Source organism: Streptomyces sp. NPDC086147 (assembly GCF_040702165.1).
GTDB lineage: Bacteria > Actinomycetota > Actinomycetes > Streptomycetales > Streptomycetaceae > Streptomyces.
The window spans coordinates 1-55,448 of the sequence record NZ_JBFBJO010000007.1 but is presented as its reverse complement, the minus strand read 5'-3'; the positions used below and the strand labels follow the sequence as shown (position 1 = coordinate 55,448).

The window sequence follows — 55,448 nt, the reverse complement described above, 5'->3', positions numbered from 1 at the left end:
TGACCTCCGGGCTCACGGCCGGGATCTACGCCGTCGTCACGATCGAGGAGTACGGGGCCGGTTCGGCGCACACCCTCGGCTTCGGGGCCCTCTCCGCCGCCCTCCTGGCCGGCTTCCTCGTCCGCCAGGCGAAGGCCGCGCACCCGCTCATGCCCCTGCGGATCCTCCGCTCCCGCAGCGTCGCCGGCGCGAACGCCGTCCAGATGCTGATGGTCGCCGCGCTCTTCTCCTTCCAGATCCTCGTCGCCCTCTACCTGCAGAAGGTCCTCGGGTACGGGGCCTCCGCGACCGGCTTCGCGATGCTGCCCGCCGCGCTCGTCATCGGAGCCGTCTCGCTCGGCGCGTCCGCCCGGCTCATCGCCCGCTTCGGCGAGCGGAACGTCCTGCTCACCGGGATCGTGCTGCTCGTCGGCGTCCTCGGCCTGCTGACCCGCGTCCCCGTCCACGCCTCGTACGCCGTCGACCTGCTCCCCGTGATGCTGCTCGCCGCCGGGTTCGGCCTCGCGCTGCCCGCCCTCACCTCGCTCGCCATGGCGGGCGCCGAGGAGTCGGACGCGGGTCTGGCCTCCGGGCTCTTCAACACCACCCAGCAGATCGGCATGGCCCTCGGCGTCGCGGTCCTCTCCACCCTGGCCGCCGCCCGCACCGAGTCCCTCGCCGGGGCCGGGCGGCCCGCCGCCGAGGCCCTGACCGGCGGCTACCACCTGGCCTTCGGCGTCGGCACCGGCCTCCTGCTCGCGGCCCTGGCCGTGGCGGCCCTCGTCCTGCGGAACCCGGCGGCACGGAGGCCGGAGCCACGCACGGAGCCCCGCGCCGAGCCCCGGACCGGAGCCGAACTCACCGCGCCGTAGCGGGGACCGGCTCCCGCAGGCACTCCGGAAGCTCCTCCGCGTGCACGAGCGTCAGGCGTGACACGGCCCGGGTGAGGGCCACGTACAGCAGGTTCGCGCCGCGCGGCCCGGAGGCCGCGACGGCGGCCGGTTCGACCACCACGACGTGGTCGAACTCCAGGCCCTTGGCGAGCGAGGCGGGCAGCACGGTCACCCGCTCCGACGCCGTCACCGCGTCCGAAGCCGACGCCGCGTCCGAAGCCGTCACCGTCACCGCGCCGGAGACCGCCACCGCCTCCGCCGCCTTCCCCACGAAGCCGTCCGTCGCGATCACCCCCACCGAGCCCTCCGCCGCGAGCGCGTCCCGCACGGCCGTGCGGATCCCGGACGGGAGGTCCGCCGTCCGGTGGACGGTCACCTCGCCGTCCGGGCGCGCCGACCGGCCCGCCGGGACGTCCGCGTCCAGGTGCGGCAGGAGCCGGTTGGCGAGGTCCACGATCGCCGCCGGGACCCGGTGGCCGAGCGTCAGGGGCACCACCCGCGCCTCCGGCTTCCCCAGGTGGGCCAGCTGCGCGCCCCAGTCGCGGGCGGCCCACGGCGTGGTGCCCTGGGCCAGGTCCCCGAGGACGGTGAGCGAGCCGAACGCGGTGCGGCGGGCGACGGCCCGGCACTGCATGGGCGAGAGGTCCTGGGCCTCGTCCACGACGACGTGGCCGTAGCCCCCGGGGTGCTCGACGAGGCCCGCGAGCTCGTCGAGGAGGACGAGGTCGGCGGCGGTCCAGCGGGCCGTGCGGTACGAGCGCGGAGGCCGCTCCCAGCGGATCGCGTCGCGCTCGGCGGCGGTCAGTTCCACCGCGCCGCCCGGATCGGCGAGCAGTTCCGCGAGGACCTCCTCCGGGACCGCCTTCGGCCAGCACGCGTCCAGGAACGCCGTCACCGGGCGCGACCGCTCGATCCGGCGCGCCCAGGCCGTGCCCCTCGGCCCCGACCGGCGTTCGGCGCGCTCCCGGAGGGCCCGGACGACCCGGGCGAGGACCCGCTCGCGGCCCGTGGCGTAGGGCGGGGCCTCCTCCCGTACCGCCGTGACGACCTCCGCGAGCGCGGCGGCCGGGAGGCGCCAGTGGTACGCGCCGTCGGGGACGGCCAGGTCGTCCGCCGGGGCCGGGTCGACGCGGGCGTACAGCGCGCGGCGCAGCACCTGAGCCATCCGGGCGTCGTGCTTGACCCGGGCCGCCGCACCGCCGTCCTCGGCGCGTACCGGGTGGCGGGCGATCTCCTCGTCCAGGGTGGTCTGGCGGATCCCGGTCTCGCCGAGCGCGGGCAGCACCTCCGCGATGTACGCGAGGAAGGTCCGGTGCGGGCCGAGGACGAGGAGGCCGGAGCGGCGGATGCGCTGCGGGTGGGTGTAGAGCAGGTACGCGGCCCGGTGCAGGCCCACGGCGGTCTTGCCGGTGCCGGGCGCGCCCTGTACGCACAGCGAGGCGGCCGGGTCGGAGCGCACGAGGTCGTCCTGCTCGGGCTGGACGGTGGCGGCGATGTCCCGCATGGGGCCGGTCCGGGGCCGTTCGATCTCCCGGGCGAGCAGGATCCCGGCCGCCCCTCCCCCGCCGTCCGTCAGGTGCTCGTCCTCCAGGGCCGTCAGGTCCTCCGACGCGCCGAGGCCGTTCGGGGCCCAGCCGAAGCGGCGGCGGCGCAGGACGCCCTGCGGGTCGTGGGCGCCGGCCTGGTAGTAGGCGCGGGAGACGGGGGCGCGCCAGTCGATCACGAGCGGCGGGGCGGCGGGGTCCTCCGCGATCCGGCGGCGGCCGATGTGGTGGGTCCGGCCGTCCTCGTGGTCGAGGCGGCCGAAGAACAGCGGCCCCGGCGGCTGTTCGCCCATCTCCCTGGCCCGGCCGCGCAGATGGCGGCCGAGGGCTTCGGCGTCGGCGCCGGACGCGGCGGTGTCCTCGCCGGTGACGACCTGCCCGGCCGCGTCCTCGGTCATGCGGGCCAGGGCGGCGCGGCAGGCCTCGTGGTGGGAGCGCTCGCGGGCGAGCTCGGATTCCGGGTGCGCGGAGGTGTCCGGTGACGTCATTCCGACGACCCTAACGGAAAACGTTACCAGGTTACATTTTTTACTTGGTCAGGTCTTCACTCCGTACGGAAGCCCCGCCCGCTCCGTACGGAAGCCCCTCCCGCAGCGTCCCGAACGCCCGCCCCGCCTCCGCCACCGCGTCCGCCGCCACCGCGTCCGCCGTCTCGCCGCCCGCGATCCGGACGACGTTCCGGTCCGCGAGGACCCGGAGCACGGCCACGACCTGCCCGGCGGCGAGCCGCGCCACCAGGGGGTCGCCGCCGAGCGCGCCCGCGAGGGCCTCCTCCGTACCGGCCCGGTACGCGTGGAGGCGGGCGAGCAGCGCCGGGGTGCCGTAGAGCAGGCGGTGGTACGCCAGGACCTCGGGCGCGTCGCAGAGCCCGGTGACCGGATCGCGCCGCTCCAGGCCGTCGAGCAGGTGCGCGCACAGGGCGTCGAGCGGGGCCGTGCCGGTGGCGCGCCCCGCCTCCACCACGCGGGCCGGCTCGTCCTGGTGGTCCGCGAACCGGTGGAGGACCAGGTCCTCCTTGGCCGGGAAGTACCGGAAGAGCGTCGGCTTCGAGACCTCGGCGGCGGCGGCCACCTCCGCGACGGAGACCCCGTCGAACCCGCGCTCCAGGAAGAGCGCGACCGCCGTGTCCGACAGGACCTGCCGGGTGCGGGCCTTCTTGCGCTCGCGGAGGCCGGGGGCCGGCGGCTCCCCCGTCACGACGCGGTCCCCCCGCCCGCCACCAGGACCGCGACCCCGTCCAGGATCCGGTCCAGGCCGAAGCGGAACTCGCCCTCCGGTTCGTCGGCGACGTCGAGGACGCCCGAGTGCAGCATCCGCGTCACCGCCGGGTACTCCTCCGGGTCCGCGAGCCGCCGCAGGGTGCGGGCGTACCGGGCCATGACCTCCTCCGGCGGGTCGTCGCTCGCGGCGACCACGGCGGCGAGGTCGGCCGTCAGGACGGCCTCGTTCTTCACGTAGCCGGACACGAGCAGGGTCACCGAGAGCACGGCGCCGTCGTCCAGGCCCGTCCCCTCCAGGGCGACGAGGGCCCTCTCCCACCAGGCGACCATGTTCGGGGTCGCGGGCGGACCGGCGACGGGGACCCGCAGCAGCCAGAGGTTGCGGTGGTAGACCTCGCGCATCGCCCAGGCCCAGGCCGCCAGCGCCTCGCGCCAGTCGGTGCCGGGCGGGGGGAGTTCGGGCGGGGCGCCGGTCGCGGCCTCCTGCATGAGGACGTACAGCTCGCTCTTGGCGGAGACGTACCGGTAGAGCGACATGGTGGAGACGCCCAGCTCCTTGGCGACCCGGCCCATGGAGACGGCGTCGAGCCCCTCGGCCGAGGCGAGGGAGACGGCCGCGCCGACGATCCGGTCCAGGGTCAGGCTGGGCCTGGGCCCCTTGGAGGGCCGCTCCCGCACCCCCCAGGCCGCCTCGATCGCGGGCGGCAGGAAGGACCCGCCGCCGACCGGACCGCCCGCCGGGCCACCGGCACGGCCGCCCGACCGCCCGACCGCCCGGGCGGCCCCCCGATCACCCTCCCGCTCGCCTTCCCGGCCGCTCTCGCCGTCCGCCATGACCTTCCGCCTCCGCACCTCGTCCGCCTCGCGGGCCGCGCCCGGCCCGCACAGCCCGTACAGCCTGCACGGCCCGTACAGCCCGCACGAACCGGCCCCGCGCCGACCCCACGCTTGACGCCCATCCTAGTAATGCGTAACCCTTACACGGTAACGCGTAAGGGTTACGCATTACCGGCGCGGCGCTCCGCCGTGCCCTCCACGAGCCCAGGGAGCACGCCATGCCTCCGGCCATCGAAGCCACCGGCCTGTCCAAGAGCCACGGCGCCGTCCGCGTCCTCGACGCCCTCGACCTGCAGGTCGCCGAGGGGTCCGTCTTCGCCCTCCTCGGCCCCAACGGCGCCGGGAAGACCACCACGGTCCGGATCCTCGCCACCCTCACCCGGCCCGACGCCGGCCACGCGCGCGTGGCCGGGCACGACATCGTCACCGAGCGCTCCCGGGTCCGCCGCGCGATCAGCCTCACCGGCCAGTACGCCGCCGTCGACGAGACCCAGACCGGCGCCGAGAACCTGCGGACCGCGGCCCGGCTCTCCGGGCTCTCCCGCCCCGCCGCCGCCCGCCGCACCGCCGAACTCCTCGAACGTTTCCGCCTCACCGAGGCCGCCGACCGGCTCACCAGGACCTACTCGGGCGGCATGCGCCGCCGCCTCGACCTCGCCGCCGGCCTCGTCCGCGACCCCGGCACCACCCGGGTGATGTTCCTCGACGAACCCACCACCGGCCTCGACCCGCGCAGCCGCCAGGAGCTGTGGGAGGCCGTCCGCGAGCTCTCCGCCGCCGGCACGACCGTCTTCCTCACCACCCAGTACCTGGAGGAGGCCGACCGGCTCGCCGACCGGATCACCGTCCTCGGCGCGGGCCGCACCCTGGCCACCGGCACCGCCGCCGAGCTCAAGTCGCGCTACGCCGGACACCGGCTCGACCTCGTCGCCCGGGACCGGGATGCCTATCTGCGGCTCGCGTCCGCCGCGGCCCCCGTCACGACCGCCCCCGAGACGCTCGCCCTCGGCCTCCCCACCGACGGCAGCGCCGCCCACGTCCGCGGACTCCTCGACGTCCTCGACCCGGAGCGCCGGGACATCGCCCGCTTCGCCCTCCACACGGCCACGCTCGACGACGTCTTCCTCGCCCTCACCGACACCACCGCCCTCCCCGTGAACGACAAGGAGCCCAGCCGTGTCTGACGCCCTCTCCGCCGCGAGCGTCCTCGCCGGCCGCGGCATCCGGATCAGCCGCCGCAACCTCGACGCCGTCATCACCTCGATGATGCTGCCGATCATGCTGATGCTGGTCTTCGTCTACTTCTTCGGCGGAGCCATCGACACCGGCACCCGGTACGTGACCTACGTCGTCCCCGGCGTCCTCGTCCTCTGCGCCGGGTTCGGCGCGGCGAGCACCGCCGTCAGCGTCAGCGAGGACATGCGGCTCGGGGTCGTCGACCGCTTCCGCACCCTCGACATCGGCGGTGCGCCGTTCCTCGCCGGGCACGTCGCCGCCACCGTCACCCGCAACGCGCTCTCCACCGCCCTCGTGCTCGGCGCGGCCTTCGCCATCGGCTTCCGCCCGGCCGGGACCGCAGCCGGCTGGCTCGCGGCGATCGGGCTGCTGCTCGCCTGGATCACCGCCGTCTCCTGGCTGTCGGCGGCGCTCGGACTCGTCACGAAGACGGCGGAGGCGGCCGGGGCCATCACCTTCTTCATGATGTTCCTGCCGTACCCGAGCAGCGCGTTCGTCCCGATCGAGACCATGCCGAGCTGGCTGCACGGCTTCGCCGAGCACCAGCCGGTGACCCCGCTCATCGAGTCGATGCGCGGCCTGCTGCTCGACCGGCCGGCCGGTGACGCGCCGTGGATCGCGCTGGGCTGGTGCGCGGGCCTGCTGACCCTGGCGCTCGCCGCCTCCGGCTTCCTCTTCCGCCTCCGTACCCGCTGAAGCCCCGGGAACGACTGAAGCCCCGGAAACGGCCGAAGTCCCGGGAACGGCTCAGAAGATGTCGGGCGAGAACGGGCGCAGCGCGGTGCGGAACAGCAGCTCGGCGCGGGCCGCCGCGCCGGGCACCGCCTCCTCGACGCGCCCGAGCCGGGCCAGCCGTACCGCCGAGTGGTCGCCGAACGCCAGCGTCCCCAGCTCGGCGACGCCGAGGACGAGGTCGGCGGACGCGTCCGTACGGACGCAGGAGGCGCCCTCCGGCGAGGCGTCGAGGCGGAAGCGCCCGCCCGCGAGGCCGTCCGCGTCCCGCACCTCCAGGACGAGGGAGTCCTCCACCGGGTACGCGCGGCCCTCCAGGAGCCGGACCACGTCCAGGACCCGCACCCACAGCATGTCCGTGTGGGACACCGTCCTCGCCGCGCGCGGGTCCGGCAGGAGCTCCGGCAGCGGGTCGTCCGGCACGCGGTAACCGGAGCGGACGGTGGTGATCCAGTCGACCGAGCAGAGGTAGAGCCACAGGGCGCGCTCGGCGGCCGGGGTGACGGCGACCAGGTCCCGCACGGTCGCGGTGTTCACCGGCTGCTTGCCGTCGTTCCACTTGTCGTCCGAGCGGTACGACACGAACCCCTCGGGCTCGCCGGACGCCGACCGGTACACCGCGTAGTACGGCTCCGTCCACGGGTCGATCTGGAAGCCGAGGCCGGTGCCCTGCGCCCAGAGCCGCTCAGTCCGGTCGGTGACCCCGGCCCGGACCCCGGCGAGCCGGCGGTGCAGCGCGGGCCCGATCTTGCGGATCTCGTCGCCGTCGCTCAGGTCCACGCGGCCGCCGTCCTCCGGGCGGCCCGAACGGCGCGGGTCGAGCCCGGCCCGCCGCAGGTCCACGCTCCACTCGGTGGCCCAGCTCGCCGGACCGAAGCCGAAGCGGCCGTAGATCGGGTACTCGGCGGCGATCAGGGTCGCGATCGCGTCGCCCCGCTCCTTCGCGGCGGCCAGGTCGGCGGCCATCATGCGGCTCAGCAGGCCCTGGCGCCGGTGCGTCGGCGAGACGGTCACCTGCGTGATCGCGTCGGCGGCGAGGCTGCCCCCGCCCGGCGTGCTGACCTCCTGCCGGAACGAGCGGAAGGTGGCGACGACCCGGTCCCGGTCGAACGCCCCGAGGGTCCGCGCCAGGTCCGTGTGCGGCAGCCGGTCGGCCGCGTCCCCGTCCGGTACGACGGGCGGACGGAGGAAACCGGTGCGCAGGGCCCGCAGCCAGTCGGGGAACTCGGACTCCGTCACCGCGCGTACGTCGACAGTCATCCTTCGACCCTACGCAGGGCCCCGGCGGACCCGCACCGGGTTTTCGGGCGCCCGGGAAGCGGCCCGGAAGCGACCCCCGGGGGCGGCCCCGCGGGCCCCGTCGAAGGCTTCGGAAGGCCCCGGAAGGCCTCAGGCCAGCAGGTCGTCGACCTGCGCCTCGCCCTCCCGGTACCGGCGGGCGATCTCCGCGCCGCAGTCGTCGGCCGTCCGCTGGAGCTGCTGCCGGCGCCGGGAGATCTGCTGCTCGTACCCCGCGAGCCGGCCCATCCCCGCGTGCAGTTCGTCGTCCGTGCGGGCCGTCAGGTCCGACAGCTCGACCTCGGACAGCATCTCGGCCGCGAGCCGCCGGTACTCCTCCCCGCGCGGCGTCGACAGCGTCACGTGCCGGGCCGAACTGCGGTGCCGCGAGGGCACGTCGGCGAGGATCTCCGAGAGCCGGTCGAGGACCGGCGCCTCCGGGTCGGTCCGGCGCGCCAGCTCGGCCCGCAGGATGTCGATCCGGCCCTGGAGCATCCGCCGCACGTAGCTCAGGTCGGCCTCGTCGCTCCGGGCGTCCCGGCGCAGCGCGCGCAGCTCGGGCAGCCTCAGCGTGCCGAGCTCCGGCTGCGCCCGGTCCGGCAGGGCGGGCTCGGAGATCCGCTGCGCGGGTGGCCGCGTCACGGAGGAGCGGCCGGTCCGCGTCAGCGGTACGGGACCGGGCGGCGTGGGCCCGGTGCCAGGTGCACTCATGAGTTTCGTCCCCTCGACCGGTGCGGAGCCGCACCGCCTGACAGGCATGGTGCCACTCCCACCCGTGCGCGTGCAGGCGCTCTGCACCCGTTCGGCCCCTCCCGCGTCCGGGTGGGTAGGTTGGGGCGCATGCGAGCAGTGGTGCAGAGGGTGGACGGCGCGCGCGTCGTCGTCGCAGGGGAGACCGTCGGTGAGATCGAGGGCGAGGGGCTGTGCGTCCTGGTCGGGGTGACCCATGACGACACCCCGGAGAAGGCCGCCCGATTGGCCGGAAAGCTCTGGTCCGTCCGGGTGCTGGACGACGAGAAGTCGTGCTCCGACGTGAACGCGCCGCTGCTCGTGATCTCCCAGTTCACCCTCTACGGAGACGCCCGCAAGGGCCGCCGCCCCACCTGGAACGCGGCCGCGCCCGGCCCGGTCGCCGAGCCCCTCGTGGACGAGGTCGTGCACCGGCTGCGCGAGCTGGGCGCGCACGTGGAGACGGGCCGCTTCGGAGCGGACATGCGCGTCTCGCTCACGAACCACGGCCCGTTCACGGTGATCGTCGAGGTCTGACGGCCTACGGCTCCACGACGGTCTCCTGCGCCGCCGCCGTCGTCCCGACGACCAGGGGCGCGTCCACGGGAACGTTCCGCTTCACCAGGGCCAGGGCGATCGGGCCCAGCTCGTGGTGGCGGACGGCGGTGGTCACGAAGCCGAGCTGGCGCCCGTCCTCGCCGTCGGAGGCGAGCCGGACGGGGGTGCCGTGGCCCGGCAGGAGCACCTCGCTGCCGTCCAGGTGCAGGAAGACCAGGCGGCGCGGCGGCTTCCCCAGGTTCTGCACCCGGGCGACGGTCTCCTGCCCCCGGTAACAGCCCTTCTGGAGGTGGACGGCGCTGCCGATGAGGCCGATCTCGTGCGGGATGGTCCGGTGGTCGGTCTCGAAGCCGAGCCGCGGCCGGTACGCCTCGACCCGCAGCGCCTCGTACGCGAGGATCCCGGCCGCCGGGCCGTGCGAGGCGGCGAAGGACTCCAGGCCCGTACGGGGCAGGAACAGGTCGCGGCCGTGCGGGGTCTCCCGTACGACGGCCCCCTCGGGGGCCTCGGCGATGGAGCCGGCCGGGAGGTGGACGACCGCGGTGTCCTCGGTGCGGTCGGCGACCTCCACCCGGTAGAAGAACTTCATCGACTCCAGGTAGGCGATCAGCTCGCCCTGGGTGCCCGGCTCGACGTGCGCCCACACCGTCTCGCCGTCGTCGACGAGGTAGAGGGCGTGCTCGATGTGCCCGTTGGCGGAGAGGACCAGCGCCTCGGTGGCCCGCCCGGCCGGCAGGTCGGTCATGTGCTGGGTGAGCAGCAGGTGCAGCCAGCTCAGCCGGTCGTCGCCGGAGACGGCGACGACGCCGCGGTGCGAGAGGTCGACGAAGCCCTCGCCCTCCGAGAGGGCGCGCTGCTCGCGGAACAGGTCGCCGTAGTGCGCGGCGACGCCCTCGTCGCGCCCTTCCGCGGCGACGGCGCCGGGCAGGGACAGCAGGGGGCTGGTCGTGGAATGTCGCTGCATGGGGAAAGCCTACGACTCCGTGTCCAGGGGGTGCCGGGCGTCCGGGCCTCGGCGGGCGTCCGGCGCCTGCCCGGCCCCGGGCCTACTCCCCCGCCGGGATCTCCTCGCGCTTCTTCGCGGCGCAGTCCCCGCACCGCCCGAAGATCGCGAAGTGCTTCATGTCCGTCTCGAAGCCGAAGGTCTCGCGGAGCTTCCCGGTGAACTCGGCTGCCACCTCGACGTCCGCCTCGATCACCCCGGAGCAGTCCCGGCAGACCAGGTGGAGGTGGTGGTGCCGGTCGGCGAGGTGGTACGTCGGGGCCCCGTGCCCCAGGTGCGCGTGGCTGACCAGCCCGAGCTCCTCCAGGAGCTCCAGGGTCCGGTACACGGTGGAGATGTTCACCCCGGAGGCCGTCCTGCGGACCTCGCAGAGGATGTCGTCGGGCGTCGCGTGCTCCAGCGCGTCGACGGCCTCCAGGACAAGCTGGCGCTGCGGCGTCAGCCGGTAGCCGCGCTGCCGCAGGTCGCTCTTCCAGTCGGTGCTCACCACGCCCCCCAGTGTAGGAGGGCGCGGCGCGCGACCCCAGGCCTTCGCCGGACGGAAGGGTCCGCTCAGCGGAAGAAGGCGATGCCGTCGTCCGGCATGTCGGGCAGGTTGCGGGCCATCTCCGCGACCTCCTCCGGGGTGACGACCTTCTTCAGGTGCGCCGACATGTACGGACGGAGCGGGACCTCGGGGGTCGCCTTCTCGCCCACCCACATCAGGTCGCTCTTGACGTAGCCGTACAGGCGCTTGCCGCCGCTGTACGGACCCGAGGCGGCCGTACGGGCGACGGCGTCCGTCGCCAGGTCGATCTGCGGCTTCTGGTCGGCGAGCTCGCCGTACCAGATCTCGACGATGCCCTGGTCACGGACCATGACGACCTCGACCTTGCGGTCCTTGTCGATCCGCCAGTAACCGCTCTCGCTCTCCAGCGGACGGACCTTGTTGCCCTCTTCGTCCAGGACCCAGGAGTGCGACTGGTACTCCAGGAAGTCCCGGCCGTCGTGGCTGAAGGTCACGGACTGGCCGAAGTTGCACTTCTCGGCGCCGGGGAAGTCGGAGACGCCCGCGCCCTCCCACGTGCCGAGCAGGAACGCGAGGGGGACGAGGTCCGGGTTGAGGTCGGACGGAATCTCGATCATGAGCAGCTCTGGCGTTCTCTAGAGGTGGATTACCGCTGGCCCTGGTACAGCTTCTTCACTGCCAGGCCCGTGAAGGCGAGCACGCCCACGCAGACCAGGACCAGCAGAGCTTCGAAGAAAAAGATCACGGGGTGCTCCTCGACTGAGGTGTGAAGGCGGAACGGGCCGGATCCCAGCTTAGTGGCCTGGGGTCCGGCCCACTCGGTGAGGTGGGTCTCGGCACGGGTTCCGCGCGGGGTGCGGTCAGCCGAGGAGCTGCGCCTGGAGGGCGACGGTCTGCTGGAACGGCACGGTGAGGGTCCCGCCCTTCCGGGTCTGGGTGACCACCCCGATCGTGTCCCCGGCCTGGATGTAGGCCCAGCGGGTCTGCTCGGAGCCGTACGGCTCCGTCTCCGCGTAGGAGTAGAGGGAGAGGTACGGCACCGCGATCTTCTGGAGGGACGCGTCGATCTCCGCGGCCTCGACGCCGAGCGGCATCCTGGTCGTCTTGGACACCCCCTCCATGGTCTCGTCCTTGAAGTCCTCCGCGAACGCCACCGACGCGAACCGCAGCAGGTGCACCCGGGTGGTCGTGCCGTCCGGCGTGGTCCAGCCGCGGGCGGCGACGTGCCGGAGCGCCGAGTCCGCCATGTACTCCCGCACCCCGGCCCGGTCCTTCTCGGGAAGGAGCGCGAGGTAGGAGTCGAGGCCGGTCCAGCCGCCGTTCAGCTTCGGGTCGGCCGTGGCGCCCGCCGGGGCGGGCAGCAGGAGCTCGCGCAGGTCGGCGTGGTGGATCTCGCCGTCGTTGCCCTCGGTCCACGGGCGCGGGGCGTCCTCGGGCAGCGCCGGGAGGGCGAGCTCCGGATAGTCCCAGCGGCCGTCGGACTCGGTCGCGAGGCCGGGCACGTCGGTGCGCTCCAGGGCGGTGATGCCCAGGGCCGTACCGGCGCCGACGCCGCCGCAGACGAGCACGGCGGCTGTCCAGCGGACGATGCCCCACAGGAGGGGCCGCCGGGACCTCTTCGGCGCGGGGGCGGGTACGGAGACGGACGCGGCCTCGGGGGCGGGTACGGGCTCCGGCGCGGGCGCGGGGACGGGCTCCGGCGCGGATGCGGGGACGGACGGTGCCGGCGGCGCCGGTGTCAGGGCCTGCTCGGTCATACGTACTCCCCCGGGGACGCGATGTGGTCGAGCTGCTGCTTCAGGAGGTCCGCCACGCGCGCCCCGTCGAACGGCTTGGCGCCCACCGCCTTGAGGGTGACCATGACCTCGGAGTCGTACGCGAGGCAGATCATCTCCTCCAGCGCCAGGGCCTGCTCCTTCTTGTTCAGCTCGTCGTTGTCGGGCGCGGTGTAGCAGACGGCGTCGCGGTGGTCCTTGACCTCGGGTCCCTTCGGGAACTCCAGGAAGTCCATGACCTCCTTGCGCAGCCGGTAGCTGTCCTTGACCCGCTTCCTGTCCTTCATCCGCGCGATCTGGAAGGAGACGACGACGTCGCGGCCGGGGTCGGCGAAGGTGCGGACCGCGATGCCCCCGATGCCGAGCTTGTCGACCCGCTTCTCGAACTCCCGGCGCTTCTTCCCGGAGAGCCCCTTGCCCCCCTGCTTCATCAGGGCGGTGGCCTCGGCGGCGCCGAGTTCGCCGTCGTTCCCGTACAGCTCCTCGTCGGGACCGAACTCGTACCCCTCCGGCAGCGGGAGGAGCAGCCTGCTCAGCGGGGTTCCGGCCCTGCCGCGCGCCAGGGCGGCGGCCGGGTCCTCGTCCCGCGCGGTCTTCTCCGGCGTGCCCCACACCTGCGTCGGCGCGGTGCGGTCGGCGGAGGAGACGGTCAGGGCGGTGTACGTGACGCCGCCGCCGATCAGGCCGAGGACGAGCACGGAGGGCAGGACGACGCCGAGGAGGATCCGGCGGGCGCCCCTCTTCCCCGGAGTCTCCGCCCGCTGCTCGCCCGCCTCTTCGGTCACGGGTTCGGTCACGTCGTTCCGGTCCTCACTCACAGGCGCCCCAGCTGTCGCTCGGCCAGCGAACGGATGTCGTTCTCGGAGATCTTCTTCGTGTCCACGATGAAGATCTCCACCGCGATGTCACCGCGGTGGAAGTAGGCCCTGGCCCGGTACATGTCGAGGTAGCCGGCCTTCCGCTTCACGGGGAAGACGTAGTAGCGGCCGTTGGTCGAGCCCTTGAGCTCCCGGCCCTCGTTCCGGGCGAAGTCCTCGTCGGGCATGTAGCCCTGCTGGTCCTCGACGTACTCCTGCGCCCCGAGGACGTCGTTCGCGCGGTACTGGATCAGCCGGACGTCGACCTCCCGGTGCTCGCCCGTCGCCCAGGAGGCGACCGCGACCCGCCGGAGGCCCAGGCCGATCTGGTGGTCGAGGGCCCCGCTCGGCCTGTCGAACATCGAGGTGAACGCGGACACGTCCATCCAGCCGTCGGTGTCGGCGGCGTCGGCGTTCCGCGCGCCGGCGGGCTTCGGCAGCAGCAGCTTCCGCAGGTCGCCCCGGGCCTTCGCCCGGAGGTCCTCCGACGCGGGGAGCGGCTTCGCCTTCTGCCCCTTCGGGAGCGGCTTCGGCTGGGCGAGGCCCGGCTGGTTCAGCGGCGGAAGGGCGGTCGGTTCGCGCTGGGCCTGGACGCCGTAGCCGACGGCGGTGCCGCCGACGAGGCCGATGACGGCGGCGACGGCGATCAGCCCGACGGTACGGAGGACGCGGCGGCGGGGCCGTGCGGCGGCCCCGGGCGCGGTGTCCGGCTCGGTCTCGGGCGCGGCACTCGTCCCGTCCTCGGGCGCGGCCTCCGGCGCGGGCGCGGTGTCGGCCGGCGCGTCCGGTTTCACCGGCGGTGGTGCCGTTCCCTGGTCAGGGATGGTTGCTTCGTCGTTCAAGAGTCCCCCCACGAGACCTGAAGCACGGATTCCACAACCCGCGCACCCACCTGACCCGTGAGGGGTGCACGGGGTTGCGGTGGTCCGCATTACAGTTCGGTGTATGGCGAAGAAGCTCGTGATCAAGGTGACCGCCGGGGCCGACTCCCCCGAACGCTGCTCGCAGGCCTTCACGGTGGCCGCCGTGGCCGTCGCCAGCGGGGTCGAGGTGTCGCTCTGGCTGACCGGCGAGTCCGCCTGGTTCGCCCTCCCGGGCCGGGCGGCCGAGTTCGAACTCCCGCACGCCGCGCCGCTGCCGGACCTGCTCGACTCGCTCCTGGCGGGCGGGCGCGTGACGCTCTGCACGCAGTGCGCGGCCCGCCGCGGGATCACGGAGAAGGACGTCCTGAACGGCGTCCGCATCGCCGGCGCGCAGGTCTTCGTCCAGGAGGCGACGGCGGACGACGTACAGGCCCTCGTCTACTGACGGATCTCAGCGCTCCCCACGCTTCTTCCCGTCCAGCTCGTCCCACCACTCGTCCGACTTCGGGTCGCCCGAGGGGTCGTCCCACCAGCGGACCCACTCCCGACGCACCCCTCGCACGGCTCGGCCCGAGGGGCCTCCCCGGCTTCGGGCCGCTGCGCCGGACTCCGTCCGACGACTCCCGGGCGACGCCCCCGAGCCCCGACCCGCCGCACGGGCTCTACCGCCCCCCGCGCCTCTTCCCGTCCAGCTCGTCCCACCACTCGTCCGACTTCGGGTCGCCCGACGGATCGTCCCACCAGCGGTCCTCCGGGCCCCGGCGGTTCGCGATCATCGCGGCGACCGGGGGGATGACCATGGCGACGACGCACATGGCGACGGCGGCCGGCGTCGAGAAGAGGCGCACGACGGCCCAGGCGCCCACGAAGAGGACGAGGCAGGCGCCCATCATCCAGAAGTAGACGTGGCGACGGCGTGCGTACACCCCTTCAGCCTACGTCCGGACGGACCGAAGGGCCGTGCCCCAAGTCCCGGAATGGCGTCCAACCCCCCAGGAGGCACGGCCCTTCGGCCGGTAAGGCGTCGCGGGTCAGACCGCGATGGCGACCTCCGCGAGACCGCCCTTCTGCGCCACGACCTTGCGGTCGGCGGTGCCGCCCGGCACCAGGGCGCGGACGGTCCAGGTGCCCTCGGCCGCGTAGAAGCGGAACTGTCCGGTGGCGGAGGTCGGAACCTCGGCCGTGAACTCGCCGGTCGAATCCAGGAGGCGGACGTAACCGGTGACCGGCTCGCCGTCCTTGGTCACGAAGCCCTGGATGGTGGTCTCACCGGGCTTGATCGTCGAGGCGTCGGGGCCGCCGGGCTGCGCTCCACACATGCTGTTCTGTCCTTACGGTCGAGGGGTCCGGAGGAAGGGGAGGTCCGGAGGGGTTACTTGGCCGCGCCGAGCTCGATCGGCACGCCGACGAGGGAGCCGTACTCGGTCCACGAGCCGTCGTAGTTCTTGACGTTCGGGACGTTCAGCAGCTCGTGCAGGACGAACCACGTGAGCGCGGAGCGCTCGCCGATGCGGCAGTAGGCGATGGTGTCCTTCGCCAGGTCGACCTTCTCGTCCTCATAGAGGGCCTTGAGCTCGTCGTCCGACTTGAACGTGCCGTCGTCGTTGGCGTTCTTCGACCACGGGATGTTGCGGGCGCTCGGCACGTGGCCGGGGCGCTGCGACTGCTCCTGCGGGAGGTGCGCCGGGGCGAGCAGCTTGCCGGAGAACTCGTCGGGCGAGCGCACGTCGACCAGGTTCTGGGCGCCGATCGCGGCCACGACGTCGTCGCGGAAGGCGCGGATCGAGGCGTCCTGGGCCTTGGCCTTGTACTCGGTGGCCGGGCGGCTGGGGACCTCGGAGCCGTCGACCAGGTCGCGGGAGTCGAGCTCCCACTTCTTGCGGCCGCCGTCGAGGAGCTTCACGTCCTGGTGGCCGTAGAGCTTGAAGTACCAGTAGGCGTAGGAGGCGAACCAGTTGTTGTTGCCGCCGTAGAGCACCACCGTGGTGTCGTTCGCGATGCCCTTGGCCGAGAGGAGCTTCTCGAAGCCCTCCTGGTCGATGAAGTCGCGGCGGACGGGGTCCTGGAGGTCCTGGGTCCAGTCGATGCGGATGGCGTTGCGGATGTGGTTCTTCTCGTAGGCCGAGGTGTCCTCGTCGACCTCGACGAGGGCGACCTGCGGGTTGTCGAGGTTGGCCTCGACCCAGTCCGCGTCGACCAGGACGTCGCTGCGAGCCATGCTGTTCTCCTCCGGGGCAGTGTGCGGCGGTGTGGTGCGGGGTGGTGCGGGTACGCGTCGGAAGCGTGTGCACGACGGCGTACGGCTGCGCGGGATGTGGCCCCGACTTCGGTCGGCGGGCCGTGAGGAAGGGCGGGGTCGGACGTCCCGCTCAGACGGAGCGACAGAGCATGGCGGCGACGCGGCACAGGTCCACTGCCCGCCGCTTCGTGAGATCCGCCTGTCGCTTCATGGCCACGATCGTAGGGACGGACAGGCGGCCGTGTCACCGGCGTGTCGTATTTTGAGACGCGATCGTCCGAGATGCGAGACGCGATCACGGTACGGGGCGGCTCCGGGCGCCTCCGCACCGAGGTGTCCGGTTTCCCTTCTGCGGATCGGACGGCGCCGTCTCAGCATGTGACCAGCCGGTAGGGGTGAGACCCTGACCGGCCCCGGGGCTCAGCCCGTCAGGGCCATGTCCTTGCCCGAGAGCGTGACCGCCAGGCCCTCCGGGCGCGGCTCGACCTTCTCCACCCTCATCCCGGCGAGCACCTGGAGCGGGCGCTCGAAGTCGGTGCGGGCCCGGACCAGGTCCTCCACGCCCGGAATGCCCTCGCCGGGCACCTCGTCGGCGCGGAACCGGATCGTGTCGCCGTTCACCACGGACACCGTCGAGACGACCGTGCGGGTCAGGGTGCGGCCCAGGACCTCGACGCTGCCGGTGACCTTCACCTTGCCCTCGCCGCCGTAGGCGACGGTGGCCTCGCGCTCGGAGGCGGCGGTGAGGTCCGCGTAGGAGATGAGGGCCGTGCCGGTCGCGGAGCCCGCCTTCGCGCCCGTCCAGCCGCCGGTCACGGTCACGTCCCGCAGGACCATGTCCAGCTCGCCGACCCGGATCTGCCGGTCGCCCGCCCGCGCCTGGATGCCGGTCGCCCGCACGTCGACCCGGTCGAACCGGTCGGCCGCGACCTGGGTGAGGAAGGGGAAGCCCTTGATGTCGACCTCGATCGACTCGCTCCGGACGCCGGAGAGCTTCGTCCGGTCCGCCGCCTCCGACTCCGTGTACGCCGCGGCGAGGCGGTCGACCCCCACGAGGATCCCGCCGAGGACGACGGCCAGGATGAGCAGAATCCGCAGTGCTCGCATGGGCTGTGCGTCCCCCCGTGAAAGTGTTCGGCCCCCGACACGAAGATCGACGTGCCGGGGGTCCGGTTGGTTCCCGCGCCCGGACGGTCTCCGGGGCGCGTCGGGGTGCCGCGTCAGCCCAGCGCGCGGCCGAGCAGGTACACGGCGGGCGCGGCGGCGGTCAGCGGCAGCGCGACGCCCGCGGTCATGTGGACGAACCGCGACGGGTAGTCGTAACTGGCCGCCCGCAGGCCGACGAGCGCGCAGACTCCGGCGCCGAGGCCGAGCAGCGCGCCGGACGCGCCCAGGTCCGTGAGGCCGCCGGCCGCGATCCCGGCGCCCGCCGAGGCGAGCAGCGCGGCGACCGCGGAGACCGGGCCGGGCAGCGGGAGCGCCTTCGCGAGGACGGCGGCGGCGACCGCGACCCCGCCGACGACCACCGCGTCGGGGCCCGCGCCGAGGTGCCCGGTGGCGATCACGGTCAGCGCCGCCGAGGCGACGGTGGCCATCAGTCCGTACATCCGCTCGTCCGGGTCCGCGTGGCTGCGGAGCTGGAGGACGAGGCAGAGCAGCACCCAGGCGCCGAGCGTGCCCAGGATCGCGGGGGCCGCGTTCTCCCGGCCGACGACGAGCAGGGCGCCGTCGGCGGCCAGACCGCCGGCGAAGGCGAGGGCGATGCCCTGCCGGGCCGGCCACATGCCGTTGAGCCGGAACCAGCCGGCCGCGGTGAGGCCCTGGAGCAGGACGAGCGGGAGGAGCAGCCCGTAGGGGCCGAGGGCGGCGCCGCCGGCGATCAGCAGGCCGAGGACCGCCGTCAGGGCGGCGGGCTGCATGCCGGGCTCGATGATCGGCGAGCGGCCCTCGGCGCGGGCGCGCTGGGCGTCGGTGATCCGGGTGTTCCCCGAGGTGGTGGGCGAGGAGTAGGCGGGCCCGCCGTCGGCCGCGGGGGCCTGGACCTGCGCCTGTGCCCGGTCGGCGGCCGGCGCCGGAGCGTGGACCGGGGCGGGGGCGGGCATCGGAGCCCCCGCCTGCTGGACCTGGGGCTGGGGCTGGGCCTGGAACTGCGGCTGCCGGTACGCGCCCGCGTACGACTCCGGCGACTGCTGCCCGTACGCCTGCGGCTGGGGCTGGGGCTCGTACGGCTGCGGGTACGGCTGCGGCTGCGGCTCGTACGCCGGCGGCTGCTGTCCGTACGCCTGCTCCTGGCCGTACGCCTGCTCCTGGCCGTACCCCTGCGGCTGCCCGTACTGCTGGGGCTCGTACGCCTGCGGCTGCTGCTGCCCGTACGGGTCGGGGGCCTGCGGCCGGGGCCGCACGGCCGGCTGGTACTGGGTGTCCCAGGTCTGGCCCTCCCACGTCTGCGTGACGTCGGGGCCCTGCTGCCCGTCCGCGTACGGGTCGTACGGCTGCCGCCCGTCCGCGTACGGGTCCGGCTGCTGTCCGCCGTGGTGCTGGTCGTTGCTCATTGCTCTGGGGTTCACCCTCCTGCGAACGGGGGGAGCACCTCGACCGTGCCGCCCTCGGCAAGCCGTACGGTCTCATGGCTCCGGGTGCCGACGGGATCGCCGTCGACCAGGAACGAGCACCGCTGGAGGACCCGGACGAGCTCTCCCGGGTGCTTCGCCCGGACCGCGTCCAGGGCCTCGGCCAGGTGCTCGGCGGCGTACGGCTCCTCGGCGACACCGGCGGCCGCCTTGGCCGCGGCCCAGTAGCGGATGGTTCCCGCTGCCATAGCGGCGCTCCCTTCGTTCGTCTGCGCGCCGCTCCCATGATGGGCCATGCGCGCGTGGGCCGGACCGGTGACCGCCGTCCCGGTGAACCGCGCGGGAGAGGGCTCCCGAACCGCCCCGACACGGGCGCCTCACCCCCGCGCAACATGGCGGCCGGGGTGCGGGAAGTGAGCGAAGAGACATCCACGATGTGAAATCCGCCCTCTCCACCGGAAGGCATCTGGGTTATTCTGCTGGGCAGAGGATCCGGGCGACGCAGCCACCGGGTCCTTTTGCGTTTTCCGACCGTTGTTACGGACGGATGAACAAAAGCTCTCAGGGCGCGAGAGCCGGCAGAGCCGTACGAAGCAGTGCACGTCCTCGCAGGGACCGAGGAAGGAACCGACCTTATGGGCGAGCGAACCGAGCACGATCGCATGACCACGACCGGGGCGGGTGGTGGGCGATGAGTTCACTTCTCCTCCTGACCAACGCCCTCCAGCCGTCGACCGAGGTGCTGCCCGCACTCGGTCTGCTGCTGCACAACGTCCGGGTGGCTCCGGCCGAGGGCCCGGCCCTCGTGGACACCCCCGGCGCGGACGTGATCCTCGTCGACGGCCGGCGCGACCTCCCGCAGGTGCGCTCGCTCTGCCAGCTGCTGCGGTCCACCGGACCCGGCTGTCCGCTGATCCTCGTCGTCACCGAGGGCGGCCTCGCGGCCGTCACCGCCGACTGGGGCATCGACGACGTCCTCCTGGACACGGCGGGCCCGGCCGAGGTCGAGGCCCGGCTGCGGCTCGCCATGGGCCGCCAGCAGATCGTCTCCGACGACTCCCCGATGGAGATCCGCAACGGCGACCTGTCGGTCGACGAGGCGACGTACAGCGCGAAGCTCAAGGGCCGGGTCCTGGACCTGACCTTCAAGGAGTTCGAGCTGCTCAAGTACCTCGCCCAGCACCCGGGCCGGGTCTTCACGCGCGCGCAGCTCCTCCAGGAGGTGTGGGGATACGACTACTTCGGCGGCACCCGTACGGTCGACGTCCACGTACGGCGGCTGCGGGCGAAGCTCGGCCCCGAGCACGAGTCCCTCATCGGCACCGTCCGCAACGTCGGCTACCGGTTCGTCACCCCCGAGAAGGTGGAGCGGGCGGCCGAGGAGGCCCGTGCCAAGGAGGAGGCGCGCGCCAAGGAGGGCGCGCGCGTCAAGGGCGGCGCGGAGGGCGCCACCCCCTCGGGGGACAGGAACGTGGCGGATGCCACAGCGCGACCTGCCGGTAGGTAGGTCCCCCCGCGTAGACTGCCGCGCGTGGCCAAGGTGACGCGGGATGACGTAGCTCGACTGGCGGGTACTTCGACCGCGGTCGTGAGCTACGTCATCAACAACGGACCCAGGCCGGTCGCCCCGGCCACGCGCGAGCGTGTCCTCGCCGCCATCAAGGAGCTGGGCTACCGCCCCGACCGGGTGGCCCAGGCGATGGCGTCCCGGCGCACCGACCTCATAGGCATGATCGTCCCGGACGCGCGCCAGCCCTTCTTCGCGGAGATGGCGCACGCGGTCGAGCAGGCCGCCGCCGAGCGCGGCAAGATGGTCCTCGTCGGCAACTCCGACTACCGGACCGAGCGCGAGATCCACTATCTGCGCGCCTTCCTCGGGATGCGGGTCTCCGGTCTGATCCTGGTCAGCCAGGGCATGAGTGAGCAGGCCGCGAGCGAGATCGAGGCCTGGGACGCGCGCGTGGTGCTGCTGCACGAGCGGCCCGAGGCGATCGACGACGTGGCCGTCGTCACCGACGACATCGGCGGCGCCCAGCTCGTCACCCGCCACCTCCTGGAGCACGGCCACCCGTACGTGGCGTGCCTCGGCGGCGTCCCGAACACCCCGGCCGTGGGCGACCCGGTCGCCGACCACGTCGAGGGCTGGCGGCGGGCCATGGTCGAGGCGGGCCGCTCCACCGAGGGCCGGCTCTTCGAGGCGCCGTACAACCGCTACGACGCCTATCAGGTGGCCCTGAAGCTGCTCGCCGGCCCGGACAGGCCGCCGGCCATCTTCTGCTCCACCGACGACCAGGCCTTCGGCGTGCTGCGGGCGGCGCGCGAGCTGCGGATCGAGGTGCCGACCGAGCTGGCGGTCGCGGGCTTCGACGACGTGAAGGAGGCGGCGCTCACCGACCCGCCGCTGACGACCGTCTACTCCGACCGCCCGGCGATGGCCCGGGCCGCCGTCGACCTGGTCCTCGACGACTCGCTGCGGGTCGCGGGCTCGCGCCGCGAGCGGGTGAAGCTCTTCCCGTCGGCCCTGATCGTGCGCCGCTCCTGCGGCTGCGACGGCGGCGGACCGGACCTGGCGCGGCTCTCGGCCCCGCGCTGAGCCCCGGCCCGCACAGGGCCTCGCACGGAGGCCTTTATATCGGGCATACAGGGTTCTGTCGGGCTTCTCAGCCGCTCCTCAGACGCCTCTCATGTACGGCTCCGAGAGTCTTCCCATGACGGATCACCAGGAGCAGCCGCAGCAGCCTTACTACCCGCCGAGGCCGCCGTACGAGCCGGGCCGGGCCCCGTACGAGCCGTTCACCACCGAGCACGGCACCACGATCTGGCCCTCCGGCGCCCACGGCGGCCACGTCCCGCCGCCGGCGGACCCGGCGCCCACCGCCACCGCCGCCCCCGTCCCGGGTCCCCGCCGCCGCGCCAGGCGCGGGGTCGGGCTCATGGCGGCCGTGGCCATCGCGGCCGCCGCGGTCGGCGGCGGCACGGCGACGCTGGTGCAGCGGCTCGCCGCCGACCCGGCGACGACCTCCGCCTCCGCCCCCGTGGCCGGCACGAACGTGGCGGCGCGCGGCACCGGCACGGTCGCCGGGGTCGCCGAGGCCGTCTCCCCCTCCATCGTGGAGATCTCCGCCGCCTCGAACTCCGGCAAGTCCACCGGCTCGGGCGTGATCGTCACCTCCGACGGCGAGATCGTCACCAACAACCACGTGATCTCCGGCGCCTCCGAGATCACCGTGCGGCTGGACGACGGCAGCACCTACCCGGCCGAGGTCGTCGGCACGGACCCTGACAAGGACCTGGCGCTCATCAAGCTGAAGGGCGCCTCCGGCCTCAAGGCCGCCTCGCTCGGGGACTCGAAGGACGTGAAGGTCGGCGACGAGGTCGTGGCCATCGGCTCCCCCGAGGGGCTGACCGGGACCGTCACCAGCGGCATCGTCTCCGCCCTCGACCGGGACGTGACCGTCGCCAAGGACGAGGACCAGGGGCAGGGGCAGGACCGGCAGCAGTACGACCCCCGGCAGGGGTGGCCGTTCGAGTTCGGCGGACAGCGGTTCAACGGCGACACGGGCTCGTCGAAGACCACGTACAAGGCGCTCCAGACCGACGCCTCGCTCAATCCGGGGAATTCCGGCGGCGCGCTGATCAATATGAACGGCGAGATCATCGGAATCAATTCGGCCATGTATGCGCCCAGTTCTTCGAACGGCTCCACGGCCGGGAGCGTCGGCCTCGGATTCGCGATCCCGATCGACACCGTGAAGGCCGACCTGGACGGACTCCGCTCGGGCGGCGACAACTGAACACGTGGGACGCTGCCCCCATGACGGGACAGCAGAACGAAGCCGAGCGGATCCTCATCGTCGACGACGAGCCCGCCGTACGGGAGGCCCTGCGCCGCAGCCTCGCCTTCGAGGGGTACGCGACGCGGGACGCCGTCGACGGGCTCGACGCGCTCGCCGCCGTGGAGTCGTACGCCCCCGACCTCGTCGTCCTCGACGTGCAGATGCCCCGCATGGACGGCCTGACGGCGGCCCGCCGGATCCGGGCGTCCGGCTCGACCGTGCCGATCCTGATGCTCACCGCCCGCGACACCGTCGGCGACCGGGTCACCGGGCTCGACGCGGGCGCGGACGACTACCTGGTGAAGCCCTTCGAGCTGGACGAGCTGTTCGCCCGCATCCGGGCCCTGCTGCGCCGCAGCTCGTACGCGACGGCGGCGTCCGCCGCACCGGAGGACGACGTCCTCTCCTTCGAGGACCTGCGGATGAATCCGGCCACCCGCGAGGTGACCCGGGGCGGCCGGCCCGTGGAGCTGACGCGGACCGAGTTCACGCTCCTGGAGATGTTCCTGGCGCACCCGCGCCAGGTGCTGACCCGCGAGCAGATCCTCAAGGCCGTGTGGGGCTTCGACTTCGAGCCGAGCTCGAACTCGCTCGACGTGTACGTGATGTACCTGCGGCGCAAGACGGAGGCGGGCGGCGAGCCGCGCCTGGTCCACACGGTGCGGGGCGTGGGGTACGCGCTGCGCGGAGGGGGCGGGGAGTGACGGCGCCCCCTCCGCACGCGCCCGCCGCCCCGCCCGGGCCCCGTTTCCGCCCGCTGGCCTGGTTCCGCTCCCGGCCGCTGCGCTCCCGGCTCGCCCTGCTGACCGCCGTCGCGGTGGCGCTCGCGGTGGCGGCGGTGTCGCTGGCGTGCTGGTTCGTGACGCGGGAGCAGCTGGAGGCCGAGCTGGACTCCTCGCTGAGCTCCACCCGGGTGGAGCCGGGCGGGGTGCAGAACATCCTGTCGTCCTGCCGCCAGGGCATTCCGCCGCTGCCGGTGGTGGGCTCGTACACGGTGCAGGTGATCTTCGCCGACGGGAGCGTGTGCACCTCGGGGGAGGCCGCCATCCCCGTCGGACGCGACGACCTCGCGGTGGCGCGGGGCCGGCTGGAGAACGCGCTGCACACGGTGAAGGACGACGCCGGGCGCGAGATGCGCGTCCACACCTATCCGCAGGGGGAACAGCCCGGCCTCGCGGTCTCCCTCGCCCGGCCGCTCGCCGAGATCGACAACTCGATGTCCACGCTGCGCTGGGTGCTGCTCCTGGTCTCCGGGATCGGGGTCGTCGGCGCGGGCGCGGCGGGGCTGTGGGTGGCGCGGACCGGTCTGGAGCCGGTGAACCGGCTGACCGGGGCCGTCGAGCACGTGGCGGCGACCGAGGACCTGACGGTCCGCATCCCGGTGGAGGGCGAGGACGAGATCGCCCGTCTGTCGCGCTCGTTCAACGCGATGACGGCGGCGCTCGCGACCTCCCGGGACCTCCAGGCGCGGCTGATCGCGGACGCGGGGCACGAGCTGCGGACGCCGCTGACCTCGCTGCGCACCAACGTCGAACTCCTCGCGCGGAGCGAGGAGACGGGCCGGGCGATCCCGCCGGAGGACCGGCGGGCCCTGATGGCCTCGGTGAAGGCGCAGATGACGGAGCTGGCGTCGCTGATCGGGGACCTCCAGGAGCTGGCCAGGCCGGACGCGGGGCGGTCGGGCCCCCTGGAGGTGGTGCCGCTGCACACGGTGCTGCGGGCGGCCCTGGACCGGGCGCGGCTGCGCGGCCCGGAGCTGGCCTTCGTGACGGACCTGGCGCCCTGGTACGTACGGGCGGAGCCGGCGGCGCTCGAACGGGCCCTGGTGAACGTCCTGGACAACGCGGTGAAGTTCTCGCCGCCCCGGGGCGCGGTCGAGGTGACCCTGATGCGGGGCGAGCTGACGGTCCGGGACCACGGTCCGGGCATCCCGGCGGACGAGCTGCCGCACGTCTTCGACCGCTTCTGGCGCTCGCCGTCGGCCCGCAGCCTGCCGGGCTCGGGCCTGGGCCTGTCGATCGTGGCGCGCACGGTCCGGCAGGCGGGCGGCACGGTCGCGCTGGCCCCGGCGGAGGGCGGCGGGACGGTGGCGACGGTCCGGCTGCCGGGGGCGCCGACACCGCCGCCGGGCGGGGCCTCAGTTGTGCCGGAGCAGGGCCTCGACCAGCCCTGACCGGGTGTTCGGGAAGTCCAGGGGGACGATCCCGAGCCCGGTCCGGCCGGCCAGCTCGGCGCTGTCGAGGAAGCCGTGGACACGGGGGTTGAGCCGGTCGGAGTTCCAGCGGGGCGGGAGGTACGCGGAGGTGCTGACGAAGTTGACGTAGAGCCGTCCGGGCTGGGCGACGGCGGCCCGGAAATGCGCCTGGACCTTGGGGTACTTGGCGTCGGGCAGCGCGTTCCAGTCGTCCTGGAGGGCGATCTGCGACCCGTCCCACCACTTCAGGCCGGGCAGCCCGCCGTTGTCGGCGATGAGGACAACCTTCCCGCGGGCCTCGCCGAGGAGCGGCAGCCGGTCGCCGATCCGGAAGAGGGGGCGCCAGCCGCGCCCGTCGAGGTAGTCGTCGAAGACGGCCCGGAAGGTGGCGTCGGACTCCTCGGAGTACTCCTGCTTGACCCGCATGAGGACGGTCTCGGAGGGGTGGGCGGCGAGGAAGTCCCGGCAGGCGATCAGCACGTCGCCGAACATCATGTTCTGGTACGAGGCCCCGTGGTGGATCGCGAACGAGCCCCCGGTCACCCGGCAGCGCACGTCCAGGAAGCGGATGCCGCTGTCCAGCTGCCGGGCGATCGTGGTGTTCTGGCACTCGCTCCAGGGCCCGCCGAACCGGGCGCCGGAGTCGTGCGTGCCGGGGATGGTGAGCCGGGTCAGCTCGGTGCCGTCCCCGTGCGCGCCCATCCACGCCCGTACGTCCACGGCCGAGGCGGGCGGCGCCCCGACGAGCAGGGCGGCACCGGCGGCCGCGGCCCCCACGAGGAATCGTCGTCGCTCCATGGCACCGCACTATGACAGGTGCACTTCAACCGCCGCCAGGGCGCGGCACGAGGAGGACGGAAAAGGGGCGACGGCCGGGGACGGAGAGGGGCGGCGCCCCGGAACGCGAAGGGGCGACGGCCCGCCGAAACGGTCCGCCGCCCCTCCCGTGCGCGTTACTTGACGACCGTGATCCGGTCCGCCGCCGGTGCCGGCAGCGGGGCGGAGGCCGAGGAGTGGGCCGCCAGGTAGGCGGTGAACATGTCCAGGTCGGACGCGCCGACCAGCTTGTTCCTGTGCTCCTTCAGGACGGCGAAGCCGTCGCCGCCGCCGGACAGGAACTCGTTCATCGCGACCCGGTAGGTCTTCGCCGGGTCGATCGGCTCGCCGTTCAGCCGCACCGAGGAGACCACGACCCGGTCGGCGCCGGTCTTCGTCATGTCCAGGGTGTACGTGAAGCCCTTCGACACCTGGAGGATCTTCGGGGACGCCAGGTTGGCGCCGCTGACCTGCTGCTGGAGCGTGGTGACGAGCTGGGCGCCGGTCAGGTCGACCGCCGTCATCATGTTGGTGAACGGCTGGACGGTGTACGCCTCGCCGTAGGTCACGACCCCGTCGCCCTCGGCGCCGGACGCCTTGTGGGTCAGGGGCGCGCGGATGCCGCCCGGGTTCATCAGGGCGAGCTGGGCGCCGCCCTTGTCGGCCGGGGCCATGCCCTCCAGCTGCGCGTCCGCGATCAGGTCGCCCAGCGGCTTCTCGTACGCCTGGGGGTCGAGGGGGTTCTCGATGTCGGCGGCGATGTGGCCGACGGGGCGGTTGGCGATCGGCGCGGCCAGGGTCTTCCAGCGGTCGATCAGCCTGGTCATGTCGCGGGCCGGCTTCACGTCACGGGTGACGACGTGGTTGGCGGAGGCGACGGCGGTGCGGACGATGTCGTCCGTGCGCCGGTCGTAGGTGAGCGTCGTGTCGGTGTAGAGCCGGCCGAAGGAGGCCGCCGACGTGACCGTGCGCGGCTTGCCCGCCGGGTCCGGGATCGTGCACGCGTACGCCTGGTGGGTGTGGCCGGTGACCAGGGCGTCGACCTGCGGGCTGACGTTCTTGGCGATGTCGACGATCGGACCGGAGATGCCGTTGCCGGGACCCGGGCTGTCGCAGTCGTAGTTGTACGCGCCCGAGGCGGGCAGGCCGCCCTCGTGGAGCAGGGCGACGATCGACTTCACGCCCTTGCGCTCCAGCACCTTGGCGTACTTGTTGATCGTCTCGACCTCGTCGCCGAACTTCAGGCCCTTGATGCCCTCGGCGGACACGATGTTGGCCGTGCCTTCGAGGGTGACGCCGATGAAGCCGATCTTGACGCCGTTGCGCTCCCAGACGAAGTACGGGTCGAGCAGCGGCCTGCCGCTCTTCTCGTTCGTCACGTTGGCCGCGAGGTAGGGGAAGTCCGCGCCGCGGAACTTCCGGCCCTTCTCGAAACAGCCCTCGGTCGGGTGACAGCCGCCGTTCTGGATGCGGGCCAGCTCGCGCGCGCCCTCGTCGAACTCGTGGTTGCCGACCGAGGAGACGTCGAGGTCGAGCTTGTTCAGCGCCTCGATGGTCGGCTCGTCGTGGAAGAGGCCGGAGACCAGCGGCGAGGCGCCGATCATGTCGCCCGCGGCGGCGGTGACGGAGTACGGGTTGCCCTTGCGGGCCTGCCGCAGGTGCGTGGCGAGGTACTCGACGCCGCCGACGCCCTCGACGGTCTCGGACGTGCCGTCCGGCTTCAGGCGCGTGAGCCGGCCCGACGAGCCGGTCGGCGGCTCCAGGTTGCCGTGCAGGTCGTTGAAGGAGAGCAGCTGGACATCGACCAGGCGACTCTTCCCCTTGTCGTGTCCGTGGCCGTGTCCGCCGTCGAACCGGTCACCGGCCGCGCCGGCCGACGGCATCGCGGCGACGAGCGCCCCGACCGTCACGAGCCCGGCCCCCGCGGCGAGGATCCGCCGCGCCGTCCTGTTCTTCCTGGGTGTCGCTGCCATCTGCCCTCTGTTCCCTCTGCACCTCTACGGGACGCACTTCCCGTATGCCGGTGCAGCCTAGGGTCAACGCGCGTAGCACAACAGGGGGTAGCGGATTACAAGACGGTTGCCGCCCGCTTTCCGCCGGGCGGCGGCGGGCCGCCGTAGGCTCGTGCCATGACTTCCGACGCGGCACCGGCCCTCGAACCCGGACGGCAGATCCACACGTACGACGAGCTCACGCCCGAGCAGGTCCGGGACGTAGGAGAGCTCCTGGAGGCCGCCGACCTGGCGGACGGGATGCACGCCGTGTCCGAGCAGGGGCGGCTCTACCTGCGCAACGGCCGGCGCGAGGGCGTGCGGCACTTCCTGCTGACCGTCGGCTCCCGGCTCTACGGCTACGCCCAGCTGGAGGAGACCGACCCGATCGAGGCCCCCGCCGCCGAGTTGGTCGTCCACCCCGACCGGCGCGGGCTCGGACACGGCCGGGCGCTCGGCACCGCCCTGCTCGGCGCCTCCGGCAAGCGGCTGCGCGTCTGGGCGCACGGCGGCAAGCCGGCCGCCCGGCACCTCGCCCAGGTCCTCGGCCTGACCCTCTTCCGCGAACTGCGCCAGCTGCGGCGGTCCCTGGTGCCGCTCGACATCCCCGAGCCGGTGCTGCCCGAGGGCGTCACCGTCCGCACCTTCGTCCCCGGACAGGACGACACGGCCTGGCTCGCCGTCAACGCCGCCGCCTTCGCCCACCACCCCGAGCAGGGCTCCCTCACCCAGCGGGACCTGGACGACCGGGCCGCCGAGGCGTGGTTCGACCCGAAGGGCTTCTTCCTCGCGGAGAAGGACGGCCGGCTCGTCGGCTTCCACTGGACGAAGACGCACGCCGAGGAGCAGCTCGGCGAGGTGTACGTGGTCGGCATCCTGCCCGAGGCCCAGGGCGGCGGCCTCGGCAAGGCGCTCACCGCGATCGGCCTGCGGCACCTGGCGGCGCAGGGGCTGCCGACGGCGATGCTGTACGTGGACGGGGACAACTCGACGGCGGTGCGGGTGTACGAGGGGCTCGGCTTCGCCACGCACGAGGTGGACCTGATGTACCGCACGGAGTCGTAAGGCCCTTCCGGAAGGGGGCGGTTGACACCGCCCCCTTCTTTCCACCACCCTTTCACTACTTGATTAGTGAAAGGGTGATGGAAGGGAACGTGCTCGAATACCGCATCGACCGGCGCAGCGGCGTCGCCACCTACCTCCAGATCGTCCAGCAGACGAAACAGGCCCTCCGCATGGGCCTCCTGGAGCCCGGCGACCGGCTGCCCACCGCGCGCGAGGTCGTCGAGGCGACGGCCATCAATCCCAACACGGTCCTCAAGGCCTACCGCGAACTCGAACGCGAAGGCCTCGTCGAGGCCCGCCGCGGCCTCGGCACCTTCGTCCGCGCCACCCTCGGCACCGGCCCCGCCGACTCGCCGCTGCGCGGCGAACTCGCCGACTGGGCACGCCGGGCGCGGGCCTCGGGACTCGAACGGGACGACGTGGCCGCGCTCTTCACATCCGTACTGAAAGAACACTTCGAGGGGGACGACGACCGATGACCAAGGACACCGCCCTGAGGGCGGACCTCCTGGGCAAGAAATACGGGGGACGCAGAGGCGGCTGGGCCCTGCGGGAGTGCGGCTTCGCCCTCCCCCGGGGACGGGTCTGCGCCCTCGTCGGCCCCAACGGCGCCGGCAAGTCCACCCTCCTCGGCCTCGCCGCCGGGCTCCTGCGCCCCACCGAGGGCACCATCGAGGCCCCCGCCCGCGAACTCCTCGCGTACGTCGACCAGGACAAGCCGCTCCACCCCCGGCTCAGCGTCGACGACACCCTGCGCATGGGCCGCGAACTCAACCCGGGACGCTGGGACGACACCGTCGCCCGCCGGGTCGTCGAGGGCGGCGGCTTCTCCTCCGACACCCTCGTGCACCACCTCTCCGGCGGCCAGCGCACCCGCGTCGCCCTCGCGTTCGCCCTCGGCAAGCGGCCCGAACTGCTCCTCCTGGACGAGCCGATGGCCGACCTCGACCCGCTCGCCCGCCACCAGCTCATGGGCCTGCTCATGGCCGACGCCGCCGAGAACGGCACCACCGTCGTCATGTCGTCCCACATCCTCACCGAGCTGGAGGGCGCCTGCGACCACCTCCTCCTGCTCCACGGCGGCCGGATCCGCCTCGACGGCCCCGTCGAGGAACTCCTCGCCGCCCACACCCTGCTCACCGGCCCCGTCGCCGACCTCGCCCCGCACACGGTGATCGAGTCCCGCACGACCGGCCGCCAGCTCACCGCCCTGATCCGCCGCGAGGGCCCGGTCGAAGGCCCCTGGGAGACCTCGGACCCCTCCCTGGAGGACCTCCTCCTCGCCCACCTCCGCACCCCCGAAGGAGCCCCCGCATGAGCACGCCCGCCCTGAGGGGTTCCTACTGGGTGACGGTCCGCCAGTACCGGCGGACGCTGTGGCTCACGGGCGCGCTGGTGCTCGCGGCGTCGGCGGTGATCGGGGGGCTGCGGATCTGGGACGCGCAGTACCCGGACGTGTACATGGAGGACGGCTACGCGCTCCCCGCCGACGGCAACAGGGGTTTCGACCTGCTCCGCTTCGGCATGGAGCAGCTCTCCCTCGGCATGGTCCTGCTGCCGCTCCTCGCCGGCGCCTTCGTCGCCGGACCCCTGATCGCCCGCGAGTTCGAGTCGGGGACGTACAAGATCTCGCTCACCCAGTCGGTGACCCCGGCGGCCTGGCTCCGCGCCAAGCTCCTCACCGCGACCGCCGTCGCGCTCGTGACGACCCTGGCCCTCGCGGGCGTCTTCTCGACCAGCTGGGGCCGGGTCTCGAACACCTGGAACCTCAACTGGTCCGACCGGGGCCCGTACGAGGTGGCCGGCGTCGTCCTCTTCGCCTACGTCCTCGCCGCCGTCGCCGTCGGCGCCCTCGTCGGACAGCTGATCCGGCGCACCCTCCTCGCCATGGCGGCCACGGGCCTGGTCATGGGCGCGGTCCTGCTCGTGCTCGGCGAGCTCCGCTGGTCCTTCCTGGCGGTGAAGACGGTCACCGGTCCGTACGGCGCCACGCTCTGGACCCCGGAGAACGGCTTCATGACGGAGACGGGGCTGCTCACCTCCTCCGGCGCCCGCTTCGATCAGACGACCTGCTGGCAGGAGGCGGCCCGAACGCCGGGCACGGACAGCGTCGACGGCCTGTGGAACAAGGTGCAGGACCAGTGCCTCGCCCGGAACGGCGTCACCGCCCAGTACCTCGACTACCACCCCCAGTCCCACTTCTGGCCCACCCAGCTCATCGAGACCGGCATCCTCCTCGCCCTCGCCGCCCTCGCGGCCTACGCCGCCTTCCGGGTCCTGCGCGCCCGGCACCCGTAACCCTCCGTACACGGAAAAGGGGCGCGGGGCCCGCACACGGCCCCGCCCCCGATTCCCGTACGACATGTCGTCGTTACCGGCCATTCAGAAGCGCTTGCGACGCTCACGCAATGAAGCGCTCCGTGTCCGGCCTCCCCAAAGGGAGGCTTCCCTCCCCCGCGGCCCGCTCCGACGCGCCCGAGCAGCCCCCCGCGCGGAAGAATGGGGTCATGAGCCAGCAGCCCGCCGAGGTCCCGGTCCAGTCCTCCGCCACGCCGTCGTCCTCCGCCCCCCTCGGTTCCATAGCCGCGCACCGTCCGCAGACGGCCACCGACATCGATTCCGGTCTGGACACCGATCCCGACGCCTACGAGAGCGACGGCGCGCTCGGCGACGAACTGCCGCAGGGGCGGTTCCTCGACCGGGAGCGCAGCTGGCTCGCGTTCAACGAGCGCGTCCTCGAACTCGCCGAGGACCCCACGACCCCCCTCCTCGAACGGGCGAACTTCCTCGCGATCTTCGCCTCGAACCTCGACGAGTTCTTCATGGTCCGGGTCGCCGGCCTCAAGCGCCGCATCGCCACCGGCGTCGCCACCCGCTCCGCCTCCGGCCTCCAGCCCCGCGAGGTCCTCGACCTGATCTGGACCCGCTCGCGCGAGCTCATGGCCCGGCACGCCGCCTGCTACCAGCAGGACGTGGCCCCGGCCCTGGCCGACGAGGGCATCCACCTGATCCGCTGGCCCGAGCTCACGGAGAAGGAGCAGGCCCGGCTCTTCACCCTCTTCCGCCAGCAGATCTTCCCCGTCCTCACCCCGCTCGCCGTCGACCCGGCCCACCCCTTCCCGTACATCTCGGGGCTCTCGCTCAACCTCGCCGTGGTCGTGCGCAATCCGGTCAGCGGCCACCGCCACTTCGCGCGCGTGAAGGTGCCCCCGCTGCTCTCCCGCTTCCTGGAGGCCTCCCCGCAGCGGTACGTCCCCCTGGAGGACGTCATCGCCGCGCACCTGGAGGAGCTGTTCCCCGGCATGGAGGTGCTCGCGCACCACATGTTCCGGGTCACCAGGAACGAGGACCTGGAGGTCGAGGAGGACGACGCGGAGAACCTGCTCCAGGCCCTGGAGAAGGAGCTCATGCGGCGCCGCTTCGGCCCGCCGGTCCGCCTGGAGGTCGAGGAGTCCATCGACCCGTACGTCCTCGACCTGCTCGTGCGCGAGCTGAAGGTCTCCGACGCCGAGGTCTACCCGCTGCCCGGCCCGCTCGACCTCACCGGCCTCTTCGGGATCTCCGGCCAGGACCGGCCCGAGCTGAAGTACCCGACGTTCGTCGCCGGCACCCACCGGGACCTCGCCGAGGTCGAGTCCGCGTCCGCGCCGGACGTCTTCGCCGCGCTGCGCGAGCGGGACGTGCTCCTGCACCACCCGTACGACTCGTTCTCCACCTCCGTCCAGGCCTTCCTGGAGCAGGCGGCGGCCGACCCGGACGTCCTCGCGATCAAGCAGACGCTGTACCGGACCTCCGGCGACTCCCCGATCGTGGACGCCCTCATCGACGCCGCCGAGTCCGGCAAGCAGGTCCTCGTCCTCGTCGAGATCAAGGCCCGCTTCGACGAGCAGGCCAACATCAAGTGGGCGCGCAAGCTGGAGGAGGCCGGCTGCCACGTCGTCTACGGCCTCGTCGGCCTCAAGACCCACTGCAAGCTGTCGCTCGTCGTACGGCAGGAGGGCGAGCTGCTCCGCCGGTACTCGCACGTCGGCACCGGCAACTACCACCCCAAGACGGCCCGGCTCTACGAGGACCTCGGCCTGCTCACCGCCGACCCGCAGGTCGGCGCGGACCTCTCCGACCTGTTCAACCGGCTCTCCGGCTACTCGCGGCGCGAGACCTACCGGCGCCTGCTGACCGCCCCGAAGTCGCTGCGGGACGGCCTGGTCTCCCGGATCACCAAGGAGATCGCCCACCACCGCGCCGGACGGCCCGCGTACGTGCGGATCAAGGTCAACTCGATGGTCGACGAGGCCGTCATCGACGCCTGCTACCAGGCCTCGCGGGCCGGCGTCCCCGTCGACATCTGGGTCCGCGGCATCTGCGCCGTACGGCCCGGGGTCGCCGGGCTCTCCGAGAACATCCGGGTCCGCTCGGTCCTCGGCCGCTTCCTGGAGCACTCCCGGATCTTCGCCTTCTGCAACGGCGGCGAACCCGAGGTGTGGTTCGGCAGCGCCGACATGATGCACCGCAACCTGGACCGCCGGATCGAGGCCCTCGTGCGGGTCTCCGACCCGGCGCACCGGGCCGCCCTCATCCGGTTCCTGGAGACCGGGATGTCCGACACCACCTCCTCCTGGCACCTGGGCCCGGACGGGAACTGGACGCGGCACGCGACCGATCCCGAGGGACGGCCCCTGCGGCACGTCCAGGAGATGCTCATCGACGCGCGGAGGCGCAGGCGTGCACAACCCTGACCAGTCGCAGGACGTCACGGCGGGCGAGGCCCTGTCCCCGTACCTCCACGCGCGGGCCGCGGACTTCCTCCGCGGCCTGCGCCTGCACGGCGAGAGCGGCTCCGACACCGCTGGGGCGGAGGAGGCGGCCCGTACGCTGCGGGCCGCCGCCCGGCGGATCGGCGCCACTCTCCACACCTTCCGGCCGCTGCTCGACGGCCCCTGGGCCGACGAGCTGCGCACCGAGCTGGCCTGGCTCTCGGGCACCCTGGCCGTGGAGCAGGCCTGCACCTCGCGCCTGGTCCGCCTGGTGGACGCGCTGTCCCGCCTGTCGAACGGCGGCGGGCCCGTCCCCGCCGCCCGCGGCAGCGAATCGGCCGGGCTCTCGGTCGGCGCGGCCCGGGCCGGCGCCCTCCTGGAGCGCCAGCTGACCCTGGCCCGTACGCGCGCCCACTCGGCGGCCCTCCAAGCGCTCGGCTCCGCCCGCTTCCACGCGGTCGCGGACGCCGTCGCCCTCCTCGCCTCGGAGGTCCCGCTCGGGCCCGCCTCCGCCGCGCCCGCCGCCGAGATCCTGGACGCCTCCGCCTCGGTGGCCGAAAGACGCCTCCTGGACGCGGTCGCCGCCCTCCCGCTGACCCGGGCGGCCCATCCGTACAACGCCGAGGCCCTCGCCCTCGCCGCCGGCGAGACCCAGGACGCGCCCTGGCACCAGACCCGGCTGCTGCTGCGGCTGCACCGGTACGCCACCGAGGCCCGGCACGCCAGGAGCGAACCGGACCCCGTCCTGTACGAGGCCACCCGCGCCCTGGACCGGCACCGCGACGCCGCCGAGGCCGCGTCGGCCGCCGCCACCGCCGCCCGCACCCCCCGCATCGCCCCGGCGACGGCCTACGCCCTCGGCGTCCTCCACGCCGACCAGCGCCACGAGGTCGAAGCGGCCCGCTTCGCCTTCCAGCGCGCCTGGCGCAGAACGACGGCCCCGGTCCCATGACCCCCCGCGACAACCCGATCCTGGCGGCGGGCTGCGTCCTGTGGCGCCCGTCGCCGTCGGGGCGGGGGATCGAGATCGCGCTGGTCCACCGGCCCAAGTACGACGACTGGTCGCACCCGAAGGGGAAGCTGAAGCGCGGCGAGACGGCGGAGGAGTGCGCGCGGCGCGAGGTCCTGGAGGAGACGGGCCGGCGCTGCGAGCTGGGCGCCCGGCTGTCCACGGTCCACTACACGGTGGCGGGCCGCCCCAAGGAGGTCGCCTACTGGTCGGCCCGCGCCCTCGACGGCGCCTTCACCCCGAGCCGCGAGGTCGACGCCCTCCTCTGGCTCCCCCCGGGCCGCGCCCGCCCCCGCCTGACCCGGCCGAGGGACCGCGACCTCCTGGACGAGGCGCTGGCGGCGACCCGTCGCTGAGACGATCCCCGGCCCAAGGCCGGAAGAGACCCGCGCCCCACCCCGCACGACAGCACCCGCCCCGGTCACCCCCGCCCCGGGGACTCGCACCGGGGCTTCCGGCACGGTTCACTTCCCGTTCACCCTCCCCCGTCGGCGGCTTCACCTGTTCTGCCTAATTTCGGCCTTACGAGGTGCTCGGAGCACAGTGAAGGCACCCGCCAAACCGACACACGCCGTCGTAGAACGTTCAGGACACTCGGTCCGCGACAAGACGGCTTCTGGAAGGAACACCCGAAAGTGAAGCTTTCGCGCAAGAACGGGCTTCGCGCCTCCGCGATCGGTGCCCTCGTCGTCTCCGGCGCCCTGGTCCTCTCGGCGTGTGGCTCGGACAACAACACGGCGACCCCGGACAAGAAGGACGGCACCTCGGCCTCCGCCGCCGCCTCGAACATCGCCTGCGAGGGCGCCAAGGGCCAGCTTCTCGCCGCCGGCTCCAGCGCGCAGAAGAACGCGATGGACCTGTGGGTCAAGAACTTCCAGGCCGCCTGCTCCGGCGTCGAGATCAACTACCAGGCCATCGGTTCCGGCGGCGGCATCACCAAGTTCAACCAGGGCCAGGTCGCCTTCGCCGGCTCCGACTCCGCGCTGAAGGAGGAGGAGGTCACCGAGTCGCAGAAGATCTGCAAGGGCGGCAAGGGCGTCAACCTGCCCATGGTCGGCGGCCCCATCGCCATCGGCTACAAGCTGGAGGGCGTGGACAACCTGGTCCTGGACGCCTCCACGATCGCCAAGATCTTCGACAACAAGATCACCAAGTGGAACGACGAGGCGATCGCCAAGCTGAACCCGGGCGCCAAGCTCCCCGACTCCACCATCCAGGCCTTCCACCGCTCCGACGAGTCGGGCACCACCCAGAACCTGGGCAAGTACCTCTCGACCGCCGCCGCGGCCGACTGGAAGCACGACCCGAAGTCGAAGTCGTGGCCCGCCCAGGGCGGCCAGGCCGCCAACGGCTCCTCCGGCGTCGCCACCGCGGTCAAGGACGCCGAGGGCTCCATCGGCTACTTCGAGCTCTCGTACGCCACCGCGAACAAGATCTCCACGGTCAGCATCAACACCGGTGCCGCCGCCCCGGTCGCCGCCTCCTCGGAGAACGCCTCCAAGGCCATCGCCGCCGCCAAGGTCAAGGGCACCGGCAGCGACCTGGCCCTCTCCCTCGACTACGCCACCAAGGCCGACGGCGCCTACCCGATCGTCCTCGTCACGTACGAGATCGCCTGCGACAAGGGCAACAAGGCGGAGACCCTGCCGACCCTGAAGGCCTTCCTCAACTACACGGTGAGCGAGGAGGGCCAGAAGGTCCTCGCCGACGCCGGCTACGCCCCGCTCCCGGCCGAGATCGCCGCCAAGGTCCGCACGATCGTCCCCACCCTGTCCTGACCCCCGGCCGGGCCGGCCCCTGACCTCCCGTGCAGGGGCCGGCCCGGCATCCGGTGCACCGCCGCCAGGAGCCCGTACACCCCGTACCGGCCCCGCAGACCGGAGAAGCAGATGGCCACCACCACACCAGAGCTCAAGAGGAGCCGGAGCGCCAAGAGCGCCTCCCGCCCCGGGGACCGCGTCTTCAGCGGACTCTCCCGAGGCTCCGGCATCACCCTCCTCGTCATCATGGCCGCGATCGCGGTCTTCCTCAGCTACCGCGCCGTCCTCGCCATCTCGAAGGACAGCACCAACTTCTTCACCACCTTCGAGTGGAACCCGGCCGGTGACCCGCCGGTCTTCGGCATCGCCGTCCTCGCCTTCGGCACCGTCGTCTCGTCGGTCGTCGCGATGGTCATAGCCGTGCCGGTCGCGATCGGCATCGCGCTCTTCATCTCGCACTACGCCCCGCGCAGGCTCGCCAAGCCGCTCGCGTACGTCGTCGACCTGCTCGCCGCCGTGCCCAGCATCATCTACGGCCTCTGGGGCGCGATCTTCCTCGTCCCCTACCTGGCCGGCCTGAACGAGTGGCTCGACCAGTACCTCGGCTGGACGTACATCTTCGACAAGTCCCAGGACGGCGTCGCCCGCAACCTCTTCACCGTGGGCATCCTCCTGGCGATCATGATCCTCCCGATCATCACCAACGTGACCCGCGAGGTCTTCCTCCAGGTCCCGAAGATGCACGAGGAGGCCGCCCTCGCCCTCGGCGCCACGCGCTGGGAGGTCATCCGCATGTCGGTGCTGCCCTTCGGCCGCTCCGGCATCATCTCCGCCTCCATGCTGGGCCTCGGCCGCGCGCTCGGCGAGACCATGGCCGTCGCCGTGGTCCTCTCCCCCAGCTTCCTCATCTCGGGCCACCTGCTCGACCCGGGCGGCGGCACCTTCGCCCAGAACATCGCCGCCAAGTTCAACGAGGCCAACGAGTTCGGCCGGGACGCCCTCATCGCGTCCGGTCTCGTCCTCTTCGCCATCACCCTGCTCGTCAACGGCGCGGCCCGCTGGATCATCGGCCGCCGCAAGGAGTACTCGGGGGCAGCGGCATGAGCCACGCCATTCAGGACCGTCCGCTCCCGGTGGCCCCGCGCCGCGGATCCCTCTCCCACGCCCGCCTCCCCCGCTGGACCCCGGCGGCCGTCGCCGCCGGCTCGATCCTCGCGGGCGTCGGCATCGGCCTCGCCGCCGGCTGGCACAGCAAGGTCCAGTGGGGCCTGCTCTCCGCCCTGCTCTTCGTCCTCGTCACGTACGCCCTGACCAGCAAGGTCGAGGGCCGCCGCCAGGCCAAGGACCGCGTCGCCACCAGCCTCGTCTGGGTCTGCTTCGTCCTCGCCGTCGTCCCGCTGCTCTCCCTCGCCTGGGTCACGATCAGCAAGGGCGCGACCGTCCTCGACGGCTACTTCCTGACCCACTCGATGAACGGCGTCCTCGACGCCGAGGCCGGCGGCGGCGTCTACCACGCACTGCTCGGCACCATCGAGCAGGTCCTCATCGCGACCGTGATCGCCGCCCCCATCGGCCTGCTGACCGCGGTCTACCTCGTCGAGTACGGCGGCGGGAAGCTCGCCCAGGCCGTCACCTTCTTCGTCGACGTCATGACGGGCATCCCGTCCATCGTCGCCGGCCTCTTCATCCTCGCCACCTGGAACCTGATCCTGGGCTTCGGCCCCTCCGGTTTCGCCGGCGCGATGGCCCTCGCCATCCTGATGATGCCGGTCGTGGTCCGCTCCACCGAGGAGATGCTCAAGCTCGTCCCGAACGAGCTCCGCGAGGCCTCCCTCGCCCTCGGCATCCCCAAGTGGCGCACCATCCTGAAGGTGGTCCTGCCCACCGCGATCGGCGGCATCACCACGGGCGTCATGCTCGCGGTCGCCCGCATCACCGGCGAGACGGCCCCCGTCCTGCTCCTCGTGTTCGGTACGAAGCTCATCAACCCGAACCCCTTCGAAGGCGCCCAGTCCTCCCTGCCGCTCTACGTGTACGAGCAGTACGCGGTCGGCACCGACGCCGCCGTGGCCCGCGCCTGGGCCGCCGCGCTCGTCCTGATCGCCTTCGTCATGATCCTCAACCTGGTGGCCCGCGGCATCGCCCGCTGGAAGGCCCCGAAGACCGGCCGCTGACCGCGGCAATTGGAAGTGATCCCCATGGCCAAGCGAATCGACGTCAGCGGCCTCTCCGCCTACTACGGCGCCCACAAGGCGATCGACGACATCTCGATGACCGTCGAGCCCCGCTCCGTGACGGCCTTCATCGGCCCCTCCGGCTGCGGCAAGTCCACCTTCCTGCGCACCCTGAACCGCATGCACGAGGTCACCCCCGGCGGCCGCGTCGAGGGCAAGGTGATGCTGGACGACGAGAACCTGTACGGCGCGAACGTCGACCCGGTCGCGGTCCGCCGCACGGTCGGCATGGTCTTCCAGCGCCCGAACCCCTTCCCCACCATGTCGATCTTCGACAACGTGGCGGCGGGCCTGCGCCTCAACGGCAACTACAAGAAGTCGCAGCTCAGCGACATCGTCGAGAAGTCCCTCAAGGGCGCCAACCTCTGGAACGAGGTCAAGGACCGCCTCAACAAGCCGGGCTCCGGCCTCTCCGGCGGCCAGCAGCAGCGCCTGTGCATCGCCCGCGCCATCGCGGTCGAGCCCGACGTCCTGCTGATGGACGAGCCCTGCTCGGCCCTCGACCCGATCTCCACCCTCGCCATCGAGGACCTGATCGGCGAGCTGAAGGAGCGCTTCACGATCGTCATCGTGACGCACAACATGCAGCAGGCCGCCCGCGTCTCCGACCGCACCGCCTTCTTCAACCTGGCGGCCGTCGGCCAGCCCGGCAAGCTGATCGAGCTGGACGACACGGAGCGCATCTTCTCCAACCCGAGCGTCCAGGCGACCGAGGACTACATCTCCGGCCGCTTCGGATAAAGGCCGTCTTGCGGTGCTGCATGGCGGTGCCACCGCACGACGAAGGGCCCGGCTCCCCTGGTGGGGGGCCGGGCCCGTTTCCGTACGCGAGCGTCTACCCGAAGCAGAGCTTCACCACGCCGCATCCCCCGGGGGACGACCCCCGGGCCCCCAGCAGTGCCGGGGCGCAGCGCCTGTCAGCCGTCAGCCGTCAGCCGTCAGCCGAAGCAGAGCTTCACCACGTAATAGCTCAGCGCAGCGACCACCGCCGCCGCCGGCATCGTGATGAACCAGCCCAGGATGATGTTCTTGGCGACGCCCCACCGGACCGCGTTGACGCGCTTCGTCGCGCCCACGCCCATGATCGCGGAGGTGATGACGTGCGTGGTCGAGATCGGCGCGTGAAACAGGAACGCCGAGCCGAACATGATCGACGCGCCTGTGGTCTCCGCCGCGAAGCCCTGCGGCGGGTCCAGCTCGATGATCTTGCGGCCGAGGGTCCGCATGATGCGCCACCCGCCCGCGTACGTGCCGAGCGACAGCATCACCGCACAGGCGATCTTCACCCACACCGGGATGTCGTCGCCGGCCTCCTGCACGTCGGCGATGACCAGGGCCATCACCACGATGCCCATCGTCTTCTGGGCGTCCTGGAGGCCGTGGCCGAGGGCCATGCCGGCCGCCGACACCGTCTGCGCGATGCGGAAGCCGCGCTTCGCCTTGTGCGGGTTGGCCTTGCGGAAGATCCACATGATCGCGCACATCACCAGGTAACCGGCCACGAGACCGACCACCGGCGAGATGAACATCGGGATGACGACCTTGTCGAGCACCCCGCCCCAGATGACCTCGGTGCCGCCGGCGAGGGCCGCGCCCACCATGCCGCCGAACAGCGCGTGCGAGGAGGAGGACGGCAGACCGAAGTACCAGGTGACCAGGTTCCAGATGATCGCGCCCACGAGCGCGGCGAAGAGGATGCCCATCCCCTTGTCGCCGGTGGGGGTCTCGATGAGCCCCTCACTGACGGTCTTGGCGACCCCCTGGCCCATGAAGGCGCCCGCGAGGTTCATCACCGCCGCCATCGCCAGGGCCGCCCGGGGCGTCAGCGCCCGGGTCGACACCGAGGTGGCGATGGCGTTGGCGGAGTCGTGGAATCCGTTCGTATACGTGAAGCCGAGCGCGACACCGATGGTCACGATCAGAGCGAAGGTGTCCACGAAGCCTCAGGACTCCTTGACCGCGATGGTCTCCACCGTGTTGGCCACGTGCTCGAACGCGTCGGCCGCCTCTTCGAGGACGTCCACGATCTGCTTGAGCTTCAGCACCTCGATGGCGTCGTACTTGCCGTTGAAGAGCTGGGCGAGCAGCTTGCGGTGGATCTGGTCGGCCTGGTTCTCCAGACGGTTGACCTCGATCCAGTACTCGGTGAGGTTGGACATCGTCCGCAGGTTCGGCATCGCCTCGGCGGTCAGCTCCGCCGCCCGCGCCAGGACCTCGATCTGCTGCTCGACGCCCTTGGGCAGTTCCTCGACGTTGTAGAGGACGACCAGGTCGACGGCCTCCTCCATGAAGTCCATGATGTCGTCGAGGGACGAGGCCAGGGAGTAGATGTCCTCGCGGTCGAACGGCGTGATGAAGGAGGAGTTGAGCTGGTGGAAGATCGCGTGGGTGGCGTCGTCGCCGGCGTGTTCCGCTGCCCGCATCCGCTCCGCGATCTCGGCCCGGGCGGAAGGCTCCGCCCCGAGCAGTTCCATCAGGAGCTTCGAGCCCGTGACGATGTTGTCCGCGGACGCGGCGAACATGTCGTAGAAGCTCGTCTCCCTGGGGGTCAGACGAAATCGCACGTGAGGTCCTCGGGGTGCTGGGTTGGGTCAGGCTGATGCTAGGCGCATCATCCGGCCACGGCTAACCGGCGTCCTCTCAGTGTCGCCCATCAGGCACAGTGATCTGCACGGGCCCCCGCCCGGTTCGGCGGGGATCGGTACCATATACCCACGAGGGGTATACACCCCCTTTCTGGACAACGGGAGGACGCGATGACGACCACCGAGGCGGACCAGGTCACCCCCGAGCCCGTCGAGGCCGTCGGGCCCGTCGAGACCGCCGCGGCGGCCGGCCACGAGCACGGTCACGAGCACGGCGTGCACGGCTACCACAAGCAGAAGGACGAGCACCTCAAGCGCCTCCGCCGGATCGAGGGCCAGATCAGGGGCCTCCAGCGGATGGTCGACGAGGACGTCTACTGCATCGACATACTCACGCAGGTCTCCGCCTCCACGAAGGCGCTCCAGTCCTTCGCGCTCCAGCTCCTGGAGGAGCACCTGCGGCACTGCGTCGCGGCCGCGGCGGCCAAGGGCGGCGACGACGTCGACGCCAAGGTCGAGGAGGCCACGAAGGCGATCGCCCGCATGCTGCGCACCTGAAACGCGGGGCGGGTCGGCCGGAAATCGCCGTTCGCTCAGCAGCCGCGCGCGGTCCGTTCCGCCGCCACCCTGAGCACCTCGTCTATCCGGTCGGCGCTGAGCCGCTCCCCGTCGGCGGCGGAGGCGGCGATGATGAGCTCGCCGCACAGCTCTATCTCGGCGAGGGCGACGCACTCCTGGTCTGCGGGCACGGTCGCGGTACCGGGCGGGGCCACGCGCATCCACCTCTTCCTGCCGGCGTCGGTCTCCCAGCGGTCTCCCAGCGTAGGGACGGTGCCACGCACCGCGCATGACACGTCTGGACCATTTGCCGATGGCCCGCGCCACCGTCGCCCGAGGCGGGGGCGGGGCCCTCCCCTCGTACGGGGTCCCGGCCCGCCCCTCCCCTCAGGTCTCGACCTTCCCGTCGTAGAGGTCCCGGCGGTCCGGCAGCACGACCCGGACGGGGACCCCGAAGCCGTACAGGAGCGTGGTCGACGCGACGGCGACCGTGCGGCCCTGGTTGCTGAAGCTGAACTGGTGGCGGACCTTCCGCAGCCGCCCCTCCCCGTCCAGGTACGCGTCGAACGGCACCGCGTCGTCGGAGAACCCTTTCGCCGCCGCGGCGAGCGCCCCGCGCAGCTGCGGCGACGCGGCCCGGGCCGCGTGCGCGATGTCGGCGACCCCCCGGTAGTGGCCGACCTTCACCCCCGCGAGGTCCACCTCGCCGACGTACGTGACCTCCCGGACGCCCCGCAGCAGTTCGGCCGCGGCGGCCGGGTCGGTGGCGCCGCCCGTGACGAGGTTCCCGTCGTCGAGGGCCGTGGTGTCGACGCGGACCCACTTGTCGGCGGGCACCCCGGCCCCGCGGTTCTTCATGTAGAGGGCGCCGGGGGTGAGGAGTTCGGTGATCGGCCGGTGGCCGCTCGTGCCGGCCGGGTCCTTGGGCAGCACCACCTGGAGGTGGCCGGTCCGGTGCCGGAAGTCGTAGCCGCCCTCGCCCCGGATGGTGACCCGGGTCCCGCCCGAGGCCATCTCCATGGCGGTGCTGGCCTTGGCGGTGCCGGCCCGCGCCAGCGCGTCGGCGGCGCCCCGCACGGCGAGCGCGGGATCGGCCGCGGGCCTGGGGCCCGGGGGCGCGGCGCACCCGGAGACGGCGGCGGACCCGACGAGGGAGCCGACCAGCACGACGGTGGCGGCGAACGCCCCGCTCCCCCGGCCCTGCGGACGCCCGTACTCCTGCACCACCATCGTCTGCCAACCCCCGTACCTCGCCGCTGTCCGTCCGGGACCGCCTCGCCCCCGGCCCGGGGGCGTCCGTTCCGGATAACGACGGTCCGGGCGAGCCGTCACGCGCAGTACGGTGGTCGCGTGCACGCGGAGGCTTCCCCCCACACCACCACCACGACGGAACGCGGCTCGTTCGCGCTGGCGCGCTGCAGCTGCGGCTGGTCGGGCCCGGCCCGCAGATCGAGGGACCGGGCGCGCACGGACGCGGCGGACCACTCCCGTACGGCGACGGAGCCGGACACCCCCTAGGGGGTCCGCTCACCCGTCGTCAGGCGGCCAGGTCCTTGCGGTCCTTGCGGCCGGTCCCGGCGGACGATCCGCCGACGCGGCACTCGGGGATGTCGACCGTCTCCGGAAGCCGCGCCGTCTCGGCCCGGCGGGAGCGGACGAGGCGGGCGGCGCGGCCCGAGCGGGCGACGGCGGAGACGACCGGGGTCAGCAGGGCGAGCGCGAGCGGGGCGAGGAGCAGCGCCACCGCCGTACCGAGGGCGAGGCCGCCGATGACGTCGGTCGGGTAGTGGACGCCCATGTAGACCCGGGCGAAGCCCTCGGCGAGGGCGAGTCCGATCGCGGCGAGACCGAAGCCCCGGTGGGCGACGAAGAGGCCGACGGCGAGGGCCATCGCGAGGGTGGCGTGGTCGCTGACGAAGGAGAAGTCGGTCTTGCCCCCGACGAGGACCTCCAGGCCCCGGTGGTCCACGAAGGGGCGGGGGCGCTCGACGAAGCCCCGGATGGGGATGTTGACCAGGAGGGCGGTCCCGGCGGCCAGCGGGGCCCAGACGAGACCGGCGACGGCCGAGACGGAGTCGTTGAGGGTGCCGCGCCGGCGGACGCTCCACCAGCACCCGAGCACGGTGAGGACGATCGCGAGGACGATCCCGTACTCGCCGACGTACGCCATGACGCGGTCGAACCACGGCGGAGCGGCCTTGGCCAGTCCGTTGATGTCGTAGAGCAGGCTGACATCGGGGTTCGAACCGTCCGATGCGAGTACAGCCATCTGCTGCGGCCCCTTGCTCTCGTTGTCTGCGGTTTCCAACCCCCGTGGTCAGAGCGGTCGGATCAGGGAACGAACCGCCTGAGGCGTGCGTTCCGCTCTCTCCGGTGGATCATGCCGACGTTATCGAAGAGTGACGGCCCGCCGCAGCTCAGGGCCTGTGCATGACGGAGAGTTCCGGCCATGTCCCGTACGCCCCGAACGCCTCCCTACGTCTGCGGCGGGTGCGTGGGCAGGGCGGCGGCGCCCTCCGGGGTGACCCGGGTGGCGCCGAAGTAGTCCGGGGTGTCGATCCGGTCGAAGCGGATCACCGCCCCGGTCCGCGGCGCGTTGATCATGTACCCGCCGCCGACGTAGACGCCGACGTGCCGGATGGCCCGCGAATTGGTCAGGTCGTCCGAGAAGAACACCAGGTCGCCGGGGAGCAGCTCCTCGCGCGAGGGGTGCGGCCCGGCGTTGTACTGGTCGTTGGCGACGCGCGGGAGCCGGATCCCGACGCTGTCGTACGCGGCCTGGGTGAGCCCGGAGCAGTCGAACCGGCCGTTCTGCGCGGCCGTGCCCGTACCGCCCCAGAGATAGAGGGTGCCGAGCTTCTGCTGCGCGTAGTGGATGGCCCCGGCGGCCTGCTGGGACGGGTCGACGCGGCCGAGGGGCCGGGCGAAGCTCTTCTCCAGGGACTTGATGATGCGGACGTAGTTCCGGGTCTCGCTGAAGGGCGGCACGCCGCCGTGCCGGATCACCCGGTACGCGCCCGCGTTGTACGCGGCCAGCATGTTGCTCGCCGGATCGCCGGGCACGTTCCGCACGTACTTGGCGAGCTCGCAGTCGTACGAGGCGGCCGACGGGATCGCGTCCTTCGGGTCCCAGATGTCCCGGTCCCCGTCCCCGTCCCCGTCGATGCCGTGGCTGGCCCAGGTGCCGGGGATGAACTGGGCGATGCCCCGGGCGTCGGCCGGGGAGACGGCCCGCGGGTTCCAGCCGCTCTCCTGGTAGAGCTGCGCGGCGAGCAGCGCCGGGTTGATGGCGGGGCAGAGGTTCCCCCACCGCTGCACGAGCCCCTGGTAGAGGGCCGGGACGGCGCCCTTGGCGAGCCCCACGGTGCCGTTCTTCCCGCTGCCCGCGCCGGCGGCGAGGCCCGAGGCCGCGGAGTACGTGCCGACGACGAGCATGGCCACGAAGGCGAGACAGACCCCGAAGGCCCCGCCGGCCACCCACCACGCCCTGCCCGCCCTACGGCCCGCCCTACGCACCGTCAACCACCCCTCGGCCCATGGCAGTACGCCCCGACGGGTCAGTCTAGGCGGCGAGGGGCTCCCTGGGGACGGTGCGCGACGACCTCGTCACGCGCGCCGCGCGTGCGCCCGCCCGTCAGACGCCCCAAGAGTGGAACAACGACGATCATTGCCCGGAGTCACCCTCCGTGATACACAGAGTGACGATACGCTTCTTCACACGGAAACCGGCCACACCATCGCAGGTCAAGGCGGTCAGACCGGTCAAGTGTGCGGGGATCGGGTAAAGAGAGCCGCCAAGCAGTCACACGCGAGCGGTTTCATCAGCGAAGATAGGGCGATGACCCGTGCCGTCCGGGAGGGGCGGCCAACAACCCATACAGGGGCGGTGAGTTACATGTACCTGGCGGCCAACAAGGGCGACATCACCACCATTATCGGTGGAATCGCCCCGAACTGGGGGCCCTTCGGGAGCCTGGGCAACGAAGCCAAGGTGATGATCGAGGTCGTGATGGCCGTGGCCATCCTGCTCTGCCTGGGCATCGCCATCTGGGGCGCGGCCAAGCAGCGCATCGGCGCGACCGCCCTCCGCGACACGTTCAGCGCGGAACAGGGCAAGGGCCTGATCGTGGCCGGCCTGACCGGCGTCTTCATCATCGGCTCGCTGGGGACGCTCTTCACCATCGTCTACGGGATGGCCGTCTGACGTCCCGTCGGACCGGTCTCCCGAGATTGTCCACCTGAACCTGATGCCCAGTCCTGTTGAAGCACGGCCGTACCCGCGAACGAGTGAGGGGGCGTACCCGGCATGAGTCCCGGCGACGAGCACGACAGCTTCGGCGGCGTGGGCGGCTCGGGCCAGACCCGGACCCGCCTGCCCGAGGGCAACAGCGGCGACGTGTACGGCGCCGGCCGCCGCCCCGTCCGCAGCTCCCGCTCCCTCGTCACGGTCGTGGGCGTGGTGGTCCTCCTCGTCGGCGCCATCGCCCTCGCCAACCGCGGCGGGGGCGACCCGGCGGACCCGTCGGCCCCCCGCGCGGGCACCCCGGGCAAGACGGCCCCCACGGCGGCGACGGGCGTCCCCCCGGTCACGGGCAGGAACGGCCCCATCCCCACGGGCCACGCCCGCGACGCACAGGGGGCCCAGAGCGCGGCGACGAACTACGCGGTGGCGCTGGGGTCGGCGGCGATGTTCCAGCAGGCGTCCCGCCACGACATCGTGCGCGCCGTCTACGCCCCGGCGGTCGTGGACGGCGTCCTGAAGACACTGGACGCCACCTACTCGGCCGCCCTCGCGAAGAGCGCGGGACTCGACGCGAACGGCGTCGCCCCCACCGGCACGACCCTGGTGTCCCGCACGGTGCCGATCGGCACCAGGATCCGGGAGTACACGGAGAACACGGCGACGGTCGAGGTGTGGTGCACCAACCTGGGCGGCCTCGCCGGCGCGGACTCGACCAGGCCCGTCACCTCCACCTGGTTCACCATCACGGAGAAGCTCACCTGGGTCGACGGGGACTGGCGCCTGGAGTCCTCCAGCCAGAGCGACGGACCCACCCCGGTCAACGGCGACAACCGCGCCTCCACCGCCGACGAGATCGCCGAGGCGGTCGAGGGATACGGAGGGTTCACCTATGCCCGCTAGTCGAAGCCTGGCGGGTCGCGCGACGGCCGCGCTCACCGTCGCCTTCCTCGGCGCACCGTTCCTGTTCGCGTCCCGCGCCCAGGCGGCCCCCACCCCGACCCCGTCGCCCACACCGTCTCCCGGCGCGAGCGACAACCCGTGCGCCCTCATCGTGGGAGAGGCCCGGGACCTGTGCGAGAAGGGCCAGTCCACCGGGACCGGCACGGCTCCCACCCCCGACCCGGCCGCCGCCCTCGACCCCCTCACCTCCCTCTCCCGAGGCTTCGCCGACGCCGCCACCGCCACCCTCGACTACCTCTCCAAGGCCGTCAAAGAGACCGCCGACGTGGACTTCACCAACATGGAGTTCCTCGGCCGCTACGCCGTCGTCTTCGCCGCCTCCACCGTCCTCACCCTCCTCCTCTGGCTCCTCGCCGTCGCCAAGCGCGCCATCCGCGGCGTCCCCCTCACCACCGCGCTCTCCGAAGCCATCGGCTTCCTCTGGCTGACGGTCCTCGCCTCCGCCTTCACCCCCCTGATCCTCTACACCGTCGTCAACGCCACCGACGCCGTCACCGAGGTCATCGCCTCCGGCACCGGACAGCAGACCGACGTCTTCTTCGGCAGCTTCAAGGAGGCCCTCCAGAAGGGCGACAGCATCGGCGGCGGCCCGATCATGCTGATCATCGTGTCCCTGGTGACCGTGATCGCCGCCGGCGTCCTCTACCTGGAGCTCTTCCTCCGCGCCGTCATGCTGTACGTCGGCGCCCTCCTCGGCGTCGTCGTCTACTCCGGCCTCGTCGACAAGAACATGTGGGGCCACGTCCGCCGCTGGGCCGGCATCATGATCGCGATCATCATGGTCAAGCCGGTCATCGTCATCGTCCTCGGCCTCGCCGGCGCCCTCTCCTCCGGCACCGGCCCGGACTCCTTCTCCGCCGTCGTCTCCGGCCTCGCGATCATCCTGCTCGCCATCTTCGCCTCCGCGATGATCTACCGCTTCGTCCCCGGCTTCGGCGACGAGATCGCCGCCTCCCGCAACAACCGCCTCCACCGCGCGGGAGAGAACACCGCCGCCGCCGTCATCTCCTCCCCCGCCTCCCTCGTCTCCCAGGGCATCAAGACCCACAGCTCCCGCGGCGACGGCGGAGGCGGCGACGGCGGCCGGTCCGCGGCCCCCCGCCCCGCCAACCAGCTCTCCGGCGGCATGGCCGCCCACAGCAGCCGCGGCGGCGCCGGCGGCGGAGGCGCGACACCGCCCCCGGCCCCCCGCAGCAGCAGCCCCACCGCCGGAACCCCGCACGGCAACCGCAAGAACTCTGGAGGTGCAGGGCGTTGACGACCCAGTCCCAGCCGGTCGCGCCCCGCCGCACGTATCTCGTCGGCCGCGCCCGGCCGAACGCGATCGTCGGCAAGAACCGCGAGACCGGCGAGATCGCCCTGATCATCGTCGGCGCCTTCCTCGGCATGATGAGCGGACTCCTCGTCCCCCTCCTCCCCCTGCGGATCGCCCTCCTCGCGGGCCTGCCCATGCTCGCGATCGCCGCCGTGTACCTCCCGTACAAGGGCCGCACCTTCTACAAGTGGTTCGAGATCAACCGCAGCTACAAGCGCATGCTCAAGCGCGGCACCGCCTACCGCTCCTCCGTCGTCGAGGCCGGCACCCGCCTCGACGGGCGCGAGGTCGAGATCGGCCCGCCCCCCGGCATCGGCCGCGTCGGCTGGCTCTCCGCCCCCTTCGGCCCCGACGAGATCGCCGTCCTCCTCCACGCCGACCGCCGCACCGTCACCGCCGCCATCGAGATCGAGGGCCCCGGCGTCGGCCTGCGCGACAGCGAGGACCAGGAGGCCCTGGTCGACCGCTTCGGCACCCTCCTCAAGCACGTCGCCAACGGCGACGGCTTCGTCACCCGCCTCCAGATGCTGGCCCGCACCCTCCCCGCCGACCCCGACGCGCACGCCAAGGACGTCGGCCAGCGCGGCGACCCGCACGCGCCCCCGTGGCTCCAGGAGTCCTACGACCAGCTCCAGTCCATGGTCTCCACCTCCAGCGAGCAGCACCGCGCCTACCTCGTCGCCTGCATGCACTACACCCGCGAACTCGCCGCCGAGGCCAACGCCATGGCCCGCGCCGCCAAGCACGCCTCCGGCGCCCGCCGCCTCGACCGCGACGCCGGCATCGCCGTCGTCATGGCCCGCGAGCTCACCGACATCTGCGCCCGCCTCGCCGAGGCCGACATCCGCGTCCGCCAGCCCCTCGGGCAGTCCCGGCTCGCCTCCCTCGTGCACTCCATGTACGACCCGGACCACCCCATCGACCACATCCAGGCCATGACCAAGCGCAACGCCTGGCCGGCCGAGCTGGACGCGATGGAACCGACGTACCTCCAGGCCAAGACCCGCGAGTCCTCCACCCGCGCCCCCTGGTGCCACGCCACCGCCTGGGTCAAGGAGTGGCCGATGACCCCCGTCGGCGTCAACTTCCTCGCCCCGCTCCTCGTCCACACCCCCGACGTCATCCGCACGGTCGCCGTCACCATGGACCTGGAGCCCACCGAGGTCGCCATCGAGCGCATGCTCACCGAGAAGACCAACGACGAGGCCGACGCCAGCCGCGCCGCCAAGATGAACCGCACGGTCGACCCGCGCGACATCGCCGCCCACGGCCGGCTCGACCAGCGGGGTGAAGATCTCGCCAGCGGCGCTGCCGGAGTGAACCTCGTCGGGTACATCACGGTGTCGTCGCGTTCCCCCGAGGCCCTCGCCCGGGACAAGCGCACGATCAGGGCCTCCGCCGGCAAGTCGTACCTGAAGCTGGAGTGGTGCGACCGCGAGCACCACCGGGCCTTTGTGAACACCTTGCCGTTCGCGACCGGCATCCGCCGCTAGGGCCGAAGGGGCACAGACCCATGCGAGATCCGCTGTCCGTCCTCACCGAGGCCTTCACCTCCTTCCTCTTCGGGAAGGTGGAGACGACCCGCCTGCCCGTCCGCACCTCCACCGGACAGGCCCAGGCCGTCTACCTGCCGACCGCGGCCCCCGGCCTCGGCGACTCCGGCGTCATCATCGGCCGCGAGGTCTACAGCGGCAAGGGCTACATCTACGACCCCTTCCAGCTGTACGGCCAGCAGCTCCCCGCCCCCCACTGGCTGGTCCTCGGCGAGTCCGGCAACGGCAAGTCGGCCCTGGAGAAGACGTACGTGCTCCGCCAGCTCCGCTTCCGGGACCGGCAGGTCGTCGTCCTCGACGCCCAGGGCGAGGACGGCGTCGGCGAGTGGAACCTGATCGCCCAGGAACTGGGGATAACCCCCATCCGCCTGGACCCGATGGTCGCCAACGACGCCGGGATCCGCCTCAACCCGCTCGACCCGTCGATCACCACCACGGGCCAGCTCGCGCTGCTGCGCACCATCATCGAGGTGGCGATGGGCCACGGCCTCGACGAGCGCTCCGGCTTCGCCCTCAAGGTCGCCCACGCGTACGTGACCCACCACGTCACCGAACGCCAGCCGATCCTCACCGACATCGTCGAGCAGCTCCGCCACCCCAAGGCCGAGTCCGCCGAGGCGATGAACGTCGCCATAGACGACGTACGCGCCTGGGGCCTGGACGTCGCCCTCGTCCTGGACCGCCTGGTCGACGGCGACCTGCGCGGCATGTTCGACGGCCCGACGACCGTCGGCATCGACCTCGACGCGCCCCTGATCGTCTTCGACCTCTCCCACATCGACCGCAACTCCATCGCCATGCCGATCCTCATGGCGATCGTCGGCGTCTGGCTGGAGCACACCTGGATCCGCCCCGACCGGAAGAAGCGCATCTTCCTGGTCGAGGAGGCCTGGCACATCATCAACAGCCCGTTCGTGGCCCAGCTCTTCCAGCGCCTCCTGAAGTTCGGCCGGCGCCTCGGCCTGTCCTTCGTCGCGGTCGTCCACCACCTCTCCGACGTCGTCGACGGAGCGGCGGCCAAGGAGGCGGCGGCGATCCTCAAGATGGCCTCGACCAGGACCATCTACGCCCAGAAGGCCGACGAGGCCCGCAACACCGGCCGGGTCCTCGGCCTGCCCCGCTGGGCGGTCGAGATCATCCCGACCCTCACCCCCGGCATCGCGGTCTGGGACGTCAACGGCAACGTGCAGGTGGTCAAACACCTCATCACCGAGAAGGAACGCCCGCTCGTCTACACCGACCGCGCCATGACCGAGTCCTCGGTCACCGACCCGGAACTGGAGTGGGAGACGGAGCAGCGGGCCATGCTCGTCGAGCAGCAGATGAACGGCTCCTCGCAGTCGACGGTGGCATAGGCGGCACGGATGGAAACGGCACGGAAGGGGGGAGGGATCTCGGACGGGCTGCTGCTCAGCCTGTTCGCCCTCCTCCTCTGCCTCACGGTCCTGGTGTGGACGGCGACCGGTCTGGCGGGCCTGTTCGCCCACGGGTCCTGGCCGGACGGCGTCGCCTACACCGGCACGCCGTCGGCCCTGCGCTCCCTGGCGACGGCCCCGACGGACCTCCCGGCCGCCTGGCCGGCCGCCCCGCCGGACCGGCTCTCGGGGTACGGCCTCTTCTGGGGTCTCCTGATCGGCGAGGCGATGATCCTCCTCGTCCTCGCGGTCTTCGCCTTGGGCACGGTGACCCGCTGGCGCGCGGTCCGCGCCCACCGGAAGGCGGGCGCGTACGGGCCGCCGACGGACCATCCCGTACGGGAGCCGGTACCGACCCCCACGGACACGACCGCCCCCGAACCGTCGTTCCGGACCCCCGCCGCCGCAGGCGCGGCCCCCGCCACCCAGCCCGAGCCGCACACCCGGGAACCCGCCCCCGCCCCCCTGGGCCCCGTACGGGAGACCCCGAGGCCGCTCCTCGCCCCGGCCGAGCCGCAGATCCCTCCGCAGCCCCACCCCGCCACGCCTGGGCACCCGGCCCCCGCAGGCGCCCCCGGCACCCTCTTCGGCCCGCCCGAGGTCCGCCGCCCCGCCGCCGTCCGGGCGGTGCGGGACGCCGAGGGCCCGGTCCTCGTCGTCACCTCCGACCCCGCCGTCTGGTCGGAGACCAAGGACGCGCGCGGCAAGCTCGGCCCGGTCCTCGTCTACGACCCCGGGCACCTCTGCGACACCCCGGGCCGGCTCCACTGGTCGCCCGCCGAGGGCTGCGAGGACGCGGAGACCGCCCAGGCCAGGGCCGCCGCCCTGCTCGCCCCGGTCCGCCCGCACTCCCGGCTCGACGCGGCGACCGCCGACACCGCGGAAACGCTCCTGCGCTGCTGGCTGCACGCGGCGGCCGTCGACGGCCGCCCCTTCCGCCAGGTGCACCGCTGGGCCCAGGGCTCCGACGCCCACGAACCCGTACGGATCCTCCGCAGCCACCCCAGGGCCGTGTCGGGCCTGGCCGGACTGCTCGAATCCGCCCTGACCGCCCACCCCGAAAGCCGCCGCCTGGCACAGGAGCTGACGGCCCGTGCGTTCTCGGCCCTCTCCACGGTCCACATCAGGGAGGCCTGCACCCCGAATCGAACGGATTCGCTGGCCCTGGCATCTTTCCTCCCCGAAGGGGGCACCCTCTACGTGGTGGGTGAATCGATCGAGGACCCCCGTACCCACCCCGGCGCGATGCCGCTCCTGACGGCGCTCGCCGCAAGCGTGGTCGAGCACGGCCGCCGCATGGCCGCACGGTCATCCGACGGTCGGCTCGACCCACCACTCACCCTGGTGCTCGACGATGTCGCCGCCGTCGCCCCGTTCCCCGCCCTCCCGGCCCTCCTGGCCGACGGCGAAGGCCGGGGCCTGCCCGCCCTGGCCCTGATGCGCTCCCGCGAACAGGCCAGGACCCGCTGGCCGAACGACGTCCTGACCCCACGGGGTTAGAGCCGGTTCAGGAGACGGGCCGCTCCACCGCGTACTCCACCTCCTGCGCCGACCCGCTCCCCGGCACCGCCACCCGCTCGCCCGTCGGCGCGAACCCGAACCGCCGGTAGAAGGCCGCCGCCCGCGCGTTCTCCTCGTGCACGTACAGCCGCACCCGCTCGACCACCGGCTCCGCCAGCGACCAGGACCACTCCACGCCCGCCCGGAACAGCGCGTCGATCACGCCCGTCCCGCGCGCCTCGGGACGCACGTACACCCCCACGACGTGCGTCTGGTCCACCTTCGCCGGCTCGCCGAACCGCACCTCGTCCGAGGGCCGCTCCACGAGCAGCGTGATCGTGCCCGCCCAGGAGCCGTCCGGCCCCTCGGCCACGAACTGCCGCACCGTCCCTGCACCGCTCTCGGACGAGTCCTCCGCCCGCTCCCGCCAGAAGGAGTCGGGCCGCTCGACGGCCGCCCCGTACGTATCGAGGAACGCCAGGTGCGCGACCGGATCCCGGAGGGCGGCGAGACGGATCTCGCGGGCCTTCTCCCACTCGTCGGCGCGGATGACACGTATCAGACAGTCCATGGCCCAGATCCTGACGACGGACACACGCCCCTGACAAGGCATTTCCCAAGCCGCACGCCCCGCGCGCCGTACCCCGGTACTACGCCCGCCCCCCGCACACCACCCCGGTCCGACGCCCCGCCCCTCCCCGCCCCCTAGGGTCGAAGGCGTGAGCCGAGCCCCCTTGCTCAAGTGCCGTGACGTGCGAGGAAGATGACGACGTGACGACGGAGACGGAAGAACACCCGGGCGGAACCGCGGACACGGGCCTCAGCCGCCACGTCCACCGTCTCCTCACGCGCGTACGCGCCTTCGACGCCCGCCGCCCCTGGCCGTGGGACACGGCGGTGACGTCCTGCTGGGTGGTGGCCGCGCTCGTGGACGCGGCGGGCGGCTGGCGGAACACCGCCCCGGACCCGACCCTGCCGGCCTGGTGCGTGACCGCCCTCGGCCTGGCCCTGACCGTGCCGCTGTACTGGCGCCGCCGCCACCCCGTGCCCGCCCTGGCCGTGATGGCGGGCGCGGCGCTCGTCAGCGACGCCTCGGGCGCCTTCCTCCAGGCCTCGTACCTCCAGCTGCTCCCGGTCTTCCACATCGCGCTGCTCCGCCCGCCCCGCGCCCTCCTGTGGGCCCTCGCCCTGCTCCTGCCGCCCCTGGTGACGGGAGCCGTCCGCTTCGCCCCGGGGAGCTGGGACCAGCGGGTCGTCCCCGCCCTGTGGGCGTACGCGCTCGTCGCCCTCCTCGGCATCACGGTCCGCTCCCGCAGGGACTACACGGCGGGCCTCGTCGACCGGGCCCGCCGCCTGGAGACCGAGCGGGACCAGGAGGTCCGGCTCGCCGCGGCGGCCGAACGGACCCGCATCGCCCGCGAGATGCACGACATCATCGGCCACAACCTCTCGGTCATCACCGGCCTCGCGGACGGCGGCCGGTACGCGGCGGCCAAGAACCCCGAGCGCGCCGCCCAGGCCCTCGACGCCATCGGCACGACGAGCCGCGAGGCCCTCGCCGACCTCCGCCGCCTCCTGGGCGTCCTGCGCGACGACGAGCAGGAGGCGGTACGGGACCCCCAGCCGACCCTGGCGGACCTGGACGCCCTCCTCACCGGCGTACGCGAGGCGGGCCTGCCGGTCCGCCTCGACACCCGCGCCGAGCCTCCCTCCCATCCCCTCTCCCCCGGCGCCCAGCTGACGGTCTACCGGGTGGTGCAGGAGGCCCTGACGAACACCCTCAAGCACGCGGGCCCCGACGCGAAGGCGACCGTGCTCCTCACGTACGCCCCCGGGGAGGTACGGGCGGAGGTCACCGACACGGGAACGGGCACCGCCCGAGCGCCCGGGGGCCAGGGCCAGGGCCTCACCGGCATGCGCGAGCGCGCGGCCCTCTACGACGGCACACTCGACTGCGGCCCGCTGCCGGTCGGCGGCTGGTCCGTCCGGCTCCGCATCCCCCTCCGCACCGCCCTCTGACCGAACCGCCCACCGAATCCCGGGAGATCCCCCCTCGTGACGACCGTTCTCATCGCGGACGACCAGCCGATGCAGCGCTTCGGCTTCCGCATCCTGCTGGAGAGCCAGGACGACATGACCGTCATCGGCGAGGCGCCGAACGGCGCCGAGGCGATCCGCCTGGTCGACTCCCTCCGCCCCGACGTCGTCCTGATGGACATCCGGATGCCGGGCCTGGACGGCATCGAGGCGACCCGCCGCATCATCGCCACGGGAGCCCGCTCCCGCATCCTGATCGTCACCACCTTCGACCTGGACGCGTACGCGTACGACGGCCTGCGCGCCGGCGCCAGCGGCTTCCTGGTGAAGGACGCCCAGCCGGAGGAACTCCTCGCCGGCATCCGCGCGGTGGCCGCCGGCGACGCGGTCGTCGCCCCGAGCCTCACCCGCCGCCTTCTGGACGCCTACATCCACCACCTGCCGCGGCAGACCCCCGTGGAGGAGCCCGACGGCCCGGAGGATCCCCGTCTCGCCGCCCTGACGGAGCGGGAACGCGAGATCCTCACGGTCATCGGCCGGGGCTGGACGAACACCGAGATCGCCACCCGTCTCCACCTCGCGGAATCCACGGTGAAGACCCATGTGAGCCGCATCCTCGCCAAGACGGGCGCCCGCGACCGCGTCCAAGCGGTCATCCTGGCGTACGACACCCAGCTCGTCGCGCCGGCCTGAAAAGGAAAGGGGGTGAACGCAGAAAAGCCCCGCACCAGAAGGTGCGGGGCTTTCCCACAATGATTGTTCGGCGGTGTCCTACTCTCCCACAGGGTCCCCCCTGCAGTAC

58 protein-coding genes (1 of these 58 running past the window's edge) are annotated in these 55,448 nt (G+C 72.7%); 31 read left to right on the top strand and 27 right to left on the bottom strand.

Annotation, left to right across the window (positions count from 1 at the left end):
• Positions 1-851, top strand: the 3' portion of a protein-coding gene (locus AB0398_RS17490) for an MFS transporter (protein ID WP_366375992.1). The gene continues 625 nt to the left of window position 1, outside the view; 851 of the gene's 1,476 nt are visible here — the last part of the coding sequence; the start codon falls outside the window, past its left edge; the stop codon is at positions 849-851.
• Here the strand turns inward: AB0398_RS17490 and AB0398_RS17485 are convergent.
• Genes AB0398_RS17485 through AB0398_RS17475 form a run of 3 tightly spaced genes read right to left on the bottom strand, consistent with a single transcriptional unit; the run spans position 838 to position 4,470 of the window.
• A complete protein-coding gene (locus AB0398_RS17485) occupies positions 838-2,904 on the bottom strand; it encodes an ATP-binding domain-containing protein (RefSeq protein WP_366375990.1) in 2,067 nt (688 codons plus the stop codon). The two genes, AB0398_RS17490 and AB0398_RS17485, sit on opposite strands and share 14 nt — an antisense overlap.
• A gap of 40 nt (positions 2,905-2,944) precedes the next feature.
• Positions 2,945-3,613, bottom strand: coding sequence for a TetR family transcriptional regulator (locus AB0398_RS17480; protein WP_366375988.1), 669 nt, complete (start codon positions 3,611-3,613; stop codon positions 2,945-2,947).
• Entirely contained in the window at positions 3,610-4,470 is an 861-nt protein-coding gene (locus tag AB0398_RS17475; RefSeq protein ID WP_366375986.1) for a TetR/AcrR family transcriptional regulator, read from the bottom strand. Before AB0398_RS17475 ends, AB0398_RS17480 begins: the two co-directional genes overlap by 4 nt.
• 221 nt (positions 4,471-4,691) lie before the next feature.
• On the opposite strand from AB0398_RS17475, the gene AB0398_RS17470 reads away from it, so the two are divergent.
• A complete protein-coding gene (locus AB0398_RS17470) occupies positions 4,692-5,657 on the top strand; it encodes an ATP-binding cassette domain-containing protein (protein WP_366375984.1) in 966 nt (321 codons plus the stop codon).
• Entirely contained in the window at positions 5,650-6,405 is a 756-nt protein-coding gene (locus AB0398_RS17465; RefSeq protein ID WP_366375982.1) for an ABC transporter permease, read from the top strand. Before AB0398_RS17470 ends, AB0398_RS17465 begins: the two co-directional genes overlap by 8 nt.
• Positions 6,406-6,456: 51 nt before the next feature.
• Here AB0398_RS17465 and AB0398_RS17460 read toward each other — a convergent pair whose 3' ends face one another.
• Positions 6,457-7,701: a GNAT family N-acetyltransferase gene (locus AB0398_RS17460; protein WP_366375981.1), complete on the bottom strand. Its 1,245-nt coding sequence runs from the start codon at positions 7,699-7,701 to the stop codon at positions 6,457-6,459.
• Between the two features lie 129 nt (positions 7,702-7,830).
• A complete protein-coding gene (locus AB0398_RS17455; protein ID WP_366375979.1) occupies positions 7,831-8,430 on the bottom strand; it encodes an ABC transporter substrate-binding protein in 600 nt (199 codons plus the stop codon).
• 129 nt (positions 8,431-8,559) lie between these two features.
• Here AB0398_RS17455 and dtd point away from each other — a divergent pair, with 129 nt between their 5' ends.
• Positions 8,560-8,985, top strand: coding sequence for a D-aminoacyl-tRNA deacylase (gene dtd, locus AB0398_RS17450; protein ID WP_366375977.1), 426 nt, complete (start codon positions 8,560-8,562; stop codon positions 8,983-8,985).
• 4 nt (positions 8,986-8,989) lie between these two features.
• Here the strand turns inward: dtd and AB0398_RS17445 are convergent, their stop codons facing one another.
• From AB0398_RS17445 to AB0398_RS17420, 6 genes are all read right to left on the bottom strand, one after another.
• Positions 8,990-9,970 (bottom strand): folate-binding protein, encoded by a 981-nt coding sequence (locus AB0398_RS17445; protein WP_366375975.1) that lies wholly within the window; start codon positions 9,968-9,970, stop codon positions 8,990-8,992.
• An 82-nt stretch (positions 9,971-10,052) separates the two neighbouring features.
• A complete protein-coding gene (locus tag AB0398_RS17440) occupies positions 10,053-10,499 on the bottom strand; it encodes a transcriptional repressor (RefSeq protein WP_366375973.1) in 447 nt (148 codons plus the stop codon).
• Between the two features lie 62 nt (positions 10,500-10,561).
• Positions 10,562-11,134, bottom strand: coding sequence for an FABP family protein (locus tag AB0398_RS17435; RefSeq protein ID WP_366375971.1), 573 nt, complete (start codon positions 11,132-11,134; stop codon positions 10,562-10,564).
• Between the two features lie 243 nt (positions 11,135-11,377).
• A complete protein-coding gene (locus AB0398_RS17430) occupies positions 11,378-12,274 on the bottom strand; it encodes a hypothetical protein (RefSeq protein WP_366375970.1) in 897 nt (298 codons plus the stop codon).
• Positions 12,271-13,089 carry a hypothetical protein gene (locus AB0398_RS17425; protein WP_366375969.1) on the bottom strand — a complete coding sequence of 273 codons (819 nt, stop codon included), beginning with the start codon at positions 13,087-13,089 and terminating at the stop codon, positions 12,271-12,273. Before AB0398_RS17425 ends, AB0398_RS17430 begins: the two co-directional genes overlap by 4 nt.
• A 17-nt stretch (positions 13,090-13,106) precedes the next feature.
• Positions 13,107-13,943 carry a hypothetical protein gene (locus AB0398_RS17420; protein WP_366375967.1) on the bottom strand — a complete coding sequence of 279 codons (837 nt, stop codon included), beginning with the start codon at positions 13,941-13,943 and terminating at the stop codon, positions 13,107-13,109.
• Positions 13,944-14,094: 151 nt separating this feature from the next.
• On the opposite strand from AB0398_RS17420, the gene AB0398_RS17415 reads away from it, so the two are divergent.
• Complete coding sequence (locus AB0398_RS17415; protein WP_366375965.1) at positions 14,095-14,457, top strand: DsrE family protein; 363 nt, start codon at positions 14,095-14,097, stop codon at positions 14,455-14,457.
• Positions 14,458-14,674: 217 nt separating this feature from the next.
• Here the strand turns inward: AB0398_RS17415 and AB0398_RS17410 are convergent, their stop codons facing one another.
• From AB0398_RS17410 to AB0398_RS17380, 7 genes are all read right to left on the bottom strand, one after another.
• Positions 14,675-14,938, bottom strand: coding sequence for a DUF3099 domain-containing protein (locus AB0398_RS17410; RefSeq protein ID WP_366375963.1), 264 nt, complete (start codon positions 14,936-14,938; stop codon positions 14,675-14,677).
• Between the two features lie 105 nt (positions 14,939-15,043).
• The gene (locus AB0398_RS17405; RefSeq protein ID WP_030220952.1) at positions 15,044-15,331 is read right to left on the bottom strand and encodes a DUF1416 domain-containing protein; all 288 of its coding nucleotides are present in this window, start codon (positions 15,329-15,331) and stop codon (positions 15,044-15,046) included.
• 53 nt (positions 15,332-15,384) lie between these two features.
• Positions 15,385-16,230 (bottom strand): sulfurtransferase, encoded by an 846-nt coding sequence (locus tag AB0398_RS17400; RefSeq protein ID WP_366375961.1) that lies wholly within the window; start codon positions 16,228-16,230, stop codon positions 15,385-15,387.
• A gap of 151 nt (positions 16,231-16,381) precedes the next feature.
• The gene (locus tag AB0398_RS17395) at positions 16,382-16,462 is read right to left on the bottom strand and encodes a putative leader peptide (RefSeq protein ID WP_350497993.1); all 81 of its coding nucleotides are present in this window, start codon (positions 16,460-16,462) and stop codon (positions 16,382-16,384) included.
• A 209-nt stretch (positions 16,463-16,671) separates the two neighbouring features.
• Positions 16,672-17,358: a DUF2993 domain-containing protein gene (locus tag AB0398_RS17390; protein ID WP_366375959.1), complete on the bottom strand. Its 687-nt coding sequence runs from the start codon at positions 17,356-17,358 to the stop codon at positions 16,672-16,674.
• Between the two features lie 113 nt (positions 17,359-17,471).
• Entirely contained in the window at positions 17,472-18,803 is a 1,332-nt protein-coding gene (locus AB0398_RS17385; protein ID WP_366375955.1) for a hypothetical protein, read from the bottom strand.
• 11 nt (positions 18,804-18,814) lie between these two features.
• Complete coding sequence (locus AB0398_RS17380; RefSeq protein ID WP_366375953.1) at positions 18,815-19,069, bottom strand: MoaD/ThiS family protein; 255 nt, start codon at positions 19,067-19,069, stop codon at positions 18,815-18,817.
• 443 nt (positions 19,070-19,512) lie between these two features.
• Between AB0398_RS17380 and AB0398_RS17375 the strand changes: the two genes are divergently transcribed.
• The 5 genes from AB0398_RS17375 (at position 19,513) to AB0398_RS17355 (ending at position 24,830) form a co-directional block, all read left to right on the top strand.
• The gene (locus AB0398_RS17375) at positions 19,513-20,328 is read left to right on the top strand and encodes a response regulator transcription factor (protein ID WP_366375952.1); all 816 of its coding nucleotides are present in this window, start codon (positions 19,513-19,515) and stop codon (positions 20,326-20,328) included.
• Between the two features lie 24 nt (positions 20,329-20,352).
• Entirely contained in the window at positions 20,353-21,414 is a 1,062-nt protein-coding gene (locus tag AB0398_RS17370; protein ID WP_366375950.1) for a LacI family DNA-binding transcriptional regulator, read from the top strand.
• Between the two features lie 115 nt (positions 21,415-21,529).
• The gene (locus AB0398_RS17365; RefSeq protein ID WP_366375949.1) at positions 21,530-22,615 is read left to right on the top strand and encodes a trypsin-like peptidase domain-containing protein; all 1,086 of its coding nucleotides are present in this window, start codon (positions 21,530-21,532) and stop codon (positions 22,613-22,615) included.
• A gap of 20 nt (positions 22,616-22,635) precedes the next feature.
• Entirely contained in the window at positions 22,636-23,361 is a 726-nt protein-coding gene (locus AB0398_RS17360) for a response regulator transcription factor (RefSeq protein ID WP_366375947.1), read from the top strand.
• 53 nt (positions 23,362-23,414) lie between these two features.
• Positions 23,415-24,830, top strand: a complete 1,416-nt coding sequence (locus AB0398_RS17355; protein WP_366376413.1) for a HAMP domain-containing sensor histidine kinase — start codon at positions 23,415-23,417, stop codon at positions 24,828-24,830.
• On the opposite strand, the gene AB0398_RS17350 is transcribed toward AB0398_RS17355, so the two are convergent.
• Entirely contained in the window at positions 24,795-25,649 is an 855-nt protein-coding gene (locus AB0398_RS17350; RefSeq protein WP_366375945.1) for a phosphatidylinositol-specific phospholipase C, read from the bottom strand. The two genes, AB0398_RS17355 and AB0398_RS17350, sit on opposite strands and share 36 nt — an antisense overlap.
• A 155-nt stretch (positions 25,650-25,804) precedes the next feature.
• On the bottom strand, positions 25,805-27,640 hold the full coding sequence (locus AB0398_RS17345; protein WP_366375944.1) for a bifunctional metallophosphatase/5'-nucleotidase: 1,836 nt from the start codon (positions 27,638-27,640) through the stop codon (positions 25,805-25,807).
• A 156-nt stretch (positions 27,641-27,796) separates the two neighbouring features.
• Here AB0398_RS17345 and mshD point away from each other — a divergent pair, with 156 nt between their 5' ends.
• The 11 genes from mshD to pstB all read left to right on the top strand — a co-directional run bounded on the left by mshD (position 27,797) and on the right by pstB (position 39,221).
• The gene (gene mshD, locus AB0398_RS17340; protein ID WP_366375942.1) at positions 27,797-28,723 is read left to right on the top strand and encodes a mycothiol synthase; all 927 of its coding nucleotides are present in this window, start codon (positions 27,797-27,799) and stop codon (positions 28,721-28,723) included.
• Between the two features lie 89 nt (positions 28,724-28,812).
• Positions 28,813-29,202, top strand: coding sequence for a GntR family transcriptional regulator (locus tag AB0398_RS17335; RefSeq protein ID WP_366375940.1), 390 nt, complete (start codon positions 28,813-28,815; stop codon positions 29,200-29,202).
• Positions 29,199-30,041 (top strand): ABC transporter ATP-binding protein, encoded by an 843-nt coding sequence (locus tag AB0398_RS17330; RefSeq protein ID WP_366375938.1) that lies wholly within the window; start codon positions 29,199-29,201, stop codon positions 30,039-30,041. The genes AB0398_RS17335 and AB0398_RS17330 overlap by 4 nt, the downstream gene beginning before the upstream one ends.
• Positions 30,038-31,021, top strand: a complete 984-nt coding sequence (locus tag AB0398_RS17325; RefSeq protein ID WP_366375936.1) for an ABC transporter permease subunit — start codon at positions 30,038-30,040, stop codon at positions 31,019-31,021. Before AB0398_RS17330 ends, AB0398_RS17325 begins: the two co-directional genes overlap by 4 nt.
• 209 nt (positions 31,022-31,230) lie before the next feature.
• A complete protein-coding gene (locus AB0398_RS17320) occupies positions 31,231-33,459 on the top strand; it encodes an RNA degradosome polyphosphate kinase (RefSeq protein ID WP_366375934.1) in 2,229 nt (742 codons plus the stop codon).
• Complete coding sequence (locus AB0398_RS17315; RefSeq protein WP_366375933.1) at positions 33,446-34,429, top strand: CHAD domain-containing protein; 984 nt, start codon at positions 33,446-33,448, stop codon at positions 34,427-34,429. The genes AB0398_RS17320 and AB0398_RS17315 overlap by 14 nt, the downstream gene beginning before the upstream one ends.
• Entirely contained in the window at positions 34,426-34,842 is a 417-nt protein-coding gene (locus AB0398_RS17310) for an NUDIX hydrolase (RefSeq protein ID WP_366375931.1), read from the top strand. The genes AB0398_RS17315 and AB0398_RS17310 overlap by 4 nt, the downstream gene beginning before the upstream one ends.
• Positions 34,843-35,121: 279 nt before the next feature.
• Positions 35,122-36,264 carry a phosphate ABC transporter substrate-binding protein PstS gene (gene pstS / locus AB0398_RS17305; protein ID WP_366375929.1) on the top strand — a complete coding sequence of 381 codons (1,143 nt, stop codon included), beginning with the start codon at positions 35,122-35,124 and terminating at the stop codon, positions 36,262-36,264.
• 111 nt (positions 36,265-36,375) lie between these two features.
• A complete protein-coding gene (gene pstC / locus AB0398_RS17300; protein WP_121830844.1) occupies positions 36,376-37,350 on the top strand; it encodes a phosphate ABC transporter permease subunit PstC in 975 nt (324 codons plus the stop codon).
• Positions 37,347-38,420, top strand: a complete 1,074-nt coding sequence (gene pstA / locus AB0398_RS17295; RefSeq protein ID WP_366375927.1) for a phosphate ABC transporter permease PstA — start codon at positions 37,347-37,349, stop codon at positions 38,418-38,420. The genes pstC and pstA overlap by 4 nt, the downstream gene beginning before the upstream one ends.
• A 24-nt stretch (positions 38,421-38,444) precedes the next feature.
• Entirely contained in the window at positions 38,445-39,221 is a 777-nt protein-coding gene (gene pstB, locus AB0398_RS17290; protein ID WP_366375926.1) for a phosphate ABC transporter ATP-binding protein PstB, read from the top strand.
• A gap of 197 nt (positions 39,222-39,418) precedes the next feature.
• Here the strand turns inward: pstB and AB0398_RS17285 are convergent, their stop codons facing one another.
• Together AB0398_RS17285 and AB0398_RS17280 are read right to left on the bottom strand one after the other, a co-directional pair.
• Positions 39,419-40,417, bottom strand: a complete 999-nt coding sequence (locus AB0398_RS17285) for an inorganic phosphate transporter (protein ID WP_366375924.1) — start codon at positions 40,415-40,417, stop codon at positions 39,419-39,421.
• A 6-nt stretch (positions 40,418-40,423) separates the two neighbouring features.
• Positions 40,424-41,044: a DUF47 family protein gene (locus AB0398_RS17280; protein WP_365548667.1), complete on the bottom strand. Its 621-nt coding sequence runs from the start codon at positions 41,042-41,044 to the stop codon at positions 40,424-40,426.
• A gap of 192 nt (positions 41,045-41,236) precedes the next feature.
• On the opposite strand from AB0398_RS17280, the gene AB0398_RS17275 reads away from it, so the two are divergent.
• Entirely contained in the window at positions 41,237-41,623 is a 387-nt protein-coding gene (locus AB0398_RS17275) for a metal-sensitive transcriptional regulator (RefSeq protein WP_366375922.1), read from the top strand.
• Positions 41,624-41,658: 35 nt separating this feature from the next.
• Here the strand turns inward: AB0398_RS17275 and AB0398_RS17270 are convergent, their stop codons facing one another.
• Together AB0398_RS17270 and AB0398_RS17265 are read right to left on the bottom strand one after the other, a co-directional pair.
• The gene (locus tag AB0398_RS17270) at positions 41,659-41,844 is read right to left on the bottom strand and encodes a hypothetical protein (protein WP_366375920.1); all 186 of its coding nucleotides are present in this window, start codon (positions 41,842-41,844) and stop codon (positions 41,659-41,661) included.
• A 166-nt stretch (positions 41,845-42,010) separates the two neighbouring features.
• Complete coding sequence (locus tag AB0398_RS17265) at positions 42,011-42,853, bottom strand: hypothetical protein (protein ID WP_366375918.1); 843 nt, start codon at positions 42,851-42,853, stop codon at positions 42,011-42,013.
• 120 nt (positions 42,854-42,973) lie between these two features.
• Between AB0398_RS17265 and AB0398_RS17260 the strand changes: the two genes are divergently transcribed.
• Positions 42,974-43,141: a hypothetical protein gene (locus AB0398_RS17260; protein WP_366375917.1), complete on the top strand. Its 168-nt coding sequence runs from the start codon at positions 42,974-42,976 to the stop codon at positions 43,139-43,141.
• 19 nt (positions 43,142-43,160) lie between these two features.
• On the opposite strand, the gene AB0398_RS17255 is transcribed toward AB0398_RS17260, so the two are convergent.
• Positions 43,161-43,892: a phosphatase PAP2 family protein gene (locus AB0398_RS17255; RefSeq protein ID WP_366375915.1), complete on the bottom strand. Its 732-nt coding sequence runs from the start codon at positions 43,890-43,892 to the stop codon at positions 43,161-43,163.
• Between the two features lie 206 nt (positions 43,893-44,098).
• Positions 44,099-45,058 (bottom strand): bifunctional lytic transglycosylase/C40 family peptidase, encoded by a 960-nt coding sequence (locus AB0398_RS17250; RefSeq protein ID WP_366376411.1) that lies wholly within the window; start codon positions 45,056-45,058, stop codon positions 44,099-44,101.
• 460 nt (positions 45,059-45,518) lie between these two features.
• Between AB0398_RS17250 and AB0398_RS17245 the strand changes: the two genes are divergently transcribed.
• From AB0398_RS17245 to AB0398_RS17220, 6 genes are all read left to right on the top strand, one after another.
• The gene (locus AB0398_RS17245; protein WP_351972632.1) at positions 45,519-45,827 is read left to right on the top strand and encodes a hypothetical protein; all 309 of its coding nucleotides are present in this window, start codon (positions 45,519-45,521) and stop codon (positions 45,825-45,827) included.
• A 102-nt stretch (positions 45,828-45,929) separates the two neighbouring features.
• Positions 45,930-46,766 carry a hypothetical protein gene (locus tag AB0398_RS17240; RefSeq protein ID WP_366375913.1) on the top strand — a complete coding sequence of 279 codons (837 nt, stop codon included), beginning with the start codon at positions 45,930-45,932 and terminating at the stop codon, positions 46,764-46,766.
• A complete protein-coding gene (locus AB0398_RS17235) occupies positions 46,756-48,084 on the top strand; it encodes a hypothetical protein (RefSeq protein WP_366375912.1) in 1,329 nt (442 codons plus the stop codon). The genes AB0398_RS17240 and AB0398_RS17235 overlap by 11 nt, the downstream gene beginning before the upstream one ends.
• Complete coding sequence (locus AB0398_RS17230; protein WP_366375910.1) at positions 48,081-49,634, top strand: SCO6880 family protein; 1,554 nt, start codon at positions 48,081-48,083, stop codon at positions 49,632-49,634. The genes AB0398_RS17235 and AB0398_RS17230 overlap by 4 nt, the downstream gene beginning before the upstream one ends.
• 20 nt (positions 49,635-49,654) lie before the next feature.
• Positions 49,655-51,049, top strand: coding sequence for an ATP-binding protein (locus AB0398_RS17225; protein WP_366375909.1), 1,395 nt, complete (start codon positions 49,655-49,657; stop codon positions 51,047-51,049).
• Between the two features lie 9 nt (positions 51,050-51,058).
• Positions 51,059-52,609, top strand: a complete 1,551-nt coding sequence (locus AB0398_RS17220) for a type VI secretion protein (RefSeq protein ID WP_366375907.1) — start codon at positions 51,059-51,061, stop codon at positions 52,607-52,609.
• A gap of 7 nt (positions 52,610-52,616) precedes the next feature.
• Here the strand turns inward: AB0398_RS17220 and AB0398_RS17215 are convergent, their stop codons facing one another.
• Positions 52,617-53,180, bottom strand: a complete 564-nt coding sequence (locus AB0398_RS17215) for a GNAT family N-acetyltransferase (RefSeq protein WP_366375905.1) — start codon at positions 53,178-53,180, stop codon at positions 52,617-52,619.
• Positions 53,181-53,380: 200 nt separating this feature from the next.
• On the opposite strand from AB0398_RS17215, the gene AB0398_RS17210 reads away from it, so the two are divergent.
• The gene (locus AB0398_RS17210) at positions 53,381-54,628 is read left to right on the top strand and encodes a sensor histidine kinase (protein ID WP_366375903.1); all 1,248 of its coding nucleotides are present in this window, start codon (positions 53,381-53,383) and stop codon (positions 54,626-54,628) included.
• A gap of 36 nt (positions 54,629-54,664) precedes the next feature.
• Complete coding sequence (locus tag AB0398_RS17205) at positions 54,665-55,339, top strand: response regulator transcription factor (RefSeq protein WP_366375901.1); 675 nt, start codon at positions 54,665-54,667, stop codon at positions 55,337-55,339.
• The last annotated feature ends 109 nt before the right edge of the window (positions 55,340-55,448 follow it).

Coding starts and splice junctions, on each gene's coding strand:
- AB0398_RS17485 (WP_366375990.1), bottom strand. CDS start 2,904: ATGACGTCACCGGACACCTCCGCGCACCCGGAATCCGAGCTCGCCCGC.
- AB0398_RS17475 (WP_366375986.1), bottom strand. CDS start 4,470: ATGGCGGACGGCGAGAGCGGCCGGGAAGGCGAGCGGGAGGGTGATCGG.
- AB0398_RS17470 (WP_366375984.1), top strand. CDS start 4,692: ATGCCTCCGGCCATCGAAGCCACCGGCCTGTCCAAGAGCCACGGCGCC.
- AB0398_RS17460 (WP_366375981.1), bottom strand. CDS start 7,701: ATGACTGTCGACGTACGCGCGGTGACGGAGTCCGAGTTCCCCGACTGG.
- AB0398_RS17455 (WP_366375979.1), bottom strand. CDS start 8,430: ATGAGTGCACCTGGCACCGGGCCCACGCCGCCCGGTCCCGTACCGCTG.
- dtd (WP_366375977.1), top strand. CDS start 8,560: ATGCGAGCAGTGGTGCAGAGGGTGGACGGCGCGCGCGTCGTCGTCGCA.
- AB0398_RS17445 (WP_366375975.1), bottom strand. CDS start 9,970: ATGCAGCGACATTCCACGACCAGCCCCCTGCTGTCCCTGCCCGGCGCC.
- AB0398_RS17435 (WP_366375971.1), bottom strand. CDS start 11,134: ATGATCGAGATTCCGTCCGACCTCAACCCGGACCTCGTCCCCCTCGCG.
- AB0398_RS17430 (WP_366375970.1), bottom strand. CDS start 12,274: ATGACCGAGCAGGCCCTGACACCGGCGCCGCCGGCACCGTCCGTCCCC.
- AB0398_RS17415 (WP_366375965.1), top strand. CDS start 14,095: ATGGCGAAGAAGCTCGTGATCAAGGTGACCGCCGGGGCCGACTCCCCC.
- AB0398_RS17405 (WP_030220952.1), bottom strand. CDS start 15,331: ATGTGTGGAGCGCAGCCCGGCGGCCCCGACGCCTCGACGATCAAGCCC.
- AB0398_RS17400 (WP_366375961.1), bottom strand. CDS start 16,230: ATGGCTCGCAGCGACGTCCTGGTCGACGCGGACTGGGTCGAGGCCAAC.
- AB0398_RS17395 (WP_350497993.1), bottom strand. CDS start 16,462: ATGAAGCGACAGGCGGATCTCACGAAGCGGCGGGCAGTGGACCTGTGC.
- AB0398_RS17390 (WP_366375959.1), bottom strand. CDS start 17,358: ATGCGAGCACTGCGGATTCTGCTCATCCTGGCCGTCGTCCTCGGCGGG.
- AB0398_RS17385 (WP_366375955.1), bottom strand. CDS start 18,803: ATGAGCAACGACCAGCACCACGGCGGACAGCAGCCGGACCCGTACGCG.
- AB0398_RS17380 (WP_366375953.1), bottom strand. CDS start 19,069: ATGGCAGCGGGAACCATCCGCTACTGGGCCGCGGCCAAGGCGGCCGCC.
- AB0398_RS17375 (WP_366375952.1), top strand. CDS start 19,513: ATGAGTTCACTTCTCCTCCTGACCAACGCCCTCCAGCCGTCGACCGAG.
- AB0398_RS17365 (WP_366375949.1), top strand. CDS start 21,530: ATGACGGATCACCAGGAGCAGCCGCAGCAGCCTTACTACCCGCCGAGG.
- AB0398_RS17360 (WP_366375947.1), top strand. CDS start 22,636: ATGACGGGACAGCAGAACGAAGCCGAGCGGATCCTCATCGTCGACGAC.
- AB0398_RS17350 (WP_366375945.1), bottom strand. CDS start 25,649: ATGGAGCGACGACGATTCCTCGTGGGGGCCGCGGCCGCCGGTGCCGCC.
- AB0398_RS17345 (WP_366375944.1), bottom strand. CDS start 27,640: ATGGCAGCGACACCCAGGAAGAACAGGACGGCGCGGCGGATCCTCGCC.
- mshD (WP_366375942.1), top strand. CDS start 27,797: ATGACTTCCGACGCGGCACCGGCCCTCGAACCCGGACGGCAGATCCAC.
- AB0398_RS17330 (WP_366375938.1), top strand. CDS start 29,199: ATGACCAAGGACACCGCCCTGAGGGCGGACCTCCTGGGCAAGAAATAC.
- AB0398_RS17325 (WP_366375936.1), top strand. CDS start 30,038: ATGAGCACGCCCGCCCTGAGGGGTTCCTACTGGGTGACGGTCCGCCAG.
- AB0398_RS17320 (WP_366375934.1), top strand. CDS start 31,231: ATGAGCCAGCAGCCCGCCGAGGTCCCGGTCCAGTCCTCCGCCACGCCG.
- AB0398_RS17310 (WP_366375931.1), top strand. CDS start 34,426: ATGACCCCCCGCGACAACCCGATCCTGGCGGCGGGCTGCGTCCTGTGG.
- pstC (WP_121830844.1), top strand. CDS start 36,376: ATGGCCACCACCACACCAGAGCTCAAGAGGAGCCGGAGCGCCAAGAGC.
- pstA (WP_366375927.1), top strand. CDS start 37,347: ATGAGCCACGCCATTCAGGACCGTCCGCTCCCGGTGGCCCCGCGCCGC.
- pstB (WP_366375926.1), top strand. CDS start 38,445: ATGGCCAAGCGAATCGACGTCAGCGGCCTCTCCGCCTACTACGGCGCC.
- AB0398_RS17275 (WP_366375922.1), top strand. CDS start 41,237: ATGACGACCACCGAGGCGGACCAGGTCACCCCCGAGCCCGTCGAGGCC.
- AB0398_RS17270 (WP_366375920.1), bottom strand. CDS start 41,844: ATGCGCGTGGCCCCGCCCGGTACCGCGACCGTGCCCGCAGACCAGGAG.
- AB0398_RS17265 (WP_366375918.1), bottom strand. CDS start 42,853: ATGGTGGTGCAGGAGTACGGGCGTCCGCAGGGCCGGGGGAGCGGGGCG.
- AB0398_RS17255 (WP_366375915.1), bottom strand. CDS start 43,892: ATGGCTGTACTCGCATCGGACGGTTCGAACCCCGATGTCAGCCTGCTC.
- AB0398_RS17250 (WP_366376411.1), bottom strand. CDS start 45,058: ATGCTCGTCGTCGGCACGTACTCCGCGGCCTCGGGCCTCGCCGCCGGC.
- AB0398_RS17245 (WP_351972632.1), top strand. CDS start 45,519: ATGTACCTGGCGGCCAACAAGGGCGACATCACCACCATTATCGGTGGA.
- AB0398_RS17240 (WP_366375913.1), top strand. CDS start 45,930: ATGAGTCCCGGCGACGAGCACGACAGCTTCGGCGGCGTGGGCGGCTCG.
- AB0398_RS17235 (WP_366375912.1), top strand. CDS start 46,756: ATGCCCGCTAGTCGAAGCCTGGCGGGTCGCGCGACGGCCGCGCTCACC.
- AB0398_RS17225 (WP_366375909.1), top strand. CDS start 49,655: ATGCGAGATCCGCTGTCCGTCCTCACCGAGGCCTTCACCTCCTTCCTC.
- AB0398_RS17220 (WP_366375907.1), top strand. CDS start 51,059: ATGGAAACGGCACGGAAGGGGGGAGGGATCTCGGACGGGCTGCTGCTC.
- AB0398_RS17215 (WP_366375905.1), bottom strand. CDS start 53,180: ATGGACTGTCTGATACGTGTCATCCGCGCCGACGAGTGGGAGAAGGCC.